The sequence below is a fragment of the Martinezella multihospitum genome, from assembly GCF_900094585.1.
GTDB classification, from domain to species: domain Bacteria; phylum Pseudomonadota; class Alphaproteobacteria; order Rhizobiales; family Rhizobiaceae; genus Rhizobium; species Rhizobium multihospitium.
The window spans coordinates 1-54,797 of the sequence record NZ_FMAG01000017.1; the positions used below are offsets into that span (position 1 = coordinate 1).

Consider the following 54,797-nt stretch of genomic DNA (forward strand, 5'->3'; position numbering starts at 1 on the left):
GCAACCATGCGAAAACTGATCACCATCCTCAACGCCATCATTCGAGACAATAAGCCATGGCAAAACGCTTGACTGATAAGACAGTCGCTCTCCCCTCGGGGAGAAGGGGACGGCAGGCGGATGAGGGGGTACCTGCCAAAAGCACGAAAATCCATGAATTCAAATCGGCCGTCCCTCATCCGACCCTTCGGGCTACCTGCTCCCCAAAGGGAGAAGGAGCTTACGGGTGCTCATCCGCCCCATACGCGATAGCCCTGCCGCAGGCGGGGTAAGGGTGAGGGTGAAGGGCCTCTACCTGCACGAGCTTACGCCGGTCACATTCAGGCCCGCCAAAACGAAGAAAGACCCGGCGGGAAAACCGGGTCTTTCCGTTTTCTGATCGGAGGTCAATACGGACGAATGCCGACTGGAGTTAGGGTCGGTACCCGACCGGCATCGGATCAGAACTTGCACTCGAAGCTGAGCAGGTCCGTCCAGTTGTCAGTGCCGTCCCATGAGCCGGGCCGCCGCGCGCTCGGCAACGGCGGGGAGATCGACAGTCCGAACCGCGCAGGCACGCGGCGCGGCAGACGCCTTCAGTGACGCTTTCCGAAATGCGCAGGCATCGCGACCGGTGCCACGGGCGCCTTCGCCGCGCGCTGGCCGGCAAGCTCAAGCCGCTTGTGCTCGAGGTGATAAGCATAGAGGAACTGCGCGGCGATGCCGAAGACGACATAGATGGCGCCGACAACGGAGCTCTTATTGGTCACGTAGAGAAGGACCTGACCGGCCATGGCGAGGATGGTGCCGGCAACGAAGATGTTCAGCGAATGCCGCCCGAGGATCGTCAGCGGGTGGTTGGCCGAGCGGCGCAGAAACGCCGAAATGGCGGGGATGCTGACGATCAGATAGGCAAGCGCCAGAACATGTAGCAGCCGCGGCAGCGACAGGAAGGTCTTGTCGAAGCCGGTGACGACGGTCGGCAGGCCAAGCATGGCAAGGTAGTCGCCAAGGATCCAGAGCTTGTCCGTCACCCAGATGAAGGACACGAGCACATAGGCGCAGGCCAGTGCGATCAGAACTGGATGGGCAGGGATTTGCCCGCCGCGCTTGATATGCATGCTGGCGACGAAACCGATGACGAAAAGCAGCTGCCAGGATAGCGGATTGAGGAACCAGAAGCCGTCAAGCAGTGTCGTATGCGGCGCGATGTAATAGATGCCGGACACCAGCCAGACGCCGACCGAAATTGCGAGCAGAAGCAGGGGATTCCTTGCCTCCAGCAGCATTATCAGTGGCAGCATGAGGAACAGGGCGCCGTACATGGGCAGAATGTTGTTGTAGCCGATCTGATGCCCGAGCGTCAGCAGCGCGGGAATGCCGCGCGCCGGGTCCATCAATAGGGCAAGGATATTCACTTCGCAGAGCAAGCCCTTCTGATGGAAAATCCACGCGCCGGAGATGAAGAGCACCAGCGTCACGAAGGTCGTGATCATATGCGCCGTATAGAGCGTGAAGGCGCGCCTGATCGCCTTCCATGCCATTTTCAGCCGATTGCCCGGAAGAAACCTCGTTCCGTAGGCAAGGCCGACGGAGATGCCGGAGATCAGTACGAAAGCCTCGGCGCCGTCGGAGAAGCCGAAATTCTTGGAGGTCAAATCCTCGAAAATCTGCCCCGGCACATGGTTGATAAAGATCATGATCAGAGCCAAGGCTCTGAGAACATCCAGTCGGGTATCCCTCTGAGAGACCGGCTTCGGCAAACTCACTTGTTGTGCCGGCACCGGGCTCATATTCGCCCTTGAATTCATAAAACTCTCCTGTTCCGACAATCAAATGCAATCGGGGCCAAAGAGTTCCCCCTTTGGCCCCGATCGTCGAAGCGAAACAGTGCAGAAACGCTACTGTCCGACCGGATAGCCCTCTTCGGGATGGGCGACCGCCCTATCATTGATCGTGACCGAGTATGTCGCTGCATCGGGCGCTTTTGAGACGGAAATGCGGTAATTTCCGCTCGGCAGTTCGATATCCGCCGCAAAGCCGTCCCAGTTCGAAGGCAAGGCCGGCTTGACGAAAAGTCGTCCGTTTTTCACGCGGATACCGAGAATGCCTTCGACAGCGACGCGATACAGCCAGCCAGCGGATCCCGTGTACCAGGTCCAGCCGCCTCGGCCGGTCAATTGTCCTTCACCGTAAATATCAGCAGCGACCACATAGGGCTCTACACGATAGACATCAGCCTGATCACGATCGCGTGCATGGTTGACCGGATTCAACATATCGAAGCAATGCCAGGCGTCATCGCCGCGGTTCATTTCCGCCAAGGCCATGACGACCCAGGTGGCGGCATGGGTATACTGGCCGCCGTTTTCACGGACACCCGGCGGGTAGGACTTGATGTAGCCTGGATCACGCGCCGACTTGGCAAAGGGTGGCGTGAACAGCCGGATGATGCGGTTTTCATCGTCCACCAGGTTCTCGAGAACGGCATTCATCGCCTTCTCGCCGCGCGCCTTGTCGCCTTCGCCGGAGAGAATGTTCCAGGACTGCGCGATCGAATCGATCCGGCACTCGAAATTCTCGCTGGAGCCGAGCGGGCTGCCATCGTCGAAATAGCCGCGGCGATAATGGCCGCCGTCCCAGCCCGCCGTCTCCAGCGCCTTGCGCAGTTCCGGCAGGTGATCCGACCAGCGCTTGACGCGCTCCTTGTCGCCACGCGCTTCGGCATAGGGCAGGAAGGCCGTGAGCATGCCGGCCAGGAACCAGCCGAGCCAGACGCTTTCGCCGCGACCCTGAATGCCGACGCGGTTCATGCCGTCGTTCCAGTCGCCGCCAAGGATCAGCGGCAGGCCGTTGCCGCCCTTGCGCTTGATCGCGAGATCGAGGGCGAGCGCCGCATGTTCGTAGACGCTGACCTTATCTTCCGACACCTTCGGCTGATAAAAGACGTCATGCGTGCCGGGCATCAGGGCGGCACCCTCGACGAAGGCAAGCTCCTCGTCGAGAAGCGACTTGTCGCCGGTGACCGTGCAGTATTGGTCGACGGCATAGGCCAGCCAGACGACATCGTCCGAAATATGCGTGCGCACGCCCGCACCGCTGCCCGGCAGCCACCAATGCTGTACGTCGCCTTCGCGGAACTGGCGCTGGGCGGCGTTGAGGATCTGGTTGCGGGCAAGCTCTGGCCTATGCACCAGGAATGCCAGCGTATCCTGCAGCTGGTCGCGGAAGCCGAAGGCGCCCGACGACTGATAGAAGGCGGTGCGCGCCATGATGCGGCAGCCAAGGCTCTGATAGGGGAGCCAGGCATTGATCATGTTGTTCATCGCCTTGTCCGGCGTCGAGATCTTCACATGGCCGGTGAAGCCGTTCCAGAACGCCTTGTTTTCCGACAGCACGGCCTCGAAATCAGCCTTGCGGATTTCCGAAACCAGGGCGCGGGCTTCCTCGACGGTCGCCGTGTCGCCCATGTAGAAGCAGATCTCCTTCTGCTCGCCGGCTGCGATCGTCACATCGAAGGCCAGAGCGCCGCAGGGGTCGCCGTCGAGATCGGTCGAGTTCGAAAGTGCGGCACCGGTAACGACGGCTTCCGGCATCTGGATCGTGCCGTGGCGGCCGATGAACTCGCGGCGGCTGGCCGAGAAGCTCGAATGCGCCTCGCTCGCCACCATGAAGGCGGTGCGCTTGAAGTAATCGATGCTGTAGGGGTTGTTGGCAAAGAGAGCACCCGTCTCCTCATCCAGCGTCGACAGGATGAAGGGCCTGGTCTTGTTCTGATTGATGCCAAGCACCCATTCCGCATAATTGTAGATCCGCAGCCGCCGGCTGCCGGCGCCATTGTTGCTCAGCCGCAGGCGGAAGAGCTTCACCGGACGCTCGCGATCGACGGTCTGCGTCAGTTCCAGCGCCACGCCGTCCTCTTCGCTCGAGAAGACGGAATAGCCGAGGCCATGACGCGCCTCGAAGCGAACCTTGGCATTGCGCGATAGGCCGGCATAGGGCGTCATCACCTTGTTGCCGTCGAGATCGGCGACATAGAGCGCCTCGCCCGGACGATTGATGACCATATCGTTGGTCCAGGGCGTCAGCTGGTAGTCGCGCGAATTGTGGCTCCAGGTGAAACCGCCGCCTTCGGCGGGCACATGGAAACCGAAACGCTCGTTGGCGATGACGTTGATCCACGGATGCGGCGTCGACTGGCCGCCGGACAGACGCACGACATATTCGCGGCCATCCTTGGAGAAGCCGCCATAGCCGTTCCAGAAATCGAGATCGTCCTGCGCCTCGAGAGGCTCGGCCACAAAGACCGATTCCGGCAGTGCGGCTGGCACGGTGAGACGATTGGCCGGTGCCGGCTCGTCGGACGGCGCAGCGGCGAAAAGTGTTGCCGCACGCGCGATCTGATCGACGAGCTTACCGTTGCGCGCATGGAAGATCACCCGCGATGCGGCAAGGATCTCCTGGTAGGTCTCGTTTTCGATCTGGTCCTTGCGAACCGAGAAGATGTTCTGTCGCAGGCCATCGCCCTGGTTGTGACGCACATGCTCGACGAGCTTGTCCAGCTCGCGCTGCATGTCCTGGGCCTGCTCGACAGCGCGCTCATTGACGATCACCAGATCGGCGCTGATGCCGCGTGAACGCAGATATTCCGCTGCCATCAGCGCTTCCCGGGCGATTTCGAGATCGATATCGTCGTTGATGCGCAGGGTGAAGATCGGGAAATCGCCCGAAATCGTCACCGGCCAGAGTGCGGACTGCGAATGCAGGCCGGCCTGCACCGTGGCGCCATCGGCGCGCAGGTGCATGTCTGGATAGACGAGATAGCGTGCGAGCTTCTGGAAGGCGGCCGCCTGCTGCGAGGTGACGCCGACATGGCGCATCTGCATCTGCGTGCGGGTCCAGGCCTGCGTGAGCTCGATGCCGAAGGTATCGGGATTGCGGTAACGCTCGACGGCCTTGTCCACTTCCTCGCGGTTCGGCGCTGCGATGGTCCAGAAGATCACGCTGACCTTCTTGCCGGCGGGCACGCGCACGACGCGGCGCAACGACAGGCAGGCATCCATGGTGAAGCCGTCCGTGCCGGAAAGCGTCGCGCCGGGATCGAAGGCGGCAGCTTCCGCAAGCGTGCGGCCACGGCCGAGGAACTTACGGCGATCCGTTTCGAATTCGGTCGGGCGTTCCGATCCGGCATTGTCGACGACCAGATGGGCGACCGACATGTCAGGCTCGTTATAATCGCGCTTGTTGCGCTCGGCGCGGATCACGTCGCCGCTCTTGCCGATCTCGGTGCGCACGAACATGCGCGTGAACACCGGGTGACCGGAATCGACATCGTCGCTGGCAAGTGCGGGTTCGAGGTAGGAGGTCACTTCGATGAAGCGGTCCTCCGTGCCCATATTGAGCAGCGTCACGCGGCGACCTTCGGCATCGTGCTCGGTCGCGACGATGCATTCGACATCGCTGGTGAGATCGCCGACGGTCTTGCTGTATTCGGCCTTCTCATCACTGAAGGAAACCTTGGCCTTCTCGCCCTCGATGCTGCGCGGCTCGGCCGTTGCCGACCACCACTGGCCGGAGGCGGTGTCGCGCAGGAAGATGAAGGTGCCCCAGCGGTCTTCGGTCGGGTCGGCGCGCCAGCGCGAGACCGTCAGGCCGTTCCAGCGCGAGTAGCCGGCACCCGTTGCCGTCAGCATGACGGAATAATGGCCGTTGGAGAGGAAAGCGAGTTCGCGATCCTGCGTTGCCGGATCGGCAATCTTGCGGATTTCCGGACGCAGCATGTCTTCCTGGATATTGGCCGGCTGGTCGCTCTCGTGCTTGGCGGCCATCACCGGAATATCGCGCGGCGCCTTTTCCTGCAGCAGCAGTTCAGCCGCTTCGATCACCGGATCGGCGTGGAAGAGCTCGCGCAGGCGGCCATTGAAGGCGACGTTGGCGATTGCGGCGATCGACATGCCATGATGGTGGGCATAGTAGTTGTAGACGACGGCGCACTTCTTGCCTTCCGGCACGCGGGTCGGCGTGAAATCGACGGCATCGTGGAAGCCGTAGATGCCGAGCGCGCCCACCTTGCGCAGCTTCTGCAGGTTTTCGAGCGCAGCCGCCGGGCGATACTGGCTGGCCAGGATCGAGGCATAGGGCGCGATGACGGCGTTCTGGCCGAGGCCGCGCTTCAGGCCGAGCGAGGGCACGCCGAAGTTGGTGTACTGGTAGTGCATATAGTGGTCGCGGGCATTGAAGGCCGCTTCCGAAATGCCCCAGGGAATGTCGGAGCCGAGACGCTTGGCGTAGTTCATCTGCTCCTGGACAACCAGATTGTTCGTCTGGTTGAGGATGCCGCCCTGACGCTCCTGCATGACGAGCGGCGGCATCAGATATTCGAACATCGAGCCGGACCAGGAGACCAGCGCGCCGCGCGAGCCGACGGGCACGACCTGGCGGCCGAGGCGATACCAATGCTCGGTCGGCAGATCGCCCTTGGCGATGGCGAAAAGGCTGGTCAGGCGGGCTTCGGAGGCCAAGAGGTCGTAGCAGGCGGCGTCCAGCTCGTTGGTCTCGACGCGGAAGCCGATGGAAAGCAGACGACGCTCCGGACGATAGAGGAACGCGTATTCCATGCCGAAGGCAAGCTCGCGCATCTGGTCGCGCAGCTTCGCCAGACGCTGGCGTAGCGAATCCACATTGGCGAGATCGAAGATGCTGTCGGCGATGTGGCCTTCACAAACCTTGACCAGCGATTGCGACCAGGTGAGCACTTCGCCGCTCTGCGTCGACTTCACTTCATGGTCGAGGTTTGCCGCGAGCTTCTGGATATCCTGCGCCAGCACCGAAAGGTTGATGACGCGGATGGAGGCGAACTCGTGCTCGCGCTTGACCGCGGCAAGCGCATTCTGGAAGCCGACAATGCGCTCTTCCAGACGGCGGCGCAGCGGCCGCACCGTCTTGCGGTCATCGGGAAGCTCGGCAAGGGTTTCTGCGAGGATGCCGGCAACGTCGCCGATACCGTCAAGGTTGCCCTGCATATGCGCCGATGGCGCTTCCGCCCAGATGCGGCAGGCCGACGAAACCGCGATCAGGTGGCCGGCGAAGTTGCCGCTATCGACAGCCGAGATGTAGCGTGCGCCCATCGGCTTCAGCGTATCGGTGTGATACCAGTTGCAAAGGTGCCCGCGGAATTTTTCGAGCTTCGCCACGGTCGCCATGGTCTTTTCCATGCGATCGATGGTTTCCTCGAAGGACGTCCAGCCGAAATGACGGGCCGAGATGACCGACAGCAGGTAGACGCCGATATTGGTCGGCGACGTGCGCGAGGCGACGACGGCATTCGGGGTCTGCTGCACGTTATCAGGCGGCAGATGGTTCTGCTGTTCGACGACGAAGGTCTCGAAATAGCGCCAGGTGCGGCGGGCGATCTTGCGCAGTTCGAACGACACGCTTTCCGGCACTTCCAGCCGGTCTTCGGTCTCGGCCGACTGGCTGACATACCAGGCGATCGCCGGCGACAGGACCCAGAGCAGCGCAAAGGGAATGCCGACGAAGAAGGCGTTGTCGCCGGAGAGCGAGGCGAAGGCCAGAGCCAAGAGCGCCAGCACGGGCGCATGCCACATGACGCGGTAGTGGCCGAGGATCGTCGTCTGGGCCGCTGCCTGGGCGCTGGCGGCGGTGCGCCATTGCAACATCAGTTTACGGCTGACGAAGGCGCGGTAGAGCGAGCGGCCGATGGCGTCGGCCATGATGCAGGCGCCGTCGGCAATGAAGACGATGCGCAGCGCGACTTGCGCATTGGCGGCACGGATGTCCGACCAGACGGTGTAGAGATGGGCGCGGGCGACGATATCGCTGCTGCGCGGAATGATGCCGTTGATGAGCGACAGCGTCGGCGCGACGAACAGGCAGAAGATCAGAAGAATCTGCCAGATGAGCGCCGCCAGCGGCTCCATGAAATACCAGCCGAGCACAGAGGCGAAGAACCAGGCGATCGGCGTCAGCGAACGACGCAGATTGTCCATCATCTTCCAGCGGCCGAGACCGGTGACGCCGCGCTTCGGATTGAAGAGATAGGGAAGCAGCTGCCAGTCGCCGCGCGCCCAGCGGTGCTGGCGCGAGACTTCCACTTCGTAGCGGATCGGGAAGTCTTCGACGAGTTCGCAGTCGGTGACGAGCGCGCAGCGCGCCATCGAGCCTTCAAGCAGGTCGTGGCTGAGAACGGCGTTTTCGTCGATCTTGCCCTTCAGCGAGGCTTCGAAGGCGTCCACATGATAGAGGCCCTTGCCGGTAAAGGTGCCTTCTTCGACCAGATCCTGATAAACGTCGGAAACGGCGAAGACGTAAGGGTCGAGACCGCGATTGACTGAGAAGACGCGCTGGAAGACCGACGCATCCTTGCCTGTCGTCAGCGACGGCGTGACGCGCGGCTGCAGCACGCCATAGCCACGTACGACGCGCTTGCTCTCGGGGTCGAAGACCGGGCGGTTGATCGGGTGATGCAGCTTGCCAACGAGCTTGGTGACCGTATCGCGCACCAGGCGCGTATCGGAATCGAGCGTCATGACATACTGCACGTCCTTCGGCACGATATTGGCGCCGGGCAGGAAGGTGGTGTCGCGGTCGCCGCGCAGCAGCATGTTCAGCTCGTGCAGCTTGCCGCGCTTGCGCTCCCAGCCCATCCAGGCGCCTTCGGATGGATTGTAGAGACGGCGGCGATGCAGCAGGTAGAAGCGCTGGATGCCGTCTTCATCGTAGCGGGCAGCCAGATTGGCCACTTCGCGGCGGGCGTAATCGAGGATTTCCAGATCGCGCTCGCTCTCTTCCTCCTGGCTGTCGGGCCAGTCGCTGAGCAGCGCGTAATAGATCTCGCCGCCCGGATTGGCGAGGTAGTGGACTTCGAGATTGCGCACGAGTTCGTCGACGCTGTCGCGGTTGCCGATCAGCGTCGGCACGACGACCAGCGTGCGGGCTTCTTCCGGAATGCCGTCCTTGAATTCGTAGCCGACCAGACGCGCCGGCGTCAGGTACATGGTGACGAAGAAATTGAAGAGGCCGGTGGCGCCTTCCGAAGCCGGCAGCGAGAACATCAGCAGCAGCAGGATGGTCTCGGCCCAGCCCATGCCGGCATGCCGCATGAAATAGCCGACGACGCCGAGCGCCACGACGGTCAGGAACAGCACCGGGGCTGCGATCGACAGCCAGTTGAGCTTGCGCCAATGGCGCACGAAGCTCACCGAAATCGGTGCACGGTAGCCGATCGCCTTTTCCAGCCTCTGGGTCTGCTGACCCATGATGAAATCGCCGATATTCGGCTCACGCGGCTGCCCTTCGCCCGATGCCTTGGCGGCCTCGGTCATCGCCATGGCGACCTGGGCGATCTCCATTTCGGTCTTGTCGGAACGGCGGGCAAGCTTTTCGATGCGACGGCGGTAGCTGTTGCGCGAGCCCGGATCGAGCTTGGCATAGTCGGTTTCGTCCCAGAGCAGCTTGTCGACGGCGCTGACCTCTTCGACCCAGACGGACCAGTCGGTATCGTCAATGAGACGCAGGCTCTTGATGATGTTGCCCATCGTCACATTGCCTGATGACAAGCGATTGTGCTCGGCCATCATGACGCTTTCTGCGTCGGTGCCAGCCTCGGCAAGCCGCTTCTCAAGCCAGGTGACGGCGAGGCCCGACGTGTGCGAACCGTCTCGCAGGCGATAAAGGAACTGCGTGGCGAAGGTATTGTCCGAGGTCAGGGGCTCGAGCGTCTTCAGGAATTCTTCGACCTTGGCGTCGTCGTTGAGACGGATCAGCTCGTCGACGGCGGCGTTGGCCTTCTTGCGCGTCATGCGGCTCTGCTCGACGCGGCTCGAAATACGGCGCAGGTTTTCGACAAGGATATAGCGCACCAGCGAGGGAACGGCCCAAAGCTCGCCGATCTTCAGCATCTCCACCGACTGGAAGCCTTCGACGAGCGCCAGCAGGCCCTGATTGGATACCGTGCTATGCGTGTGGGCGACGTAGAGCCAGGCTAGCGCCATGGTGCGCGGCATCACCATGCCGTCGATGGTCAGCGTCTGCAGCTGGTCATAAAACTTCTTCGGAAAATCGCGGCGGACTTCCTGGATGGCTTCTTCGATGATGTAGTGGTTATCGAGCAGCCATTCGGCGGCCGGCGTGATCGATTCGCCGGCATCGACATCGGCATTGGCCGAGCGATAGACGCGCAGAATCTCTTTCTCGTTCTCCTTGTGACGCGCGAAGAAATCGAAGGGCGCAAAGCCTGGCAGCTTGGTTTTCGCGCCGTTGCGGGCAAAAGTCGCGCCGCATTCCTTTATCTGCTCGTTGGAGAAATAGGCGGCGCGGATCGCATCGTTATGATCGATCTGCTTGGCTTCAGAATCGCGCGGCGTAACGGTGGAGAGATTTTGAGATGTCATGGATTCGGGTTCTGGGTCCAAACAGAGTGAGTGGCATTGTCGCCTTTATCGTCTTTGCCCTGCCCGACACAAGAATTCACGCATTTGGACCCTTTTGCTTCGCTTCCCGGCGGGCGAAGGGGGTGAATTCGAAGTGACGGCTTAGAACAATCAAACAGAGGCGAAGATTTTCACGGGGCCGTTGTTAAGGATCGTGGCGCTTTGCCATTATCCCGGTTGGGTGCCCGTGAAACTGGATACGCGGCCAAATGGTTCCGGCAGCGATCCGCACACGTCAACGACAATCGATCAAGGTCATGAGGCATTCTCCTTCGGCTGATGGATCCGCTTTCGGAAATTCAGCATGGTTCGGCATATTGAACCCTCAATATCCCGCAGAAGATGAACTTAAACTGAACCCCCTCAAAAGATTCGCAAATTCCTGTCGGGCGCATCGTTTTTACGGCAGCGCATGGTTGGTCTGAAGCCAACACGCCCAGGGAGAAGGCCGATCAACATGGCCCAGTCCCATGCCCGACACAAAAAAGACAGTCCCTTTCCCGATCCGGTAAAGCTCAATGCAAAAGATCGCTTGGCCCCTCCGCGCCACAAAGGCCTGGCTGCACCGATCGCCTTCGTGGATCTCTTTATATTTTGAGATGAAGTTTACTGTTTTCACACGGCATATTCCATCGGCCGGGCAAATTTTCTTTGCCCGGCGAAACTCTGCCAGTGAAACGAGATCGGAAGCTGCGCAACGAGAAAAGCGGCCAGTCTTGATCAACCGGACCCGCAAACCTCCTGATTTTCAAGAGATGGGCCGCGTCGGCCTCTCATCAGCGGCAGAACGAAACCGCCGCCCGGCAAAACGTTGCCTTAGACGACGATGCCGCAAACAATGGCCGCAACGAACAGGAATGCAGCCGAAAACAGGACGACATGAATCGCCGTTTGAATCTTTTGCCGCGTCTTGACGGCGCGCTTGGAACCATCGAACTGATTCACATGCGTATTCGAAATACCCAAATTCGCCATGTGTTGCCTCCGTTCGTTTTTTATATGTCTCGCGGGTCAAGCCCAGAAGACGGACATTCATACATTTCCTATCAATTAGGTAGAGATGAATTTCCGTCCAGAATGCGGCCTGAGAAAAATTAAACCATTGGATGTTGAGGACCCGAAAGATCGGCAACGCCTAATCAGCAGAGAATGCGGCGGGCCCAAATCAAGCTGCGCTCGATGGCGCTGGTATCGGCCGCCTGCTCTTCGGCAAGTCCGGCCTGGCGGCGGCAGTTTTCATCAGAAAGAGTAGCGGACCGTGCACCTTCCCGTTTCGCCGGGACCGGCGGATGAAGATAGCCCATGGTCATGCCACCCATGAAAAACATGCCTGCCTCCACTTAACGTCTGACCCCTTGATCAGGATCACGAAAGTTAACTGCCATTAACGAGATCATGACAGAATTGCGGCAGGTGTCAATAGTCTATACGATTGGTCGTGTTTAAGCGGCCCGTTCGTTAACGCGCCGCTGGGGCAAAAAGCCGTCCAATCAGACGCGGACAAACCCCTTGCTGGCGGTCATAAGATTGCGCGTATAGTCTTCCTTTACCTCGCCGGCTGCCAGCTCCTTCGCCGTCAGCCTCTCGACAACCGCGCCGTTGCGCATGACGGCCAGACGCTCGCACATATGGGTGATGACGCCGAGATCGTGGCTGACCATCACGAAGGTCAGTTGGCGGTCCTTGCGCACCTGTTCGAGCAGGTTGAGCACCTCGGCCTGCACCGAAGCATCGAGTGCCGAGGTCGGCTCGTCGAGCAGCAGGATCGACGGTTCGACGATCAGCGCACGGGCAATGGCGACGCGCTGGCGCTGTCCGCCGGAGAGCTGGTGCGGATAGCGAAAGCGGAAGCCCTTTCCGAGACCGACTTCGTCCAGCGCCCTGGCGATACGGGTCTCCGTGTCGCCGATCCCATGAATCGACAAAGGCTCCAGCAGCAGCCGGTCGATCGTCTGACGCGGATGCAGGGAGCCGTAAGGATCCTGAAACACCATCTGCACCTGGCGATAGAAGGTCTTGCTGCGCCTGGCACCCTTCAGCTGTTCGCCGCCGACCTGGATCTTGCCGTCGGTGACGGGCGCAAGGCCTGCAACGGCGCGCAGCAGCGTCGATTTGCCGGAACCGGACTCGCCGACCAGACCGAAGGATTCGCCCTTGTTGACATCGATGCCGACGGCATCGAGCGCATAGTAGCCATCATAGACGACGCTGAGGCCATCAACTGCGAGTGCTGTCGTCATGCCGCCCACTCCGGCTTGCGGTCGAGCACCGGCAGCGGATGCCTGTTTTCGCCGATGACGGGCATGCAGTTCAGCAGGCCGCGCGTATAGGGATGCTGGGCATTGTTCAATTCGGAAGCCTTGAGTTCTTCCACCACCTTGCCGGCATACATGACGATCACGCGATCGCAGAAGGACGACACGAGACGCAGATCGTGCGACACGAAGATCAGCCCCATGCCGCGCTCGGAGACGAGCTTGTCCATAATCTCAAGCACATCGAGCTGCACCGTGACGTCGAGCGCCGAGGTCGGCTCGTCGGCAATCAGCAACTCCGGCCCGGCGATCAGCATCATGGCGATCATGACGCGCTGGCCCATGCCGCCCGAAACCTCGTGCGGATGCAGGTCGTAGACACGGCCGGGATCACGGATCTGCACGGCTTCGAGCATGGCCAGCGCGCGGTCCCGCGCCTCCGCTTTGCTCACCTTCTCATGCGTTCGCAGCGTCTCGGTGATCTGCTTGCCGATGGTCATGACGGGATCGAGCGAATATTTCGGATCCTGCAGCACCATGGCGATGCGCTTGCCGCGCAGCGACCGGCGTTCTCTCGCCGAAATCGACAGGAGGTCGATACCGCTGAAGTTCAGCTTATCGGCAGTGACGATGCCGTGCGGCGGCGTCAGCCCCATGATGGCGCGGCCGGTCTGCGACTTGCCGGAGCCGCTCTCGCCGACGATGCCCAGCCGCTCGCGGCCAAGCGTGAAGGACACACCGCGCACGGCGTCGATGACTCCCGTGCGCGTCGGATAGCGAACCCTGAGGTTCTCCACGGTCAGAAGCGTCGTCATTGCCCGCTCTCCTTCGGATCAAGCGCATCGCGCAGGCCGTCGCCGAGCAGGTTGAAGCCGAGGCTGACGATGAGGATCGCAATGCCCGGCATGGCCGCCACCCACCATTGATCGAGATAGTATTTGAAGCCGCTCGCAATCATGACGCCCCATTCGGGCAGCGGCGGCTGCGCACCAAGCCCGAGGAAGCCGAGACCGGCAGCCGTCAGGATCACGCCCGCCATGTCGAGCGTCACACGGACGATCACCGAGGAGATACAGAGCGGCATGACATGGCGAAAGATGATACGCAGGGGCGAGGCGCCCATGAGCTGCACGGCGGCGATATAGTCCGATCGCCGCACCGTCATTGTCTCCGCCCGCGCCAGACGTGCATAGGGCGGCCACGAGGTGATGGCGATCGCGATGACCGCGTTCTCGATGCCCGCACCGAGCGCGCCGGCGAAGGCAAGCGCCAGCACCAGCTTCGGAAAGGCGAGGAAGATATCAGTGATGCGCATCAGGATCACATCGACCCAGCCGCCCATATAGCCAGACACCATGCCGATGATCAGCCCGATCGGCGCCGAAATGATCGCGACCAGGATGACGATGTAGAGCGTCCAGCGAGAGCCGTAGATGAGACGCGAAAGGATATCGCGGCCGAGATCGTCGGTGCCGAGAAGATAGCCCGGCGTGCCGGGGGGCTTCAGATAGGCGTTTGTCAGATCGCCAATGACCGGCGAATGCGGAGCGATGACATCGGCAAGCGCCGCCACGAGCACGAGCGCGATGATGATTGCAAGCCCGATCACGGCAAGGCGATTGGCGGAGAACTGTCGCCAGGTGACGTAGGCACGTCCCAATCTCGCCTGCCGGCGCGACTGCGGCCGATCGGAGAGCAGCCAGTCCCTCAAGCTGGGTTGGATGGTCTCGACAGTCATTTACGTCGGGTCCTTGGATCGAGCGTCCGATACAGAAGATCGGAAATCAGGTTGATGCCGATGAAGACAGTTCCGACAACGATCGTGCCACCGAGAACGGCGTTCATGTCGGCATTGCGCAGCGAACTGGTGATGTAGAAGCCGATGCCCGGCCAGGAGAACACGATCTCCGTCAATACGGAGCCCTCGAGCAGCCCGGCATAGGAAAGCGCGATCACCGTGATCAACGGCACGGCGGCGCTGCGAAGGGCATGGCCCCATATCACCCGCGTTTCGGAAAGACCCTTGGCACGGGCCGCAACGATATATTCCTGACCTAGCTCGTTCAGCATGAAGCTGCGCGTCATGCGGCTGATATAGGCGAGCGAGAAATAACCGAGCAGCGATGCCGGCAGGATGATGTGGCGGAACACGTCCCAGAAGACGTCCCATTGTCCCTGCAGGGCGCTATCGAGCAGGAAGAAGCCCGTGATCGGCGTGAAAGTATATTCATAGGCGATGTCGATGCGGCCGGGATAGGCGACCCAGTTCAGCTTCGCATAGAAAATGACGAGCGAGACCATGGCCAGCCAAAAAACCGGCACGGAATAGCCGACAAGGCCGATCACGCGGACGATCTGGTCGATGATGCTGTTGCGGCGCACGGCGGCAAGCACGCCGAAGGGAACCCCGAACACGGCGCCGATGATCGTGCCGACGGTCGCAAGCTCCATCGTCGCGGGGAAGACGCGCTTGATGTCGTCCATGACCGGATTGGTCGTCAGCACGGACGTGCCGAAATCGCCGCTGAGCGCGCTCAGCAGATAGTAATAGAACTGCAGATAAAGCGGCTCGTCGAGATGCATCTCGCGCCGCAGGCGCTCAAGCACCTGCTGCGGCGCGTGATCGCCGGCGATCGCCAGCGCCGGATCGATCGGTATGACGCGTCCGATGAAAAAGGTGACGGCGAGAAGGCCGAGATAGGTGGTGACGGCCACGACGAGGAATCGCAGCAGCCCCATGAAAAAGGGAGCGGCACGGCCCTTTTTGGGCCGCACCTGCATTTTCCGTTCGACAGTGCTCAAAGAACTAATCCTGCCGGATCATCACTTGGAGATCGGCCAGACGAAGTTGTTGTCGAAGCTCGGACCAAGCTTGAAGTCCTTCACGTCCTTGCGGTAACCGGCGACTTCCGTCTGCTGATAGAGGATGATGAAGGGGCTCGCTTCCAGGAATTTCTTCTGGATGTCCTGATACATGGCACCGCGCTTGGCCGCATCGCCTTCGAAGAGCGCAGCCTTGGCTTCCTTCTCCAGTTCGGGAGAGGTCCAGGTGTTGCGCCAGACGAGCGTCTTGTTGCTGCTGGTATCGGAATTGTCGTCGTTGGTGGTGAAGGTATCGGCGTTGGAATGGGGGTCCCAATAATCCGGGCCCCAGTTGCCGAAGTAGATATCATGATTGCGGGCACGATACTTGGTCAGCTTCTGCTTGCCGTCGCCGGGGATGATCTCCACCTTGATGCCGGCCTGGCCGAGCGTCTGCTGGATCGCGGTTGCGATGCCAGTATCGGGCTCGATGCTGCGCACGTCCATCGTGATCGAGAATCCATCCGGCAGGCCTGCCTTGGCCAGCAATTCCTTGGCCTTGGCGACGTCGAGCTTGAACGGATTCTCATCCAGCGAGCCGAGCATGCCCTTCGGCTCGAAGGTCTGGTGGATCTCGCCGATACCCTTGATCAGCGTCTTGCCGATGGCATCGTAGTCGACCAGATACTTGAACGCCTGCTGCACTTCCGGCTTCGCCAGATTGGCGTTTTTCTGGTTGAGGCTCATATAATAGATGGTGCCCTTCGGCGCGCTGGTCGAAGCGAGCTGTGCATTCTTCTCGACAGCCTGGAGATCGGTCGGCGAGAGGTTGCGGGCGATGTCGATATCGCCATTCTCAAGCGCCAGGCGCTGCGCAGAGCTTTCCTTCATAAAGCGGTAGATGACGCGGTTCAGCTTCGCCTTTTCGCCATAGTAGTTGTCGTTGCGCTCCAGCACGACGGCCTCGTTGGCACGCCATTCGCGCAGCTTGAACGGGCCGGAACCGGCAAAGCCTGTTTTCAGCCAGCTGTTGCCGAAATCGTTGTCATATTTGTAATCGGCGGTCGGCGTTGCCGGCTTCACATGCTGCAGGACCAGCTTCTTGTCGACCACTTCGGCAACGGTTGCCGTCAGGCAGTTCAGCACGAAGCTCGGCGCATAGGGCTTGTCGACTGTGAAGGTGAAGGTGTTCGCATCGGTTGCCTTGGCCTTCTCCGTCACATTGTCGCCGGTCAGGCCGAACTGGGTGAGAATGAAGGCCGGGCTCTTGTTGAGCTTGACGACGCGCTCGAAGGACCAAGCGACGTCCTCGGCCGTGATCGGGTTGCCGGAAGCAAACTTCAGGCCCGGCTTCAGCTTGAACGTATAGGTCAGGTGATCGTCGGAAACCGACCAGCTCTCGGCGAGGTCACCCTTGATCTTCGACGTGTCATTGATGTCGAGACGGACGAGCAGGCTATAGGTATTGCCGGTGATTTCGGCAGCCGACAGTTCATAGGCTTCGGCCGGGTCCATGCTCAGAATGTCGTCGAAGGCAAACCCCTCGACCAGCGTATCCTTGGGCGTCGCAGCATATGCATTCGGCGCCGCCATCAGCAGAAGCGAGAGAGCCACGCCGGCAGAAAGTGCGCGGAAACCGCGGTTCATCTTAGTAATCATCATTGTTTTCATTCCCCTTTTTAAAACTCTACACGATATCGGCACGCACTTTACCGGCTGCCTTCCTTCCAGGCGGACGCCAGGACGCGAAGCCAGTTCTCCCTGCACAGCTTTACAAGATCGGCCTCACCATAACCAGCGTTCCGAAGGGCTTCAATCAGCTTTTGATTGCCTGCTGCATCGCTGATTTCAGCCGGAATCGTCGCACCGTCGAAGTCCGATCCGAGGCCGACGCAGTCGATGCCGACATGTCCCACGAGATGATCGACATGCCGAACCATCGCCTCGATCGGCGTATCGGCATCCGAGCGCGCATCGTCGCGCAGCATCGCCGTCGCATAGTTGAGGCCGACAATGCCGCGGCTCTCCTTGATGGCATCGAGCTGCTTGTCGGTGAGGTTGCGCGCGACCGGCGTCAGCGCATGGGCATTGGAATGGCTGGCGACCAGCGGCTGGTCCGAAGTCTTTGCGACATCCCAGAAGCCCTTTTCGGTGATGTGGGCGAGATCGATGAGGATGCCGAGCTGATTGCAGGCGCGCACCAGCGCGAAGCCGGCTTCGGTGAGGCCAGGTCCGGTATCCGGCGAACTCGGATAGGCGAAAGGCACGCCATGGGCAAAGACATTGTTCCGGCTCCAGACGGGGCCAAGCGAGCGCAGGCCGGCGGCATAGAAGGTTTCGAGTGCTACGAGATCGGCATCGATCGCTTCGCAGCCTTCCATATGCATCACGGCAGCAAAAACGCCCTTCTCCATGCAATCGCGGATTTCCGCGGTGGAGCGGCAGAGCTTCCAGGCGCCGGCGCGGTCGAGCCGCAGCGCGATCGCAGCCATGTCCAGCGCGATGTCGAGAGACGGCGCCCGCTCCAGCGGAGCCGCGAGCGGCGTGGCATAATGGCCGTTGCTATCGGGATCGGCAAAGACGAGATCTCCCGACGGAATGTAGATGGCGCAGAGCCCCCCGGCCAGGCCGCCGGCCTTGGCCCGCGGCGCATCGATATGACCGCTCGAGGTCCCGTCCCGGAATTCGGCGATCGGGTCGGCGCCGTCGCGCGCGTGATGCCAGAGCCTCAGGAGAACGTCGTTGTGACCATCGAATACGGATTGCATTGTCTATCCCGGATGAAGCGCTCGGGTGAGCGAATGGAAAGCGGCCAGAATAGAAAAGCTGACAGGATTCGCCATACCCAAATGAAAAAAATTTGCATTTGCATGGAATGGCATCGTCAAATGGAAAAGGCGGGGTAAAAACCCCGCCTTGAGAGCATGTTAGAACGCTGATGATGTGTCGGGCATTTCAGCGCTTGGCCCGCTTCTTCTGGCGGTAGACGTCGATGGCAACGGCCGCGACGATGATGAAGCCCTTGGCGATTTCCTGGTAATAGGCATCGACGTTGAGGAAGGTGAAGCCGGAGATCATGACGCCGAGAATGACCGTGCCGATCACCGTGCCGGCGATGCGCCCGACGCCACCCGTCAGCGACGTGCCGCCGATGACCGCAGCCGCAATCGCATCCAGCTCATAGTTGACGCCCATGCCGGCCTGCGCCGTCTGCACGCGGGCAGCCGTGATGATGCCGGCAAGGCCTGCCAGAAGCCCGGCAATTGCATAGACCTTGACCAGATGCGCCTCGACATTGATACCCGATACGCGCGCCGCCTGCACATTGGCGCCGATCGCATAGGTGAACTTGCCGTAGCGTGTGTAGCGCAGCACGACATGGAAGAGGACCGCGATGATGAGGAAGACGACGACCGGCCAGATTCCCGACCCGATGAAATTGAACTGGTCGGTCAGGCCCGAGATCGGCTGGCCTTTCGTATAGAGCTTCGACAGGCCGCGGGCCGAGACCATCATGCCGAGGGTCGCGATGAAGGGCGGGATCTTCGTTTTCGTGATCAGCTGGCCATTGATGTAACCGGCAAGGAGGCCGATCAGCAGGCCGATGCCGATCGGCACGAAGAAGGGCATGTCGGTCAACGCCGGATAAACAGCCCTTGCCCATGTCGACGACTGGGCGAAGCTCGCGGCGACCATGGCCGTCAGGCCGACGACCGAGCCGGATGACAGATCGATGCCGCCTGTTATGATGACCTGCGTCACGCCGACCGAGATGATGCCGATGACCGAGACCTGCAGGATCATGATCTTCAGGCGCTGGAGATTGAGCAGGAAGCTCTGGCCCACGAAGATCCAGCCGAGGATCTCGCAGAGAAGCGCGATGCCGATCAGCACCAGGAAGATGCCGAGTTCGGGCGGCACGCGGCGACGTCTTGGCCGTGTGACCGCCGGAGCGGTCGCCTCTGCAACTTTGCTAACCATGGTTCAATCCTCCCTTGCGATGATTGGCGGCGTCACTGCGCGGCCAGCTCCATCACCTTCACTTGAGTTGCGTCCGCACGATCGAGGAATCCGGTGACCCGTCCTTCATGCATGACCATGATGCGGTCGCTCATACCGAGCACCTCGGGCATTTCCGACGAGATCATGATGACGGCGACGCCGTTGCGCGCCATCTCGGTAACGAGACGATGGATCTCGGCCTTGGCGCCGACATCGATGCCGCGCGTCGGCTCGTCCAGGATCAGAATGCGGGGATTGGTGAGCATCCACCGGCCGATCAGCGCCTTCTGCTGATTGCCGCCGGAGAGATTTTCGATGCGTTCGTCGAGGTTAGGCGTCTTGACGCGCAACTTCCTCGCCATTTCCTCGCAGGCCTCTTCGATCGCCCCCTCCTGCACGAAGCCACCGCGCACGAACTTGTCGTGCAGCACGGCCACCTGCATGTTCTCGAGTACGCTGAGGATGAGAAGACAGCCCGTATCCTTGCGGTCCTCGGTCAGGAACGCCATGCCGTGCCGGATCGCGGCTGCCGGCGAGGAGACCTCGGTCTTCTTGCCGAAGAGCTCGATCGTACCGGACGAGGCGGGCGTGACGCCGAAAATGGTCTCGGCAACATTCGACCGACCCGATCCCACAAGCCCGGCAACGCCGAGAATCTCGCCGGCCCTGACATCGAAGGAGACATTGGAAAAGACGCCGTCGAGGCTGAGATCCTTGACCGACAGAACGGTGTCGCCGATCGGCACCTCCTCTTTCGGAAACATCTGCGTGATCTCGCGGCCGACCATCATGCGGATGATGTCGTCGCGGGTCACATCGGTCGACGCGTGCGTTCCAATATATTTGCCGTCACGAAAAACCGAAAACTCGTCGGCAATCTCGAACAGCTCGTTCATCTTGTGGGTGATGTAGACGATGCCAATGCCCTGGGCGCGCAGGTCACGGATGATCTGGAAGAGGTGCGCCACCTCGCGCTCGGTCAACGCCGAAGTCGGCTCATCCATGATCAGCACGTCGGAATTATAGGAGACCGCCTTGGCAATCTCGACCATTTGTCGGCTCGCGACCGAAAGCTCGCGCACCTGGATCTCAGGATCGATGGAAATATTGAGGCGCTGGAAGAGCTCCTCGGTCTTGCGGCTCATCTCCGCATGGTCGACGAGGCCAAAACGGTTCTTGGGCTCGCGGCGGATCCAGATATTCTCCGAAACGGTCATGAAGGGCATCAGGTTCAGTTCCTGATGGATCATGGCGATGCCGTTTTCCAGCGCGTCGAGCGGTGACTTCAGCCGGATTTCGACACCCTTGAGGCGTACCTCACCCTGGTCAGGAATATAGATGCCGGCAAGGATCTTCATCAGCGTCGACTTGCCGGCGCCGTTTTCACCCATCAGCGCATGCACCGTTCCACGCTTCAGGCGGAAGGAAACGTCGTCGAGGGCGACCACGCCGGGAAATTCCTTGCGGATGCCTTCGGCGCTCAGCAGATAGGCGGCATTGGGGACAACGCCGCTGGCGCGCACCGCCGCCATGGTGGATGGGCTGACAACCATTTTTCCCTCCCGGGCAGATCGGATTTCAAAGGATGCGGGCTTTCAAGCCCGCATCCGTCGATCATTTTCGTCCTCAGTTCTTCTTGACGAAGTCCTTGACGTTGGCCGGCGTGACGAGCTGGAAGGGAATGTAGACCTTCTTCTCGATCTTATCGCCCTTGGCGAGCTTGAGTGCGGCATCGACTGCACCCTTGCCCTGGCCGGCAGCATCCTGGAATACGGTAACCTTCAGGTCGCCGGCCTGCATGGCGGCAAGCGCATCCTGCGTGGCGTCGACGCCGGCAACGACGATCTTGTCCAGCGGCTTGCCGGCAGCCTTCAGCGCCTGGATGGCGCCGATTGCCATTTCGTCGTTATTGGAGATGACGGCATCGAATTCGAGACCGCTGGAGAGCCAGTTGGTCATCAGGTCGGCGCCCTGGGTACGCTGCCAGTTGGCGGTCTGCTCCTGAACGATCTTGATGCCCTTGCACTCGTCGGTCGCGACGACATCGTGGACGTCCTTGGTGCGCATGCGGGCAGCCTGGTTGGAAAGCTCACCCATCATAATGACGGCCTTGCCCTTGCCACCCAGCAAGCGGCAGACTTCCTTGGCTTCCAGCGTACCGGATTCCTGCTCATTGGAAGCAACGAAGGCCTGCTGGTCCGGAAGGCTGTCGACGTTTGCCGGCTCGCGGTTGACGTAAACGAGCGGGATCTTGGCATCGGCGGCGAGCTTGGAGATGGCAGCCGTTGCGTCGGTATCGACCGGGTTCACGATGATGGCATCGACCTTACTAGCGATGAAGTTCTGGATCTGGCTCTGCTGCTTGGCAATGTCGTTCTGGGCGTCTTCGACCTGCAGCGTCACGCCCTTGTCCTTGGCGTAGTCCTGCATGCCGTTGCGCAGAACGGTCAGAAAGTTGTCGTCGAAGAGAGCCATCGAAACGCCGATGGTTTGGGCGTGGGCAGCGGTCGACAGCAGGAGAGCCATCGCAGAGCCAAGGATAAATTTCTTCATGTTTTCCTCCCAGATAAGGTGCCCGGCCACACCCCTCCTAAATGCCGGAGCCCCCAGTCTCGACTGCGGGGCCTCTATTCAATTCAGCCGCCACTCCCATGGCGGCCACATCGAAAACGGAACAAACAAACCGTAAAATTCATTATGCGGAATATTCATTCCATTTTTCAGGACAAAGGTCAACAGCAAAATCTGGGCGGGTCGCCGGACCGGCAAAGACCGGTTTTCTCGTCGCGGCCGCTGCAAGATTGGATGACCAAACCTACATACGGGCACCCGGCACCATGGAACGGTTATTCCATTGACACGGGAACGGAATAGAATGCAGACGACCAACCGGCCGCGCCCGCGGCCCGCAATGGAGAACACACATGCCCTCGATGTACAGTTTCTCGGTCCCCGTCTTCCAACGCGGCCTCCAAAACCTCTCCGCCTATCTCGACAAGATCGAAGCCCATGCCGCGGAAAAAGGCATTGCAGCGGAGGAATTGGTTTCCGCGCGCCTGATCGACGACATGCTGCCGCTCTCCGGCCAATATCAGCGCGCCTCCGATACGGCGAAACTCGCCATTTCCCGTCTCGCCGGCATCGATGCGCCGCGCTTCGAAGATAACGAGACGACCGTCGCCGATCTGCGCGAGCGCCTGAAGAAAACGCAGGATTTCCTCGCGACGATCACACCGGCGACGATGGAAGGCACCGACACACGCGAAGTGACGATCACGCCTGGAGGCAACAAGATCGTTTTCAAGGGCGAGGATTATCTGGCAAAATTCGCGCTGCCGAATTTCTTCTTCCACGTCACCACGGCCCACGACATCCTGCGCAGCCGTGGACTGTCCGTCGGCAAGATGAACTATCTCGGCTCGTTCGGCTAAAGAGCAATACCGGGAAAAGTGCGTAGCGGTTTTCCCGGTATTGCGTAAAAACAAATGACAGAAGCGGATCAGGGCCGGCGCGAAACCGGCCCTTTTTCTGTCAGCACCGTATAGGCAAGTGTCTGGTCCAGATGCTCGGCACGCAGGGAGAGAAGCTTTTCGGCATAGGCAAGCCTGATCGCCGTGTAGGCGCCGTCCTCGGCGACATTGGAAAGCTCGGCCGGATCCTTCTCAAGATCGAAGAGCAGCGGCGGAAGCCCGGCGCAATGGACGTATTTGAAGCGCTCGTCGCGCATAACAGCCAGATTGCAGGCATTGGACCGTAAACCGAAATGCCGCTCGGGGACACCCTCGGCGATATCGCGGAAATCGAACTCCCAGAAAGCCGCGTCGCGCCAGTTTTCCGGCTCGGACCCTGCGAGGAACGGCAGCAGGCTTTCGCCATCGACATGATTTGCCGGTTCGATACCAAGCCGGTCACAGAGACTAGGGAAAATATCCGCCGCACTCGTGAAACGCTCCATCTGCCGGCCATGCGTGGCGGGCTGGCGGGGATCGCGAATGACGAGCGGAACATGATAGCTGCCGTCGAAGAAGCCACCCTTGCCGAGCATCCAATGGTCGCCCATCATCTCGGCATGATCGGAAGTGAAGACGATGAGGGTATCGTCCCAGGCGCCGGCATCCTTCAATGCCTGCCAGATCCGGCCAAGCTGCGCGTCGACCTCGGCAATCATGCCGTAGTAGATCGCGCGGATCGCCGCAAAATCCTCAGATGTCCAGTCGCTGATGGAGCCTTTGCCGCCATACATGAAGCCGCCCTTGCCGATCAGCGGCAGGCCGAAGGCGAGCAGCGGATGCGCTGCCATTTCCGTCTCGCGATCGGCGGCACGCGCAAAGGCCGGACCGTCACCGGCAGAAAACATGCGGTTGTAGGGCTCCGGCACAGAGAAGGGCGGGTGCGGCCTCAGGAAGGAAACATGCGCGAACCAGGGCTGATCCGGCTCGCCGAGCCAACGGATGAACTCGCCCGCCAGAAAGGCCGTCTGCGTCTCGTCCTTGGAATAGGCAGGCGCATTGTTGGAAATCTCGCCGGGCTCGGCGCCCACCGGAATATGAATATCGCGGCTGACGGCATCGGCGTGGCCGCGCGACCGCAACCAGGAGAGCCACTGCTTCTCGTGCTCGGGCAAAAGCTGCCGCGGCGTGAAGCCGGGCAGCACGCCCTCATAGGTCGTCAGATGCGGATCATGGGGATCACGGCTGCGTGGGTCCGGCGCCGTATCCGTATAGCCGAACAGCGTCGGATCGTAGCCGGCCCGGCGCGCGGCAAGCGCGACATTGTCGAAACGGGCATCCAGCGGCGACCCATTGCGGCAAACGCGATGGTTCATCTGATAAAGGCCGGTATAAAGCGTCGCCCGCGCCGGCGAACAGGGAGCCGCACCCGCATAATGCCGCCGGAACAGCACGCCCTCCTGGGCGAGCGCATCGACATTCGGCGTCTTCACGCATTCATGGCCGACGGCGGAGAGGCAATCTCCCCGCCATTGATCGGCCGAAATCAGCAGAACGTTCGGGCGCTTGCCCGAATTGCCGGAGGCGCGCTCAGTGCTGGTTGGACTTGGCATGCCAGTTCCATGCGGATTGGATGATCTTCGTCAGATCATATTGCGGCGACCAGCCGAGGATATCGCGCGCCTTGTCGTTGTTGGCGACGAGCGTCGTCGAATCGCCCTCGCGGCGGCCGACATATTCGACCGGGAACGGCCGGTTCGACACGGTCTCGATGGTTCCGAGCAGTTCCTTCACCGTTGTACCCGTGCCCGTGCCGAGGTTAAGCGCGACGGAATCGCCGCCATCAAGCAGATATTCCACGGCGCGGACATGGGCATCCGCCAGATCGAGCACATGGATGTAATCGCGGACGCAGGTGCCGTCGCGCGTATCGTAGTCGCTGCCGAAGACCTTGAAGCCTTGGCGGCGGCCGAGCGCCGCATCGATCGCAAGCGGGATCGCGTGGGTTTCCGGCGTATGCCACTCGCCGATGCGCCCCTCGAAATCGGCGCCGGCGGCGTTGAAATAGCGCAGCACCACGGAGCGCAAGCCCTTATACTGATCGTAATCGGCCAGCGCCTGCTCGACGATATATTTCGTGCGGCCGTAAGGGTTGATCGGCACCTGCCGATGGCTCTCGTCGAGCGGCACGCTCTGCGGCAGGCCATAGGTCGCGCAGGTCGAGGAAAAGACGAAGGCCTTCACGCCGGCCGCCTGGGCTGCCGAAAGCAGCGTCAGCGTGCCGATGACATTGTTTTCGTAGAAGGCGACCGGATCCTTGACCGACTCGCCGACCTCGATCAGCGCGGCGAAATGCAGGATGGCGGCAGGCTTGTGCTTGGCCAGCACCTCGTCGAGGCGCGCCCGATCGCGAATATCGCCTTCCTCGCCCGGACCCCATTTGACGAATTCGCGATGACCGTTGGAGAAATTATCGTAGACGACGGGCTTGAACCCCTTATTCGCCAGATCCAGACATGTGTGCGAACCGATATATCCGGCTCCGCCGACCACAAGCACCGTTTCTCCTGCCATGACCACCCCTTCTTAACTCACAAGGATTTGCCGCCCAAACGCGGCGGACCGGTTCGATCCGACGCGTACACTTAGAGAGCTGTAGCCGACTTGCAAGGCGGGAGAAAGAAGCAAGATTGGTAGTCTCAAGAATGGACGCAGGTGAAAAAGCTAAGCCGGCTTCGCCTCGGCCTTGCCGGCATGCACGAGAATTCCGGTAAGCGCCAGAACCGGCGGCAGCAGGAAACAAGCCATGCCGACAAGCAGGAAAAGCGCCGCCGCCAGCGCACAACCGAAAGCAAAGCCGCCGACGGCAACGCCCATGCGACCAAGCCGCGCCTTCATTGCCGTTTTTTCCTCCTGCTTGGCGCCGCGCAGCAGATCGGCAATGTCGATCATGATCTGCGTCGTCGTGCCCGTCATCATCGTCGTCGGCGGCGTCGAACCGAGATGGATGCGGTGCGCCGTCGTCTGAATGGCCATCGCGGCGACGAGCGTCATCCCGGTCAGAAGCGGCTTCCAGCCATCCCCATCGCCAAACGGGCCGAAGCACATGGCGAGGATCGCCGCAAACACAAGTAGCAGCAATTTCAGCGTAAGGATGATCTGCAGCGTCGGCAGATTGCGCCGCGAGAGATCGCCGCCAATGAGACGGGCGAAGATGACGACGACGCAGAAAACCGGCAGCGCCAGAAGCTTGGCCAGCGCGCCCGAGGTTCCGAGCGCCAAGGAAGCGCCGAGCGTGACGAAATTGCCCGTGACGTGCGCTGTAAACAGCCCATGCAGGGCAAGAAATCCGGCAGTGTCGACATAGCCGCCATTGATACTCAGAAGGGTGGACAGGCTCGGCTTCATCGCTTTCTCGCTGGCTTCGATCGTCTCCGACCTTATCGCGCCGAACAGCCGCCGATGTCGAGCCGGCATGGCTCATCTTCTCATATTTGGAGGCGACGGAAGGATCGCTGGCGCTTCAACCTATCCGGATAGGTTGAAAAGCTGCAGCTTGCGCGCCTCATTCGCCGCGCTCCGCCTCGAGAGCGGCAATTTCATCAGACAGTTCCGCAATGCGTTGCCGGAGCTCTGCTTCCGTGCCGTCGTCCACTTCTTCGTCGCCGAAACAATAGCGGGCTATATGCAGCTCGAGCTTGGCTTCAAGCTGCTCGCGATGGGCGCGTAGATGTTTGAGATAGCTGTTTCGCATTGCGAACCACGCTTTCCGAGAAAAGAAAATAGGTCTCACCCAAATAAATGGGGTCGAAACCAGAAAGTTTCGATAGGCATCCTATGCATCTGCGCCGAAGCCGAGGGTCGACATGCGACAAGGCCGCATTTACAGGCCATTGCAAAGCGGCTGACCGGTCATCACATTCATGCGACCCGCACCTGAAATGATCCTGAAGGCAAATATTAGGCGCTGACATCCGTTTCGGATTTGGGCTAATTCAGGTGGAGTGTTCGAGGTATGTTGTGTTGAACGAAAAAATTGCCGTCATCGGCCTGGGTTATGTGGGCCTGCCCGTCGCGATCGCGCTTGCCGAAAAATTCCGCGACGTGGTCGGTTTAGACATCAAAGCCTCCCGTGTCGCCGCGCTGAAGGCGGGCGAGGACGACACCCGGGAGGTTTCCGTCGAACGGCTGAAGGCAAGCGGGCTGCGCATCACGAGCGAGATCGAGGACCTGCAGGATCGCGATTTCTTCATCGTCGCGGTGCCGACGCCGATCGACCGCAATCGCCAGCCGGATCTGCGGCCGATGATTTCGGCCTCCCGCACGATCGGCAAGGTTTTGCGAAAAGGCTCTATCATCGTCTATGAATCCACCGTCTATCCCGGCGTTACCGAAGAGGTTTGCGGCCCGGTGCTGGCGGAAGTTTCCGGGCTGCGCCAGGGCGAGGATTTTCACGTCGGCTATTCGCCGGAACGCATCAACCCCGGTGACAAGGAGCACACCTTCGAGCGCATCGTGAAGGTCGTCGCCGGCGACGATGCGGAAACGCTGGAAAGGATTGCCGCCGTCTATGGCGCTGTAGTCGAAGCCGGCATCCACCGCGCCCCCAGTATCAAGGTGGCCGAGGCCGCCAAGGTGATCGAAAACACCCAGCGCGACGTCAACATCGCACTGATGAACGAGCTTTCAATCATTTTCGAGAAAATGAATATCCGCACGGCCGACGTGCTGAAGGCAGCACGGACGAAATGGAACTTCCTGCCCTTCACTCCCGGGCTGGTTGGCGGCCACTGCATCGGCGTCGATCCCTATTACCTGACGGCCAAGGCGGAAGAGCTCGGCTATCACCCCGAGGTCATCCTCTCCGGCCGCCGCATCAATGACGGCATGGGCGCTTTCATCGCCCAGAAGCTCATCAAGATGCTGGTCTCGGCAAAGAAGCCGATCAATGGCGCGCGGATCGGCATATTTGGCCTGACCTTCAAGGAGAATGTCCCCGACCTGCGCAACAGCCGCGTGCCCGACATTATAAGCGAACTGCACCAGTTCGGCCTGGAGCCGCTGGTGCACGACCCGATGGCGAGCCAGCGGGAGGCCGAAGAGGAATATGGCATCCGCCTGATGGAGCTGAAGGATTTCGGCAAGCTCGACGCCCTCGTCCTTGCCGTACCCCACAAATCCTATCTGACCGAAGGTGCAGCCGGTATCCTCGACCTCTTGAGCGAGAACGGCGTCATCGTCGACGTAAAGGCGGCGCTCGATCGAGCCAATCCTCTGCTGGACGGTCATTCGATCTGGAGCCTATAGAGCGGTTCAGCTTTTCACGGAATCTCCGAACCGCTCTATCTCTTTGTTTTCACGCAATTCCGAACGGAAAACCGCTACGCACTTTTCCTGGAATTGCTCTAAGGCGGATCGGCCAGCTCAGCGAGCCTTCACCCCCGCGCCGGCGACCGCTGCCGCCACCCCCTCTTCGACCGAATAGGGCGGCGACCAGCCGGTAACCGCCCTCGTCTCGCCGATATCGACCTGAAGCGAGCCAAGCAACCGCTGCCCGGCAGCTCGACGCCCCAGAAGCGCGGCGAGCCCTTCCAGCAACGCCGGCGGCACCGGCAGCAGCCAAGCCTTTCTTCCCATGGCCAGGGATAGTTTGGCGACCAACTGGCCGATCGACAGATCTTCGCCGTCACTGACCAGAAATACACGATTTCCGGCGGCCGGATGGCTGGCGCCAAGCAGCATGAAATCGACGAGATTGCCGACGAAGACGAGCGACCTGCGGTTTCGGACCGCACCAAACGGCCAGGGAAACGGCCGGGCAGCCCATTTCATCAGGCTCGCGAAATTCGCCTTCACGCCGGGACCATAGACGAGCGGCGGCCGGATGATGACGACCTCCATGCCCGTTTCCGCTGATATCGCAAGCAAGGCTTCCTCGGCCTCCAGCTTCGAGCGGCCATAGGCATCTTCCGGATGCGGCGCATCCGAAGCCTTGAAAGGCTTCCCATCCGCCGTCTCCTCGCCATTGACCTTGATCGAGCTCAGGAAGACGAAGCGTTTGACGCCGGCACTTGCGGCCTGCCGCGCCAGATTGGCTGTCGCCTCGACGTTGGCGGCGCGAAATGCGGCCAGCGGATCGGCAGCACTCTCGTTCATGACATGGACACGGGCCGCCAGATGCATGACGACATCGACGCCGGCAAGCGCATCGGACCAATCCGTGCGGCTATCCATCGCCCCGATGGCGACGAAGCCGGAAAGGGAGCTGCGGCTGACCGGGCGATAATCCATCTGCCGTCGCAAAAGCTCGGCACACAAGGCCTGCCCGACAAAACCCGTCGCACCCGTCACCAGGATCATGCCTGCACTGCCTCCGCTTTTCCGCATCACTATTGGCGCAGACATGCTTTGCACGGGATATCCGCTCGGAACAAGGGCTGGGAATCTTGCGGTGGATGGTTGTGCTTAAATTCGCGATATGAGATGCACAGGGCAATGACGACTTTCATCGCCCCAAACCGGCGACGATGCAACTACAAGAGACGATGCTTTATACGATCGCCAAGCGCCTTTTCGACTTTCTCGCCGCTCTTGCCGCGACCATCGTCTTTTTCATTCCGATCCTGATCGTCGCCCTCGCCGTGCGGCTGACGTCGCGCGGCCCGATCCTCTATTGGTCGGATCGGGTCGGCCGCAAAAACAAGATCTTCCGCATGCCGAAATTTCGCAGCATGCGCACCGACACGCCGGCGGTCGCGACCCATCTGCTGAAGGACCCCAAGATCTATCTGACGCCGATCGGCTCCTTCCTGCGCAAATCCAGCCTCGACGAACTGCCGCAGCTCTGGTGCATCCTCAAAGGGGAGATGAGCATCGTCGGCCCGCGCCCTGCCCTTTTCAATCAGCACGACCTCATAGCCCTGCGCATAGAGCGCGGCGTCGACGCTTTGCTGCCGGGTTTGACCGGCTGGGCACAGGTCAACGGCCGCGACGAACTGCCGATCCCAGAGAAGGTTGCCTTGGACGAAGACTATCTGCGCCAGCGCTCGTTTCTTTTCGATCTCAGGATCATTTTCCTGACGGCCTTGAAAGTGGTCCGGCGCGACGGAGTTGCCCATTAACAAGCATCCGGCGAAATCGACATCATTGACGCACCAGCATGGGAAAATTGCCGTATTCCTGCCCCTTTGCGACCATAGGGGCCGTCATGGGGGCGAGAAATGCCGGATGATGAACCGACTCTAGACGAAGGCGGACGACATTGGACGACTCGCGCATGAACAAACCGTATGCTGATCTCGCAGCTGAACCGATCGGCGTCACAAAGGCTGCCAGCAGCATGACAAAACCGGTCGCTATCATCGGCGGCCTGCTCTGGCTGCTCGTCGCCTCCCCGACTGTGGTCGAAAGCGACGCCTATCGCTATGCCACCGCGCTACTGTCCCTCATCGCTCTCTATTATTATATAAAGGCCCCCATACGGCCGCGAACGGACTGGATCGGCTGGCTCTGCATGGGCTGGGCCTTCTATGTCATGGCTCGTTTCTTCATCACCTTCTGGCTGACGCCGCAGCACGATATCGGCGCCTCGGACTGGCTTTATGCCTTCCCCTTCTTCTTCCCCATCATGGGTGTCGCCCTCCTGCTCTATGAAGAGCTGATGGAGAAGATCGTCGCGGCCTATTTCGCCATGGTCCTCATCATGCTGGTGGCCACGCAGCATCTGCGCGAGGTCTTTGCCGGCGAGACCATCCGCCCGCTGATCATGAACAACCAGATCCACGGCGCCGTCGCCTGCGGCATGATCGTGATCTTCACCCTGTTCTGGCTCTTGCATTACCTGACGAACAAATCGAGCGACCGCCGGATCGCGCGCTTCGCCTATATCGTCTCGCCCTTCATCTTCGCGCTCTGTTTCATCGCCATCTACGGCGCCAAATCGAAAGGCGTCTGGCTGGCGCTCGGCATCACCCTGCCGCTGCTGGCACTCATTACACTGACTTACCTGCGCCTGAAGAGCGGCGTGATCATCATCATCGCCGTCGCAGCCCTGTTGATCGCCGGTATCTATGGCGTCCGGCACAATCTCGACAAGACGGCCGGCCCGACAGTGGCGGCAGCCGTTTCCATGGTGGAAAATGTGGCTAATGGCCATGAGATGGAGGGCGTGGTCTCAAACGCCATCAGCTCGACCAATACGCCGGTCTCGATGGACGAACGCCTGCAGCTCTGGTCAAACAGCTGGGAGGTCTTCTCCTCGGCGCCGATCTTCGGCTGGGGCAACAGATGGCTCGAGCGCTGGGCCGAGACCCGCTACTCGCATGTCCAGTACACGCTGCTGCACAACGGCTATCTGGAAATCCTGGTGCGCTACGGCCTGTTCGGCGCTGCAATCATGTCCCTCATGCTCGGCGTCTTCATCCGCGCCGTCTGGCGCGCCCGCAAGGCCGGCATCATCCCCCGAGCCGCGTGGCACGCCTATATCGTCTGCCTTTTCTTTTTCTCGCTGACCCTGCTCAGCAACTCCAACAACCGCCTGGCTATCGGCGAAGGCCTGGCCTTCGCCTCCTCCGCCTTCGCCTGCTGGTGTCATATGCGGCTGAAGGGGGAATATTTGACGATGTCGAGGGTGGAAAGGAAGGAAGCAGCCGTGAGAGCATGATCATGATAGTTGCACGACCGCCTCGACAGCAACACAGAGCACTCCACGATCGAAGCTAGGATGGTTTGTCCTTCCGGAAGCATTGATTGTGATGTTCGTTGTTTCGAAGGGTGAGTGCGACTGAAGTTTCATGTCCTTTTCACCTATTTTCCGTTTACAAGGAACCTCGGTTGAAGCGAACAAAGTAAAGCGCAGGGGCTAATCATCGCTCGATCACGGCTCGAAATAGATCTCGTTCACCCGAAACCGCCGGTCGATCCGCTTGCACTGGACAATAATATCGATCGCGACCTTGAGCAAACTACGAACATCGCCGCGCTCAAGGTCACGACCTCCTTCCGACTCTTTCACGAGTAACGTCAGTTGCTCAATTGCCAGCGCGCAGTAGGTGGCAAGTTTTAGCGGTCGGCATGCCAGCACGGATCACCTATTGGTTCTTGCGAGCGGCTCCTCTTCCCAATCTGCTTCCCGGACCTATCACCTCGCTTCTGGCCGTTTCGGCATTGCCGCAGCATCGCCGTCGGCCGATCGCTTTTGCGAGCCTTCTTTGCTTTTTGTGCGTGGCAGGCTTTTACACCCTGCGGGAATACGCCCGTTTGGTTCCATGGGTGGAGAATCGTCATATGGAACGAGGCGCTCACTTATCTCGACGCCTTCGCGGTTGCCGGGATCATTCTCGGATTTGGTATTGTGGCAATCTCCGCGCGCATTTCGATCGTCGTTTCCGATCCGATCAGGCGCGCCAAGCGCGGCATTTTCGGCGATGCCGATTGGCTGCCCATCCCGGAAGTGGCTAAGCTCTTCCCCCCCGGACGGCGAGATCGTCATCGGCGAACGCTACCGCGTCGACCGTGACCGCGTGCATAAGTTGCCTTTTGATCCGAACGATCACGGGACTTGGGGGCAAGGTGGCAAGGCGCCACTCATGACCTTCAATCAGAATTTCGATTCCACCCATATGTTGTTCTTTGCAGGCTCCGGCGGCTTCAAGACGACCAGCAATGTCATTCCAACAGCGCTGCGCTACAAGGGGCCGCCGATCTGTCGCGATCCATCGACTGAGGTCGCGCCGATAGTTCTCGAACATCGTGCCCATGTGCTCGGCCGCGAAGTCATGGTACTCGACCCCATTTAATCCAGTCAGGGGCTTCAACGTTCATGATGGGATCGAGCGATCGACGCATAAGGAAGAAGACATCGTTGGTATCGCCCATATGCTTTTGTCAGAGAGCTTACGCTTCGACACATCGACTGGTTCCTATTTCCAGAACCAGGCGCACAATCTGTTAACTGGGCTTCTGGCGCATGTGATGCCATCGCCCGATTATGCCGCACTGGTCTGCGGTAATGCGTTCAAATCGAGCGACATCGCTTCCGGACGGAAGGACGTCTTCCTCAACATCCCTGCGTCAATCCTGCGCTACTATCCCGGCATTGGCCGAGTGATCAGCGGCGCGCTGATCAATGCCATGGTCCGGGCCGATGGCGACTTCCGCCAAAGGGCGCTCTTCATGCTCGACGAGGTCGATCTACTGGGTTACATGCGTATTCTTGAAGAAGCGCACGATCACGGGCGCAAGTATGGCATCACATTGATGCTGATGTACCAATCCGTCGGCCAGCTCGAGCGTCATTTCGGCAAGGACGGAGCAAACTCCTGGATTGAAGGCTACGCCTTCACGTCCTACGCCGCAATCAAGACGCTCGATACAGCACGCAATGTCTCCGCCCAATGCGGAGAGATGACCGTCGAAGTCCAGGGACGTTCGCACAATGTCGGCTAGAGCAATTCCAAAAGCGGCGCCCGCAAATCTGAAAGCATCAGTTTCCAACGCCGACCGCTGATAATGCCGCACAAAATCACCCAGTCGATGCGCAAGGGCGAGCGATCTATTTCCGTCACAGGGAGATGGATGAGGCGGCAAAAGTCAATCGTTTTGCGGAGTTCTAGGCTTTGGCGACAAAGCTGAAGCCTATGACGAATTCTGGCAAAGTGGGAAAAGTCGACGGCCGGTATTTGAGATTGACGGGCCAATCTGGCAGCGACTGGTAGTCGCAAAACATGATGAAGCTTGCCGACGGCTTACGACGGTATGCACTCTTAACTTAAATCATAAACGGTATAAAGTGCGCCTGATGTTGATGACGCAATCTCATAGCAATAAGTGAATTGCTCTAGAACTTCAGCCGGACTAAACGCGCACCCCACGGGAGTTGCCAAAGAGACTTACATTGCGAAAACTCATTATCCAGATACCGTGCTTGAACGAAGAAGGGACTTTGCCGCTTACGCTCGCCGATCTCCCGCGTCACGTCGAGGGTTTCGACACGGTGGAGTGGCTCGTCATTGATGATGGCTCGACCGACGGGACGGTGCGGGTTGCGGCCGAAAACGGCGTCGATCACATTATTTCGTTGTCACACAATCAGGGCTTAGCTAAAGCCTTCGTGACTGGAATCGAAACAGCGCTGAAACTCGGGGCCGACGTCATCGTCAACACCGACGCTGACAATCAATATGATGCGTCTTGCATTCCCGACTTGGTCCGCCCCATATTGGAAAAGCGTGCGCAGATCGTAGTAGGCGCCAGACCGATCAGCGAGATAGAACACTTCTCGCCCATCAAGAAAATACTGCAGAGGTTTGGTAGCTGGACCGTGAAGCTGGCAAGCGATACGACCGTCACCGATGCTCCCAGCGGCTTTCGCGCCATCCATCGCGACGCGGCAGTGCAATTGAACGTCTTCAACCGATACACCTACACACTGGAAACGATTATCCAGGCGGGGCGCAAGAATATTCCGATCACCTCCGTGCCGATCCGGGTAAATGGCGATCTGCGACCGTCAAGGCTCGTCAAGAGTGTAGCAAGCTACGTCCGTCGCTCGTTGATCACGATTGTTAGAATATTCATCGTCTACAGCCCACTGCGTTTCTTCACCGCCTGCGCGGCGGTTGTCGCAATACCAGGAGCGTTGATGGTCTTGCGCTTCCTTTATAACTATATGGCCGGCCGTGGTAGCGGCAACATCCAGTCGCTCGTCCTCTCGAGTGCGCTGCTTGCGCTCGCGGGTATTCTTGCCATGAGCGGAATTCTCGCCGAACTCATCGCTGTCAACCGGCAATTGCTCGAAGAGGTCAGGATTCGGCAGTTGCAGCAAGAACTGCGCAACCTCTCGCAGGCTGGTATCGATGGTCAGCCAGCCGAGACGTCCGGCGAACCGAAAAAGAAAGCAAAGGCGCGTGGGTGATCCAATCGCCCGCGTATGACAATTCCACAAAGGGCACGAGGCCGGGGCTTCTGGCTCAAGTTGATAAAATATAAGTAATTCTCTCTGGCACCGTTCGGCTCTTTGTGGTGGAAATCGAAGGCAGATGGGGCCTCAGGCCTATCGCCGCGTCGTGAGCAGGAAGAAATAAAATGACGGAAACGCCGCCAATATACGACAATGTCCCTGGCAACTATTATGACAAGTACAATACGCGGAATCCTATCGCCCGCTATTTGATGAATGGCTTCCTGGACAGTTTCGATGAGCTTACGGTAAAGACCGGAGCCCGCAAAGTGTACGAGGTTGGATGCGGCGAAGGTAATTTGTCGATGCGTCTTCACGACCGCGGTTGGGACGTCCGTGGAAGCGATCTCGAGATATCGAGTGTCGCGGAATCCAATCAGCAGTGCGCAAAGCGTGGCATCGCGCCGAGATTTGAAGCCCGCTCACTCTTCGATCTGACACGGAAGGAAGCGTCCGCCGAACTGGTGATCTGTTGTGAAGTGCTGGAGCATGTTCCCCAAACCCAGCGTGCGTTGGCCGTTTTGAAATCGCTGGCAAATCCATATCTCCTCCTCAGCGTACCGAGGGAGCCCATCTGGCGCATACTCAATCTGGCTCGGGGTAAATACATCACGGACCTGGGCAATACGCCCGGTCACATCCAGCATTGGTCCTCCGCCAATTTTATTGATATGCTGGGAAAAACGATGAAAGTCGTTGAGGTTCGAACGCCGCTTCCTTGGACGATGGTTCTTTGCCGCTGTGATTGAGACGACGCCGGAAAGCCTGGCAGCGCAGGCAAACCGAATGAAGCCTGTCGTCCGCATCGTCGGTGTCATTGTTAGCTTAGCCGCATTTGCCTTCGTTGGTCGGGCTATCTACCGTTCGCTGGACAGCCTGCAACAGCAGCTTGTTTCTCCATTATTTCTGTTTGCCGTTGCTGGCTCCATTTTCGCGTATGCGATGATCCTCCAACTTTGTGGACTGGCGTGGTATCGGCTACTGACTGCCATCGATGATCCCTCGTTCGGTATCGGACGTGCGCTCGCAATTTATGGAAAAACGCAAATCTACAAATACCTGCCTAGCAACGTACTTCACATGGTCGGGCGCTATCGTCTCGCCAGAAGCGCGGGAGCATCGAACAAGGCCCTTGCTTTTGCTCAAATAGCGGAATTGCTCACCATCCTCCTGGCAGCGGCAGGCATCTCGGCACTGTTAGCAAGAGCGGTTTTAGTCCATGCACTCGAGGAACGTGGCATCGATGATCCAACTTTGGTCAACGTATTGGTTGTAGGCGGTATTGCCGTCCTGGCCGTTGGCGCGACGACGATTGTTCGCCAGAGGATGGCAGAAACCCGGCGGAAAGCATTTGTCGCAGCTGCCGTAGCCTTCGCCATTTACGCACTGTTTTTCATTGGAAGCGGATTGCTGCTAGCCGCGCTCTGCAAAAGCCTTTCTACTGCTAGTGGGGTGTCCGAACTGATCGGCATCGGAGCTGCGGCATGGCTCGTCGGATTCGTCGTTCCGGGTGCACCTGGAGGGCTTGGCGTCCGCGAGACTATCCTTATTGCCGGCCTCTCCGCAGCGGGCTTGCCTGCGGCCGAAGCGACAGCAGTCGCACTCGGATATCGTTTCGTAACGACTGTTGGAGACGCCCTTGTTGCCACGGTCATCATGCTTCTTGAGTTCAAAAAATAAACCAACGCATGCTTTGGAATTGTCGGAGCAAACATGTCGGAAGTCGATAACTGGACCGCTCGCGAAAAGGCCTTCGCAATCTTAGCGGTTAGCCTAATGCTTTTTTTCCATGGCGCCGTCCCGTTCTTGATGACGCCCACGCTGGGGCAGGCAGTCTGGACATCGGGTTTTGCAAAATCATTCGCCAACGGACCTTTGTATAGCATATACGCGCATAACTTTGGACTTCCGAAACCCGCTGCGATTGCGTTTGGCTTGGCCGGCGCTCTGCCCGAAAGCTGGTTGATCCGACTGGGGCTGCGCCCTTCCGACGCTTACGCCGGAATGGTTGCCCTCTGGTTGATGCTGGCATTCTGTTCAGCCTATCTCATTTCCCGCACGTTTGGAGCAAGCCGTTCAGTTTCCATCCTTGGTGCTATGACGTGGATGAGCATGCCCACCATCTGGGCGCATGCTGGCTATTCCATGCTTTCGCTGGGGATCGCCCTGTTACCATTTTACTTCCTGGCAACGTTAAATTTGTTCCAGCAGCAGTCAAAATCCGGCCTGATATTGGCAACTATATTTTACATGATAGCAACTATTATATCCGTATTCATGGATGGATATACTTTTGTCATGTTCGCAATTGGATCAAGTATACTTCTATTGATCAATATTCTTGTTGATGTCGCAAAGCGTCGAAGCCTACTGGCAACAGTCTTTCCTATCCATATAGTTAGCTTCTTTCTAGCTTACATAGCATACATTATCTACATTGGTAAGGATAGCTTTGAAGAAATTCCATTAAATTTTTTTCGCGGGTGGGGACTTGATTTATCTTTTATTGTTATTCCGACAAAGGGCCTATTTTGGTTTTTGGATACTCTTGACATTAGTATCCGCCGTACTGACGAAATTTACTTTGGGGATTCCTCCGTTTGGAAAACAACATTTTCTCTTCCGATAATTATAGCTGGACTGTTTTCTTGGTGGCAGGTTAGGCGGCGACGAAACCTAGCGACAGGCTTGTTGGTTGTCGCCGTAGTTGCTTTTTTCATGGCGCTTGGACCGTCCCTGAAGATAAATTCCGTTAAACCCGAAGATATGCAGGCAAATCATCCCAGGCAGCAGAGCGCTATGATGTCTGCTGAGTACGGTCTCGGTCCAACGGGCACTGGCTGGATTTCAGAAACCTTACCAGGTTTCAAAGCTATGAGGGCATCTTACCGCTGGTCCGCCCTTGGGATATTCGCATTATGGGCATCTGTCGTTGTTTGGACGGGATCATTTCGAAAAGGAAGCCTGTTTCCCGTTGCTACGCTGGCGTTAATTACCTTCTTAAACATTCCAAATCTTCCCCAGCGATTTCGCTCGCTTATGGATAACAGAGCACAATTCCTCCAGATTGACAGAGATCTAGTGGAGAAGCTTCGCTATAAAGTTAAGCAGAATGAAGTAGTTGCCTTCGTTCCGTGGGGCAATGATTTCATCGCAAACTATTTAGCACCGACTGCCCACTTCCGCACTTTCAATATAGGCGGCGATAAAAACCTCCTCACAGCGCTCTCGAACTGGCCTTCAGCCATGGTGGCTTTAGGTGGAGACCTCGATGAAAGTAAGATTGCCGATATCATTAGGCTACTTTGGGGAAAAAAAGCTGATGCGGTAGTGATACCTTACTTCCACATGCTGTCATCTTCTTACCTTTGGCCCTGTGTCAGCCAGACACAAGCCACGCTCACAGAGATTGACAAGGAGGATTGGAATGGAATCCCGGGATTCTACTGTCCGGATCAACGGAAAATTGCTCTTCAGCCCGTTATTCAAGAGATCGAGCGGCTACCATACATTGAGGTGGCAGACGGCGATCTGTTTGCAACGATAAGGCTACAGCCGCAGTTCGCCGCGGAAACTGGGCGACAAACTCTGATGAATGCTCTCTTTGGGGAAGTCCACTACCCAATCGAGTTTGGTTCAGCGCTAAAGGACAGCTCATTTATCTTGCCGCAGGGATGGTATGCTTTGGAAGAGCGCCAAGTCTGGTCACAGCATTCTTCCAAACTTGTGCTCCCAGTTCCGCGCGACTGCAAGATCAAGGAATGCTTTGCCGTTCTTCATTTCAATGTCTTTGGCGCCAGCGGGCAACGGCCGGTAGCGGTCGAGTTTGAAAGTCCAATGAATGGCGGCGATTGGAATGAAAGAATAGTTTTCTCAACTCAAGATAACAACAAGATTTCGATGCCCTTGGACACGAGTAAAACCTACCAAGAGATAAGGATAAAAGTTCCTGACGCAACTTCCCCACATGCTCTGACAGGCTCATTCGACGAACGCATATTGGGCATCGGAATTATCCGCGCCGATCTAGGTCTCCGTCCTAGATAGCTCGTGTAACCCCACGGTGGGGGCCGTCTTGCCGGCGAGCCTACGAAACCTCGTGCTCCATGTTCTCAAAAATGCCAAACACGAACATTAACTTAACATCTCTAAACGTGAGCTAAAGGATTGACCTCAACTTGGAGTATTATTGCGGGACGTTAGGAAGTCCTCGGACTGCGATAGTAATATGGGATCTGGGTAAGACATCGCCTAACGCGGAGGCTGGGCTATTCAAATAGCCCACGAGCGTCGATCAGCAAGTGCATCAAGAATAATGCCGGTGCTGTTTTAAGATGCTTGAGGACGCCTAAGCAATGCTCCCCTTTTGTCGATGTCGGAAACCGGTGAATTTCTGCGCGTGCCTTTCAAGAAGGCTGAGCAGATGTTTGATAGTGTAAGAGGTTGTGCATCTATATGCCCAATGTTTAGGCGCTCGTCAGCTGCTGAAGATTTCTGCGGGTCTCCAAGTCGCTCAGAAGAATCTGGTTATTTTTAACTTTTGTGCGCTGTGCCGGCGTAACATTTGAATTCCGCCGTTAGGTTTGGTTAAGGATGGGATCATAGAATGATATGTCGTTGTTGCCGTAGCATGACGTAAGCCGTACGGCATCTTTCAGATGCATCGATCACCACGCGGCTTATTGTGTTCTAAGGGATTGGTTCGAGCGACAGTCCGCACGTCAATTGTTGAAGTAAGTTGGGGCGAGGCTGAAATATATCAGTGACCAGAGAGGGCACGTATCCTTTATGTTCAAGGACGCGAATAACTTATTTTTATTAGACCGTTTGGCGGCAGCAATTTTTCGGTCGGGCAGCTTACGTTCTCCCGGCAACAGCGTGCGGGGAATTTAGACGTGTTCGATAACGCAATTAAGCCGCGATCATTTCTGATGGCGGTGCTATCGTCACTGAAGATGGCTTTCCTGGGGATCGGAGCGACCAGCGCGCTTGTCAATATCCTTGCGCTAACCGGCTCGTTTTTCATGTTGCAGGTCTACGACCGGGTGATCCCGGCGCGAAGTCTGCCGACTCTCGTCGGCCTTGGTATCATTGCGGTGACGCTCTATGCCTTCCAAGGATTTCTAGAGGTGGTCCGCTCAATGCTCTTGGTGCGTTTAGGACTCTCAGTCGATGAGCGGTTTGGAACAACAGTCTACGATTCTCTTGTCCTGTTTCCCGCGCGCATGCAGGTGCAGGGAGATGGTCTCCAGCCTGTACGGGATCTTGACGTTGTACGCTCTTTTCTTTCCGGGCCGGGGCCAACTGCTCTATTTGATATTCCCTGGATGCCTTTTTATCTTGGTTTGTGTTTCCTTTTTCATATCTGGATCGGAGTCACGGCGCTTGCCGGCGCGTTGATACTTGTCGGACTTACAATCTTGACCGAACGGATGTCTCGCGAACCGGCAAAAGAGGCAGCCAAGATCATTTCGGAGCGTATGGCGCTGGCGGAAGCAACACGTAGAAACTCCGAAGCTGTGCTTGCAATGGGCTTCGGCCATATGCTTGGCACGAAGTGGGATGAGATCAATAGCCGCTATCTGGGCAATCATTTACGCTTGTCAAACGTAACCGTTACCCTCGGGACAATTTCGAAGATTTTGCGGATGATGCTGCAATCAGCCGTGCTTGCCGTTGGCGCCGTCCTCGTCATTCGTCAGGAAGCTTCGGGCGGCATCATGATTGCGAGTTCCATTCTCCTCAGCCGAGCATTGGCTCCGGTCGAATTGGCAATCAGCCAGTGGAAGAGCTTTGTCGCCGCCAGAGATAGTTGGTCGCGTCTGATTAGGCTCGCCGACTTGATATCCGTCGATGGGCGAGAGGTCGCTTTGCCCAAGCCGGAGAAAACCTTGAAAGTGGAAAATTTGCATCTTGCGGCCCCGGCGTCCAAGAACTCGATCGTACGAAACATATCCATAGAGCTCCAGGCGGGGGATTCTGTTGGTGTGATTGGCCCCAGCGCATCCGGCAAATCCACACTCGCGCGGGGACTCGTCGGCCTTTGGCCACCGGTTGCAGGAGCGGTTCGCTTGGATGGAGCAGCACTGTCGCAATGGGATCCGCATGCACTTGGCAAGCATATTGGGTATCTGCCGCAGGATGTCGCATTGTTTGGCGGATCCATCGCCGAAAACATTGCCCGGTTTGACCCGGATGCGACATCGGACAAGATCATTGCTGCTGCGAAGACCGCGGGCGTATACGACATGATCCTGCAATTTCCCCAAGGCTTTGAAACGAAGATTGGCGAGCAAGGGTCCGCGTTGTCGGGCGGGCAGCGGCAGCGTATTGCGCTGGCCCGCGCGCTCTATGGCGAGCCGTTCCTGATCATTCTCGACGAGCCGAATTCGAATCTCGACGCTGATGGAGAGCTAGCGCTATCGCGAGCGATCTTGAGCGTGAAGGCCCGTGGAGGCATTGTCGTCGTCGTTGCGCATCGTCCCAGCGCGCTTGCTGCGATCGACAAGGTTCTCGTGTTGACGAATGGCCAAATGCAGGCTTTCGGACCGAAAGATGAGGTTCTCAGGAGGACAACGCAGCCCGGCCCTCCGGGGCCTCAACCCGTCCGGCTGATTATCGGCGGTGAGGAGATGGCACAATGAACGGCGCTCTTACGCCGCTTGCTGAACGTGCCGTCCGCCGCCTGACGCTGGTTGCGCTCGCCGCGATGATCCTTCTCGTTGGCGTTTTGGGAGGGTTGGCTGCCACTATTCGTCTTCAGGGTGCCGTTATCGCCACTGGCACGTTGGTTGTTGATAGCTATGTCAAGCCCGTCCAGCACCAAAAGGGCGGTACTGTTGGCCAGGTATTCGTCAAAAATGGCGATCTCGTTGCAGCTGGCCAAATACTCGTGCATCTCGATGACACGCAGGCCCGTGCCAATCGGGCCATCATCTCGAAGCGCCTGAAGGAGCTTTCGGCGCGCGTAGCTCGGCTCTCGGCAGAACGAGATGCGAAAGAGGCAATCACTTTTCCAGAGGATCTTCTAAGCGAACAAGAGATAGCCGAAGTAGCGGCGATACTTGATGGAGAGCGACGGCTGTTTGAAGATCGGCGCTCATCCAGAATAGGCCGCAAAGCGCAATTGGCCGAACGGGTCCGTCAGCTTTCGAAGGAGGCGGAGGGGCTGGGCGCTCAGCAGGAAGGCAAACGACAGGCGATCGATATCATAAATACCGAACTCGCCAGTCTTCAGCCACTGCTTGAGCAGGGTATCATTCCCGCGACGCGGGTCTATAGCTTACGGCGTGATGCTGCTGATCTCACCGGCCAGCTTGGAAGTCTGATCGCCTCCGCAGCTCAAACCAATGGAAAAATTGCCGAAACCCAGCTGCAGATTATTCAAGTCGATGACGATCAAAGAACCGAGATATCGGACCAATTGCGCCAGGCCGAAAGTGATATCGGCGAATATTCTGAGCGGCTTGTTGCTGCCGAAGATGAGCTGAAGCATATTGATATTCGCGCACCCCAGGAGGGGATCGTTCATCAGCTTGTCGTTCATACGGCCGGAACGGTCGTCAAGCCTGGTGAGGCGATCATGCAGATCGTGCCCGACAAGGATGCGCTGACGCCGGAACTTAAGCTATCACCACGGGATATCGATCAAGTGGCTGTCGGGCAGGATGTGATGGTTCGGTTTTCGGCTTTCAATCAACGCACCACGCCGGGACTAGCAGGCCGCATAACGAGCATCGGGGCCGACCTGACAACCGATCAGCGCACTGGGCAAAGCTACTATGATATCAGAGTTGCTATACCTGCGGTCGAATGGGCCCGATTGGGTAATATGGTACCAATAGCAGGCATGCCGGTGGAGGCATTCGTCCAGACGGATCAGCGTACGATGTTAGCCTATTTGGCAAAACCGTTGTCCGATCAGGTGGTTCGCGCGTTCAAAGAACAGTAACGATGTGGAATGGATGACCCTCGGAAATCAAGGATTGTGCCAAAGATGATGCCACCCCTACTTGCAGACTTCCCTTTCCTTGTTTATTCAGCTCAGTGAAAAAGGGCCTTTAAAGTCGCTATGCTCCGGGAGATTTGATGAATGCTAACTATCACCTATCCCGTCTCGGTTTTTGGCGATGATGCCGATGACTTGATCTACGGGCAGTATTGGGCGCAAACCTCACTCGATTTTTCGTTTCCGACGAGTGGCGCGCAGTATGGCAGCTATAGCACCGGGGAACAGCTGACGTTTCAGCCACTCAATGTCACCATGCAGACTGCGGTGAATTCCGCGTTGGCACAATATGCCTCCGTCTCGAATCTTTCCTTCAACGAAAAAGCCGATGCGGGAAGTGCCACAATTCGGTTTGGCATGTCGGATGAAGCGCAAGATACCGCCTATACGTATTTTCCGTCGAGTTCTGATCTTGGTGGCGACGTCTGGTTTGGTACGCAGACTGGCACGAGTGCGATGACCGATCCGATCAAAGGCAATTATGCCTGGATCTCCACTCTGCACGAAATCGGACATGCACTTGGCCTCAAGCATTCTTTTGAGCCTTCACTTTATAATTCCTCGACGATGAGTATCTGGCATGACAGCATGGAATTCACTGTCATGAGCTACCGCTCTTATTTTGCGGCATCGACCAGCTTTGGTTATACGAACGAAGATTTCGGCTTCGCTCAGTCGTTAATGATGTATGACATCGCAGCCATTCAGAAGTTGTACGGGGCTAATTTCACGACGCATTCCGGAGATACGACTTACACCTTTTCACCCACCACCGGCGAAATGTTCATTGATGGTGTCGGGCAGGGAAAGCCTGGTGACAATCGCATTTTTCTCACCGTTTGGGATGGTGGTGGCAACGATACCTATGATTTCTCAAACTACACCACAAATCAGTCTATAAATTTGCAACCGGGCAGCTGGTCATTGATGTCCGCTGCACAAAGCGCCTACCTCGGGGATGGCAATTTCGCACACGGCAATGTCTACAATGCCCTCCAGTACAATGGCGACAGCCGCTCATTGATCGAAAACGCAATTGGTGGCTCCGGCAACGATACGATTATCGGCAATGCCGCAAACAATACGCTAAAGGGTGGCGCCGGTAACGATTGGCTGAATGGCGGGACGGGCAACGACTGGTTAGATGGCGGTGCTGGTTTTGACACAGCCGTCCTCAACTTCAGGCTGGCAGACGCGACGGTCGATTACGGCTATCGCGCAATGGTGGTCAAGGGCGGCGGAGCGGTGGAAAGCCTGGTTTCGATCGAGAAACTGCAGTTCTCTGATAGGGCCGTTGTTCAGGGTGACAGTCTGGTCGACGATATGTTCTATTACACTCATAATCGTGACGTTCTTAACGCGGGCGCCGACGCGGATCAGCATTACTTGAATTACGGATGGCGCGAAGGCCGCGATCCAAATAAATTCTTCGATACCTCGGAATATTTGGCTAAGTATCATGACGTTGCAGCTGCTGGAATCAACCCGCTGCTGCATTATGATCAGTTTGGGTGGAAGGAGGGACGCGACCCGTCCGACGCTTTCCATACGTTGGAATATCTGCGGATCAATCCGGACGTCGCCGCAGCAAAGATTGATCCGCTTCAACATTATTTAAACTTCGGTTTCTATGAGGGCCGCCCTCTTAATGCGGCCGAGCTGTTGATCAACGGTATATTCTATTTCCAGAGCAATCCGGATGTGGCAGCGGCCCATATGGATCCGGTGCAGCACTATAATCAATATGGCTGGCATGAGGGGCGCGATCCAAACGCGTTTTTTGACACCTCAGCGTATTTGGCAAAGTATAAGGATGTGGCCGCTGCCGGCGTTAATCCGTTCACGCATTATTTGCAGTATGGTTGGCATGAAGGAAGAGATCCGTCCGCCAATTTTGATACCGCAGGCTACCTGAAGCTTTATCCTGATGTCGCTGCTGCCGGTATCAATCCTCTTGTACACTATTTGGAGTTCGGCATCTTTGAGGGCCGGACCTACGTGAATGACGGTGTGCTTGCATAGGTAGGATCTTAAGGTCAGCTGCGGTTTTTCCTAAATCTCGATGTCCGCCGTTCAACTAACGCAAAAGTTGTCGTTAACTTGGATAACTAGGCAGATCACGAAGCCTGCGTCCGCAGCGCTCGCAAGGAAGCTCTAACCGTATCGTGAGTGTCCGGTGAGCGGATTTTGGTTAGGTGCGGGATTGGCGCAAGTTACGACGCAGATGATTTATTTTTGATGTAACAGGTATGAATGGCCAAGGTTGAGATCCTGACGGGCGCCGAGTGACAACGTGCGCTTCCTGGCGATGGCCAGCCACTATATGTTCGAGCCGGAGTTCTGCAATCCTGCGTCCGGCTGGGAGAAGGGACAGGTCGAAAAGAACGTTCAGGATGCACGTCATCGCTTCTTTCAACTGATCCCACGCTTTCCATCGCTGGAAGCCCTGAATGACTGGCTTGAGCTTCAGTGCAAGGAGTTCTGGGCAAAGACCCCACACGGCCAGATGCGTGGCACCATTGCCGACATCTGGGCTGAGGAGGCTCTGGCTTAATGCCGGTCTCCCGGCCGTTCGACGGGTTCGTCGAATATACAAAGCGTGTCACGCCGACCTGCCTAGTCCATCTCGAACGCAATCGCTACAGCGTCCCCGCATCCTTCGCCAATCGCCCGGTAAGCCTTCGGGTCTATCCGGATCGTGTCGTTGTCGCTGCGGAAGGTCAGATCGTCTGCGAGCATCACCGCGTCATCGATCGCTCCCACGACCGACGGGGGCAGACGATTTACGACTGGCGGCATTATCTGGCTGTCGTACAGCGCAAGCCCGGCGCTCTTCGCAATGCTGCGCCGTTCGTTGAGCTACCGGACGCGTTCCGGACCTTGCAGCAGTACCTGCTCAAGAAGCCGGGTGGCGACCGCAAGATGGTTGACATCCTGGCGCTCGTCCTGCAGCACGATGAACAGGCCGTGCTGTCGGCTGTGGACATGGCGCTGAAGCCGGGCGTTCCAACAAGACTCATGTGCTGAACCTGCTTCATCGCCTTGTCGACGGCAAATCCTTCACGCCACCCACTATCGATGCACCACAGGCCCTGACGCTTACCAATGAGCCGAAAGCCAATGTCGAACGCTGCGATACCTTGAGAAAGACGGAGGCCCGTCATGCGTCATGACCCTGCAAGCGGCGCTGTCGTCATCATGTTGCGACAATTGAAGATGCACGGCATGGCCCAGGCCGTCGGTGAGCTGACCGAGCAAGGCGCGCCGGCGTTCGAGGCGATCATTCCTGTCCTCTCACAACTGCTCAAAGCCGAGACAACAGTGCTCAAAGCCGAGACAACAGAACGGGAAGTAAAGGCGATAGCCTATCAGTTGAGGTCTGCAGCCTTCCCGGCCTATCGGGACCTGAGCGGTTTTGATTTTACAAACTGCGAGATCAACGAGGCACTCGTGCGTCAGTTGCACCGCTGTGACTTCCTCACCGAGGCCAACAACATAGTGCTGATCGGCGGCCCTGGCACTGGTAAGACGCATATTGCCACGGCGATCGGCGTCCAGGCTGTCGAGCATCACCATAAGCGGGTCCGCTTCTTCTCGACGGTCGAGCTGGTCAATGCCCTGGAGCAGGAAAAGGCGCAGGGACATTCAGGAAAAATCGCCAAGCGTCTCTTCCGATGTGATCTCGTCATCCTGGACGAACTTGGCTATCTGCCGTTCAGTGCTTCAGGTGGCGCACTGCTATTCCATCTGCTGAGCAAGCTCTGCGAGCACACAAGCGTCATCATCACGACCAACCTGAGCTTCAGCGAATGGGCCAGTGTCTTCGGCGATGCCAAGATGACGACCGCCTTGCTCGACCGGCTCACCCATCACTGCCACATCCTTGAAACAGGAAACGACAGCGGGTCAGCTCTCAGCGCAAATCAACAACGCAGGACGTGCGACTGGTCAGACGCGGCGAAGAAGCGGTTGAAACCTGACTTCAACCGTTTTCCAACCACCTCGCTCATTTGACTATCAGACGGTAATCTGAAAAAACACGGCCATTTTCCAAGCGCCAGAGGACAAAATGTCGAATTATAAGCCAGCACCGGAAATAAACACCACTCCTGACAATGCTTCCGGGAGCCAGGCTTTCAATCCGTTGGCGGCTTTACTAGCACATTCTATAGATCCCGTTTTTCGCACAAACTTGTTAGCGGAGGAGGCAAGCGGGTGGCACGGTCATGTACCTTTTGCGCACTGGCTTGTGGCCGCATTGAAACCTTCATGTATCGTCGAATTGGGCACCCATAATGGTGTTTCGTATTCGGCCTTTTGTGAAGAGGTAAAGCAGTCGGAGCTTAGCGCTCAGACTACTTGTTACGCGATCGACACTTGGCAAGGCGATGAGCATGCAGGATTTTATGGCCATGAGGTTTTTGAAAAGGTTAAACAACTTAATGACGTCCGTTATAGCGAGTTTTCCACCCTTCTGAAAATGACGTTTGCGGAGGCTTCGGGTCGATTCGCCGACGGTTCCGTCGAACTACTGCACATAGATGGCCTACATACATATGAGGCAGTGCGCCAAGATTTTGAAAACTGGCTTCCAAAGGTTTCCCGCCAGCGTGGCATTGTTCTGTTCCATGATATAGCAGTACGATCGATGGGTTTCGGCGTTCATCAGCTATGGGCGGATTTGCTAGAGCACTACCCAAGTTTCAGTTTTCATCATTCCGCAGGGCTGGGTGTGTTGCTAATCGGCAGTGATTTGCCTGCCGCTATCGTTGATTTGGCGCATCTAGGGAACAGTGAAGCGGAGCGCTTCAGAAATCGCTTCGCAGTTCTTGGTCAGGCAGCGACAGAAGCGTGGACAAAGTTCGCGTCCCAACAGACTGCAAACGATGCTCTGGAGGACTTAAGATCCCAGGCGGAGGCGGAGCAAATTCGCCTTGCCCAGGTTGGCGAGCGTTGGGCGGCGGAGGCTGACGCGCTGAAAAAAAATACTAGTGTGCTTGAGGAAGATAATCATCGGCTCATTAAGAAATCCAAACAGGAAGCGAAGTTAAAAGAAGGGCTAAGATCAAATGCGCTAATTCTTAGGCAAGAGCTGGATGCGCTGCGCGCCGAATTGTATCATGCTCAAGTACTCGTTCGTCATCGTGATCAACTCATAGGCGATCTCTATGCTTCCACTTCCTGGAGAATTACCGCACCGCTTCGGCGGGCAAGGCTTCCGCTAAAAACGCAAGCGCAGCGAATTCGGCTTTTGTTGAACGCTGCGGCAGGTAGGAACAATGCGCGCGATGTTCTCAGAAATTCCATTAGGCGTCGTCTTAAGCTCAAATCGCTACAGCCGGCATCTGCTATCACTGATAAGGTATCCAATAGCGCCGAATATGATGTTTGGATCGATAAATTCGACACCTTATCGGCAGACGATGAGAGGCAAATTCGTCGGCATATTGCGTCGGGCGAATTGCCTGAGATTTCGGTGTTGGTAATTGTAAATGGAGCATGGGCTGAAACAAAAAAATCACTTGAATATCAATTACTTAAGGCAAAAAATATTGTGTACTGGGAACCATCGTCGAAAGCCGATGGATCGACATCTAAGAAGGGGCACTCTGACGAGGATAGCTTCGTCAGAGGCGGGGCGGACAATGTTCTGGATGCCCTCGATACATCTTCTGTCACGCTCATAGTTGACGGTGGAACACTTCTTTCAGCTCATTGTCTATACGGGATCGCCGCTGGCGCTGCGGCGTCAACAAATTACTGCTTGATCTATGCGGACGACGATCGGCGCGCGATCGACGGAAAGCGGGAGCAGCCATTCTTTAAACCAGATTTCTCACCTGAGCTATTGCGTTGGCTGAACTATATCGGGAGTGCGGCCGCGATCAAAGGCGCAGATCGTTTGCAGCAAATTGTGGAGAAAATTGCTGCAGGAGGCGACGTAGAGGACGCACTGGCGTCATGTGCCAGCGCGCTAGCTCGCAGCGAAGTCTTGCATGTTCCGTCGATCCTATTTCATTTGGCAAAGAAGGATATACCAAAGGTTCATAAAGCACCTGAATTAAGCGATCCAGATCCGCTCCCCTCCGTCAGCATAATCATACCAACGCGCGATTCGGTAGATATCCTGCGGGCCTGTGTCGACAGTATTCTGTCACAGTCTGACTATCCACGACACGCAATTGAAATTGTTATTGTCGACAATCAGTCAATGCTGCCTGAAACATTAATCTATTTTAGGAAAATAGAGCGCGAGAACTCTATTCGAATTGTTCCGTATCCGCACGCGTTCAATTTTGCGCAGATTTGTAATACTGCTGCAGCGGCGTGTAATAATTCTATTTTTATATTTCTCAACAATGATACGACGGTTAACGATCCGTTGTGGATTCGAAAGCTTGTTCGTTATCTCGCCCAATCGGATGTGGGATCGGTCGGGGCAAAGCTGCTCTATCCCGATGGTACTGTTCAGCACGGCGGGACTGTCGTCGGCATCCAAGGCGTGGCAGCGCATACGCTCGTAGGGAAGCGGCCTGATGAGGGTGGATACGCCGAACTTGGGAATGCAACGCGGGAGATGTCGGCAGTTACAGGAGCTTGCCTGGCAATTCGGAAAGAAGTCTTTACTAAAGTCGGTGGGTTTGATCCAGCCCTTGCCGTCGCGTTTAACGATGTAAAGTTGAATATCGAACTGGTTCAAGCCGGCTATCGGGTAATCGGGATTAGCGATCCGCTCCTAATTCATCATGAATCTAAAACCAGGGGGCAAGATGATACGCCCGCAAAACAAGCACTCTTTCGGAAAGAGGCGAACTATACGCTTTCTAAAGGACGCAGCTTCTTTAAAAATGATCCTTATTATAGCCCGAATTTGAGCCTGATCGAAACGTATAAGCTGGCAAATCCGCCGCGAACTGTATGGCCATGGCGCCAACATGCCTTGCAAAATGGTGAGCCGATTAGAGTCTTGATGCTCAGTGTCACCCATCAGATCGGTCACGGTGTTGCAGTCGTGGTCGACCTGCAGGCGCAATATCTTTTGAAATGCGGATTCGAGGTTTTTATCGGTGGGCATAAGAATGCCAACGAGTTTAGTTATCCGGGCTGCCGCAGAATTGTGATTGAAGATCCGGCCGAAGCTGCAAGGGTCGCTTTTGAGCTCAAGATTGATTGTGTCATTGTTCACACCCCTCCATTTTTTTCAACTCTTCGATGGATAGGTGGTTCGATCCGTTCAATCGTGATTGATTACGGGGAGCCAAATCCGGAGTTTTTCAATGACGCTGATTTGCGTCGGATGATTAACGCCGAGAAACAGTTTTGCGTTCCTATGGCTGATAGAATTATCGGAATCTCTGAGGCTGTGAAGGCCGAATCCGGTATGGCTTCGATGGAGGTGGTTCGGCTCGGCAATTCGCATCTTGCGGTCTGGCAAGGTCAATCAGATATCCGCGTTCAAGCGAGACAAAGACTTGGTTTGGAAGGACGTTTTGTAGTACTGAACGTGTGTAGATTTCACCATGCCGAGCGGAACTACAAGGGCGTGGATCAGTACGAGCTGTTTGTGGAAGAGTTTAAACTCGCATATCCGGAATTGGCATCGACTACTGTCTTCGTTTTATGCGGGAAGGCAGGACCCGGGGATATTGACGAAATGGCGCGTCGCGGCTTTATGGTCAAAGCTAATGTAACTGATGAAGAGATGATCGAGCTTTACATTGCAGCAGATTGCTATGCGAATTTTTCCAAATGGGAGGGTTATAATTTGGGGATTGGGCAAGCGCAGGCAATGGGATTACCAGTTTTTGCTTCAGATATACCTGCTCACTGGGAATTTAGGGATATTTCAGTTGGAACGCCAGAATCGTTAAGTCACGATCTGGCCCGGTTTATAAGAGAGCAAGCTCATGATGAGGGGGCAAGTGGGCGCGCGCCGATTATTGAAGGATGGGAGCGGCCCTTGCGGCGCCTTGAAGCAATAATCAGAGAAACCGTTTTCTCCTGAGAGCTTTTGGGAGATCGCGAAGATCGATGCGAGAAGCCAGCTGACTGAACATAGCTAAGTCAAAGTGCACTCCTGATGCTCGATGGCAACGTAGAACGCAGGCGCAAGTGGATGGCGTTCACGGATAGAGTTGTAACCACGAAGTCCACCGCTGGCCTCGTGGTTGAGATGAGTCAGCCCCTGACTCGGTGCCGATCATGGTTGGTTATGAAGGTTGAAGTACCCAGATTCTTAGGGTAGGTCTTGTGACGAAGCGTTGATTTAATGGCTTTGCGGCCGTCGTATCCTTGCGAATAGTACCTCTGAATGTCGCGATCTTCAGCCTAACGCAAAGCAGAAATGGAACTTCGATGACAATGCTGGTTTCCGGTGGTGCCGGCTTTATTGGCGGAAACTTCGTTCTTGATTGGCTTGAACGTCACGATGAGACGGTCGTTAACCTCGACAAGCTGACTTATGCCGGTAATCTGGATACGCTGAAGGAGCTGAAGAGCGACAGTCGCCATGTGTTCGTGCATGGCGATATCGGCGATCGGGAGCTGGTGAGCGATTTGCTCTCGATTCATAAGCCGCGTGCGGTCATCAATTTCGCGGCTGAAAGTCATGTCGATCGCTCTATCCACGGCCCAGGAGATTTCATCCAGACGAATATCGTCGGGACCTTCAATCTGCTGGAAGCCGTGCGCGGCCATTGGGATGGCTTGCCGGACGGGGAGAAGCAAGGCTTCCGTTTTCTTCATGTCTCGACGGACGAGGTCTACGGCACCTTGTCGAAGGACGATGCGCCGTTCAGCGAGCTCAACCGCTATGAGCCGAACAGTCCCTATTCCGCCAGCAAGGCTGCTTCTGACCATCTGGTGCGTGCTTGGCATCATACCTATGGTCTGCCTGTCTTAACGACCAACTGCAGCAACAATTACGGACCTTATCATTTTCCGGAAAAATTGATCCCGCTGGTGATCCTGAACGCGCTTTCGGGAAAGAGCCTGCCGATTTATGGCGATGGCCAGCAGATCCGTGATTGGCTGTACGTCCGGGACCACTGCAGCGCCATTCGCCGTGTGCTGGAAGCCGGCACGGTTGGCGAGACCTATAATGTCGGTGGTTGGAACGAAAAGCCCAATCTTGATGTCGTACATACCATCTGTGCGATCCTCGATGAGCTTCGGCCCAAGGCCGACGGCAGTCGCTATAGCGATCAGATCACCTTTGTGAAGGATAGGCCGGGTCACGATCGTCGCTATGCGATCGATGCCCGCAAGCTCGAACGCGAACTCGGCTGGAAGCCTGAAGAGACGTTCGAGACCGGCATTCGCAAGACGATCGAATGGTATCTGCAAAACCAGGACTGGGTTCGCAACGTCATCAGCGGCGCCTATCGTGAATGGGTCGGCAAGCAGTACGAGGTTGAGTTGTGAGCGCCATTCTGGTCACCGGCGCCAACGGCCAAGTCGGTTTCGAGCTGCAACATTCGCTCGGCGTCGTGGGGAATGTCATTGCCCTGACGCGCGCGGACATGGATCTGGCCAGCGAAAGAAGCATCCTTGCCGCTCTCGACGAGCATAAACCCGGCATCATCGTCAATCCGGCTGCTTATACGGCGGTGGACCGGGCCGAGAGCGATAAAGAGCAGGCGATGGCGGTCAATGCCACCGCTCCGGGGATATTGGCGCAGTGGGCGGCCGATAACGGCGCCTTGCTCATCCATTACTCGACGGACTACGTCTTCGACGGCACGAAGGCCGATCCCTATGTGGAGAGCGATCCGGTCAATCCGCAGTCCGTCTATGGTGAAAGCAAGTGGCTGGGCGAGGAGGCAGTGCGCGCCTCCGGCGTACAGCATGCCATTTTGCGCACCAGCTGGGTCTATGGTCATCATGGCAGCAATTTCCTGAAGACCATTCTTCGACTGGCCGGCGAAAGAAGCGCATTGAACATTGTTGCCGACCAGGTGGGCGCACCGACGTCGGCGTTCCTGATCGCGGATGTCACACGCACGGTGATCGAGCGCATGACGGCTTCGCGAGCCGCCGACGATCTCTCGGGAACCTATCACCTCACCGCACAGGGCAGCACCTCCTGGTATGGGTACGCCGCGCATATCGTTCGTGAGGCATTGGCAGCAAACGTCAAGCTTGCGTTGTCTCTCGATGCGCTGAAGCCGATATCGACGGCAGAATATCCGACCCCTGCCAAGCGGCCGGCCAATTCGCGGCTGGATTGTCGAAAGCTGATGGATCGCTTTGATATTGCTCTTCCTCTCTGGCAGGAGGGCGTCGATGACGTCCTGGCGAGATTGCGGGCTGCAGGGAATTGAAAACTGTAATGTTGCCGATGATTTCCGGCCGTGCCCTCCCGCCGGTGAAATAGAGGCAGATGTACTAAGGACGAGACGCAGGAACATGACGAAGGCACGCAAAGGAATCATACTCGCCGGCGGATCGGGAACACGCCTCTATCCGCTGACACTTGCGGTCAGCAAGCAGCTCCTGCCGATCTACGATAAACCGATGATCTACTATCCGCTGACGACGCTGATGCTGGCGGGTATCCGCGAGATCCTCATCATCTCGACGCCGCAGGACACGCCCCGCTTCGAACAACTGCTCGGCGACGGCAGCCAATGGGGCATCAAGCTTGACTATGCCGTTCAGCCCAGCCCCGACGGTCTTGCCCAGGCCTTCCTGATCGGCGAAGCGTTTCTGGATGGCGCGCCGTCTGCCCTGGTTCTGGGAGACAACATTTTTTACGGACATGATTTTACCCGATTGCTGCACGAGGCGAGCGCCAAGGAAACGGGTGCGACCGTCTTTGCCTATCACGTGCAGGATCCGCATCGCTATGGCGTGGTCGAGTTCGATCAGAGCGGCCGGGCGATCAGCCTGGAGGAAAAGCCGAAGATGCCGAAAAGCAATTATGCGGTTACCGGCCTCTATTTCTACGATGAAAGCGTCGTCGACGTCGCGAAATCCACCCGTCCGTCGCCGCGCGGCGAGCTGGAGATCACCGATGTCAATGTTCACTATCTGCAGGCCGGCCGGCTGGACGTCCAGACGATGGGCCGCGGCTATGCCTGGCTCGATACCGGTACGCATGAATCGATGCTGGAGGCCAGCCATTACATTGCGACGATCGAGAACCGGCAGGGCCTGAAGGTGGCTTGCCCCGAAGAGATCGCCTATCGCAGCGGCTGGATCAGTGCGTCTGATGTCGAGGTGCTTGCCGATCCCCTGAAGAAGAATGCCTATGGGCAATATCTCCTTGGCATCTTGCGCGAGCAAATATTCTAATCGCTAAGGCGCGCTTTATGCCGCCGCATCTCCCTTGCAAACAATCCGAACAGGACGACGAATGAAAGCCATCGATACCGCTATCCCCGATGTCAAGATCATCGAACCGACGGTGTTTGCAGACGATCGCGGCTTCTTCTTCGAGAGCTTCAGCAAGGCGAAGTTCGACGCAGCGATCGGCCGAAGCGCCGATTTCGTGCAGGACAATCACAGCCGGTCGGGCAGCGGTGTCCTGCGTGGTTTGCACTATCAGCTGCCGCCGCATGCGCAGGCGAAGCTGGTGCGAGTGGTAGTTGGCGAAGTCTACGACGTTGCCGTCGACATCCGGAAATCCTCACCGACATTCGGGCAATGGGTCGGCGTTCATCTCTCTGCAGAAAATAAGCGTCAGTTGTGGATACCCGAAGGGTTTGCTCATGGCTTCCTGACACTGAGCGACCATGTGGAATTCCTCTACAAGACCACGAATTATTATGCTCCACAGAGCGATCGTGGCATCCGCTGGGACGATCCGCAGATCGCCATCGACTGGAAAACTCTGGATGCGCTCACGCTTTCCGCCAAGGATCAGCAGCAACCGCTGCTCGCGGATGCCGA

At 57.6% G+C, this 54,797-nt stretch carries 35 protein-coding genes and 3 pseudogenes; 19 read left to right on the forward strand and 19 right to left on the reverse strand.

Going from position 1 to position 54,797, the window contains the following annotated elements; translation table 11 throughout:
* Positions 1-575: 575 nt before the first annotated feature.
* The 13 genes from GA0061103_RS34340 to GA0061103_RS34395 all read right to left on the reverse strand — a co-directional run bounded on the left by GA0061103_RS34340 (position 576) and on the right by GA0061103_RS34395 (position 22,042).
* On the reverse strand, positions 576-1,772 hold the full coding sequence (locus GA0061103_RS34340; protein ID WP_167376699.1) for an OpgC family protein: 1,197 nt from the start codon (positions 1,770-1,772) through the stop codon (positions 576-578).
* Between the two features lie 108 nt (positions 1,773-1,880).
* A complete protein-coding gene (locus tag GA0061103_RS34345; protein ID WP_092720414.1) occupies positions 1,881-10,391 on the reverse strand; it encodes a glycoside hydrolase family 94 protein in 8,511 nt (2,836 codons plus the stop codon).
* Between the two features lie 855 nt (positions 10,392-11,246).
* Complete coding sequence (locus tag GA0061103_RS35220) at positions 11,247-11,405, reverse strand: hypothetical protein (protein ID WP_167376698.1); 159 nt, start codon at positions 11,403-11,405, stop codon at positions 11,247-11,249.
* 164 nt (positions 11,406-11,569) lie between these two features.
* Positions 11,570-11,758 (reverse strand): hypothetical protein, encoded by a 189-nt coding sequence (locus GA0061103_RS34350; protein WP_092720417.1) that lies wholly within the window; start codon positions 11,756-11,758, stop codon positions 11,570-11,572.
* A 162-nt stretch (positions 11,759-11,920) separates the two neighbouring features.
* The gene (locus tag GA0061103_RS34355) at positions 11,921-12,670 is read right to left on the reverse strand and encodes an ABC transporter ATP-binding protein (RefSeq protein ID WP_092720474.1); all 750 of its coding nucleotides are present in this window, start codon (positions 12,668-12,670) and stop codon (positions 11,921-11,923) included.
* Entirely contained in the window at positions 12,667-13,500 is an 834-nt protein-coding gene (locus GA0061103_RS34360; RefSeq protein ID WP_092720419.1) for an ABC transporter ATP-binding protein, read from the reverse strand. Before GA0061103_RS34360 ends, GA0061103_RS34355 begins: the two co-directional genes overlap by 4 nt.
* Positions 13,497-14,423 (reverse strand): ABC transporter permease, encoded by a 927-nt coding sequence (locus GA0061103_RS34365; protein ID WP_092720421.1) that lies wholly within the window; start codon positions 14,421-14,423, stop codon positions 13,497-13,499. The genes GA0061103_RS34360 and GA0061103_RS34365 overlap by 4 nt, the downstream gene beginning before the upstream one ends.
* A complete protein-coding gene (locus GA0061103_RS34370) occupies positions 14,420-15,487 on the reverse strand; it encodes an ABC transporter permease (RefSeq protein WP_092720423.1) in 1,068 nt (355 codons plus the stop codon). The genes GA0061103_RS34365 and GA0061103_RS34370 overlap by 4 nt, the downstream gene beginning before the upstream one ends.
* A gap of 21 nt (positions 15,488-15,508) precedes the next feature.
* Positions 15,509-17,149: an ABC transporter substrate-binding protein gene (locus GA0061103_RS34375; RefSeq protein ID WP_092720425.1), complete on the reverse strand. Its 1,641-nt coding sequence runs from the start codon at positions 17,147-17,149 to the stop codon at positions 15,509-15,511.
* 47 nt (positions 17,150-17,196) lie between these two features.
* Positions 17,197-18,255 (reverse strand): dipeptidase, encoded by a 1,059-nt coding sequence (locus GA0061103_RS34380; protein ID WP_092720427.1) that lies wholly within the window; start codon positions 18,253-18,255, stop codon positions 17,197-17,199.
* A gap of 187 nt (positions 18,256-18,442) precedes the next feature.
* Complete coding sequence (locus tag GA0061103_RS34385) at positions 18,443-19,468, reverse strand: ABC transporter permease (protein WP_092720429.1); 1,026 nt, start codon at positions 19,466-19,468, stop codon at positions 18,443-18,445.
* 32 nt (positions 19,469-19,500) lie between these two features.
* On the reverse strand, positions 19,501-21,042 hold the full coding sequence (locus tag GA0061103_RS34390; RefSeq protein ID WP_092720431.1) for a sugar ABC transporter ATP-binding protein: 1,542 nt from the start codon (positions 21,040-21,042) through the stop codon (positions 19,501-19,503).
* A gap of 73 nt (positions 21,043-21,115) precedes the next feature.
* A complete protein-coding gene (locus GA0061103_RS34395) occupies positions 21,116-22,042 on the reverse strand; it encodes a sugar ABC transporter substrate-binding protein (RefSeq protein WP_092720434.1) in 927 nt (308 codons plus the stop codon).
* Positions 22,043-22,413: 371 nt separating this feature from the next.
* Here GA0061103_RS34395 and GA0061103_RS34400 point away from each other — a divergent pair, with 371 nt between their 5' ends.
* On the forward strand, positions 22,414-22,920 hold the full coding sequence (locus tag GA0061103_RS34400) for a DUF1993 domain-containing protein (protein WP_092720437.1): 507 nt from the start codon (positions 22,414-22,416) through the stop codon (positions 22,918-22,920).
* Between the two features lie 68 nt (positions 22,921-22,988).
* On the opposite strand, the gene GA0061103_RS34405 is transcribed toward GA0061103_RS34400, so the two are convergent.
* From GA0061103_RS34405 to GA0061103_RS35525, 4 genes are all read right to left on the reverse strand, one after another.
* Entirely contained in the window at positions 22,989-24,551 is a 1,563-nt protein-coding gene (locus GA0061103_RS34405; protein ID WP_092720439.1) for an alkaline phosphatase family protein, read from the reverse strand.
* Positions 24,529-25,512, reverse strand: coding sequence for a UDP-glucose 4-epimerase GalE (galE, locus tag GA0061103_RS34410; protein WP_092720441.1), 984 nt, complete (start codon positions 25,510-25,512; stop codon positions 24,529-24,531). Before galE ends, GA0061103_RS34405 begins: the two co-directional genes overlap by 23 nt.
* Positions 25,513-25,662: 150 nt before the next feature.
* Positions 25,663-26,346 carry a YoaK family protein gene (locus tag GA0061103_RS34415; protein WP_092720476.1) on the reverse strand — a complete coding sequence of 228 codons (684 nt, stop codon included), beginning with the start codon at positions 26,344-26,346 and terminating at the stop codon, positions 25,663-25,665.
* A gap of 157 nt (positions 26,347-26,503) precedes the next feature.
* Complete coding sequence (locus GA0061103_RS35525; protein ID WP_092720443.1) at positions 26,504-26,692, reverse strand: hypothetical protein; 189 nt, start codon at positions 26,690-26,692, stop codon at positions 26,504-26,506.
* Between the two features lie 266 nt (positions 26,693-26,958).
* On the opposite strand from GA0061103_RS35525, the gene GA0061103_RS34425 reads away from it, so the two are divergent.
* Positions 26,959-28,245, forward strand: a complete 1,287-nt coding sequence (locus tag GA0061103_RS34425; protein ID WP_092720444.1) for a nucleotide sugar dehydrogenase — start codon at positions 26,959-26,961, stop codon at positions 28,243-28,245.
* Between the two features lie 117 nt (positions 28,246-28,362).
* Here GA0061103_RS34425 and GA0061103_RS34430 read toward each other — a convergent pair whose 3' ends face one another.
* Positions 28,363-29,298, reverse strand: coding sequence for a UDP-glucose 4-epimerase family protein (locus GA0061103_RS34430; protein ID WP_092720446.1), 936 nt, complete (start codon positions 29,296-29,298; stop codon positions 28,363-28,365).
* 185 nt (positions 29,299-29,483) lie between these two features.
* On the opposite strand from GA0061103_RS34430, the gene GA0061103_RS34435 reads away from it, so the two are divergent.
* Together GA0061103_RS34435 and GA0061103_RS34440 are read left to right on the forward strand one after the other, a co-directional pair.
* Entirely contained in the window at positions 29,484-30,059 is a 576-nt protein-coding gene (locus GA0061103_RS34435) for a sugar transferase (RefSeq protein WP_092720448.1), read from the forward strand.
* Positions 30,060-30,214: 155 nt separating this feature from the next.
* Positions 30,215-31,600 (forward strand): O-antigen ligase family protein, encoded by a 1,386-nt coding sequence (locus tag GA0061103_RS34440; protein WP_092720449.1) that lies wholly within the window; start codon positions 30,215-30,217, stop codon positions 31,598-31,600.
* Between the two features lie 213 nt (positions 31,601-31,813).
* Here the strand turns inward: GA0061103_RS34440 and GA0061103_RS35530 are convergent.
* Positions 31,814-31,978 (reverse strand): annotated as a pseudogene (locus GA0061103_RS35530) (P-type DNA transfer ATPase VirB11); the annotation flags it as partial.
* Here GA0061103_RS35530 and GA0061103_RS34450 point away from each other — a divergent pair.
* From GA0061103_RS34450 to rfbC, 15 genes and pseudogenes are all read left to right on the forward strand, one after another.
* Positions 31,972-33,551: pseudogene (locus tag GA0061103_RS34450) on the forward strand (type IV secretory system conjugative DNA transfer family protein). The pseudogenes GA0061103_RS35530 and GA0061103_RS34450 sit on opposite strands and share 7 nt — an antisense overlap.
* Before the next feature lie 281 nt (positions 33,552-33,832).
* On the forward strand, positions 33,833-34,852 hold the full coding sequence (locus tag GA0061103_RS34455) for a glycosyltransferase family 2 protein (protein ID WP_245304962.1): 1,020 nt from the start codon (positions 33,833-33,835) through the stop codon (positions 34,850-34,852).
* 170 nt (positions 34,853-35,022) lie between these two features.
* Positions 35,023-35,646 carry a class I SAM-dependent methyltransferase gene (locus GA0061103_RS34460; protein WP_092720456.1) on the forward strand — a complete coding sequence of 208 codons (624 nt, stop codon included), beginning with the start codon at positions 35,023-35,025 and terminating at the stop codon, positions 35,644-35,646.
* Positions 35,594-36,577 (forward strand): lysylphosphatidylglycerol synthase domain-containing protein, encoded by a 984-nt coding sequence (locus GA0061103_RS34465; RefSeq protein ID WP_141694516.1) that lies wholly within the window; start codon positions 35,594-35,596, stop codon positions 36,575-36,577. The genes GA0061103_RS34460 and GA0061103_RS34465 overlap by 53 nt, the downstream gene beginning before the upstream one ends.
* Before the next feature lie 33 nt (positions 36,578-36,610).
* Positions 36,611-38,944, forward strand: coding sequence for a hypothetical protein (locus GA0061103_RS34470; RefSeq protein ID WP_092720460.1), 2,334 nt, complete (start codon positions 36,611-36,613; stop codon positions 38,942-38,944).
* An 884-nt stretch (positions 38,945-39,828) separates the two neighbouring features.
* The gene (locus tag GA0061103_RS34475) at positions 39,829-41,541 is read left to right on the forward strand and encodes a type I secretion system permease/ATPase (protein ID WP_092720478.1); all 1,713 of its coding nucleotides are present in this window, start codon (positions 39,829-39,831) and stop codon (positions 41,539-41,541) included.
* Entirely contained in the window at positions 41,538-42,848 is a 1,311-nt protein-coding gene (locus tag GA0061103_RS34480; RefSeq protein WP_092720462.1) for an HlyD family type I secretion periplasmic adaptor subunit, read from the forward strand. Before GA0061103_RS34475 ends, GA0061103_RS34480 begins: the two co-directional genes overlap by 4 nt.
* Positions 42,849-42,989: 141 nt before the next feature.
* On the forward strand, positions 42,990-44,927 hold the full coding sequence (locus GA0061103_RS34485; protein ID WP_092720465.1) for a M10 family metallopeptidase: 1,938 nt from the start codon (positions 42,990-42,992) through the stop codon (positions 44,925-44,927).
* Between the two features lie 268 nt (positions 44,928-45,195).
* Positions 45,196-46,078, forward strand: a pseudogene (locus GA0061103_RS34490) (Mu transposase domain-containing protein); the annotation flags it as partial.
* Positions 46,068-46,919, forward strand: a complete 852-nt coding sequence (gene istB, locus GA0061103_RS34495; RefSeq protein WP_092720467.1) for an IS21-like element helper ATPase IstB — start codon at positions 46,068-46,070, stop codon at positions 46,917-46,919. The pseudogene GA0061103_RS34490 and the gene istB, both read left to right, overlap by 11 nt.
* 55 nt (positions 46,920-46,974) lie before the next feature.
* Complete coding sequence (locus GA0061103_RS34500) at positions 46,975-50,910, forward strand: class I SAM-dependent methyltransferase (RefSeq protein ID WP_092720470.1); 3,936 nt, start codon at positions 46,975-46,977, stop codon at positions 50,908-50,910.
* A gap of 350 nt (positions 50,911-51,260) precedes the next feature.
* Positions 51,261-52,328 carry a dTDP-glucose 4,6-dehydratase gene (gene rfbB, locus GA0061103_RS34505; protein WP_092719667.1) on the forward strand — a complete coding sequence of 356 codons (1,068 nt, stop codon included), beginning with the start codon at positions 51,261-51,263 and terminating at the stop codon, positions 52,326-52,328.
* On the forward strand, positions 52,325-53,227 hold the full coding sequence (gene rfbD / locus GA0061103_RS34510) for a dTDP-4-dehydrorhamnose reductase (RefSeq protein ID WP_092719664.1): 903 nt from the start codon (positions 52,325-52,327) through the stop codon (positions 53,225-53,227). Before rfbB ends, rfbD begins: the two co-directional genes overlap by 4 nt.
* A gap of 85 nt (positions 53,228-53,312) precedes the next feature.
* Complete coding sequence (rfbA, locus tag GA0061103_RS34515) at positions 53,313-54,200, forward strand: glucose-1-phosphate thymidylyltransferase RfbA (RefSeq protein WP_092719661.1); 888 nt, start codon at positions 53,313-53,315, stop codon at positions 54,198-54,200.
* 61 nt (positions 54,201-54,261) lie between these two features.
* Positions 54,262-54,797: dTDP-4-dehydrorhamnose 3,5-epimerase (gene rfbC / locus GA0061103_RS34520; protein WP_092720472.1), on the forward strand; the 536-nt coding region annotated here is incomplete at its 3' end.

Excerpts from the sequence above, each read along its gene's own strand:
- GA0061103_RS34350 (WP_092720417.1), bottom strand. The coding sequence starts at position 11,758 with ATGTTTTTCATGGGTGGCATGACCATGGGCTATCTTCATCCGCCGGTC.
- GA0061103_RS35525 (WP_092720443.1), bottom strand. The coding sequence starts at position 26,692 with ATGCGAAACAGCTATCTCAAACATCTACGCGCCCATCGCGAGCAGCTT.
- rfbB (WP_092719667.1), top strand. The coding sequence starts at position 51,261 with ATGACAATGCTGGTTTCCGGTGGTGCCGGCTTTATTGGCGGAAACTTC.
- GA0061103_RS34440 (WP_092720449.1), top strand. The coding sequence starts at position 30,215 with ATGAACAAACCGTATGCTGATCTCGCAGCTGAACCGATCGGCGTCACA.
- GA0061103_RS34460 (WP_092720456.1), top strand. The coding sequence starts at position 35,023 with ATGACGGAAACGCCGCCAATATACGACAATGTCCCTGGCAACTATTAT.
- GA0061103_RS34480 (WP_092720462.1), top strand. The coding sequence starts at position 41,538 with ATGAACGGCGCTCTTACGCCGCTTGCTGAACGTGCCGTCCGCCGCCTG.
- GA0061103_RS34475 (WP_092720478.1), top strand. The coding sequence starts at position 39,829 with ATGGCGGTGCTATCGTCACTGAAGATGGCTTTCCTGGGGATCGGAGCG.
- galE (WP_092720441.1), bottom strand. The coding sequence starts at position 25,512 with ATGGCAGGAGAAACGGTGCTTGTGGTCGGCGGAGCCGGATATATCGGT.
- GA0061103_RS34365 (WP_092720421.1), bottom strand. The coding sequence starts at position 14,423 with ATGACTGTCGAGACCATCCAACCCAGCTTGAGGGACTGGCTGCTCTCC.
- GA0061103_RS34435 (WP_092720448.1), top strand. The coding sequence starts at position 29,484 with ATGCTTTATACGATCGCCAAGCGCCTTTTCGACTTTCTCGCCGCTCTT.
- GA0061103_RS35220 (WP_167376698.1), bottom strand. The coding sequence starts at position 11,405 with ATGGCGAATTTGGGTATTTCGAATACGCATGTGAATCAGTTCGATGGT.
- GA0061103_RS34500 (WP_092720470.1), top strand. The coding sequence starts at position 46,975 with ATGTCGAATTATAAGCCAGCACCGGAAATAAACACCACTCCTGACAAT.
- GA0061103_RS34360 (WP_092720419.1), bottom strand. The coding sequence starts at position 13,500 with ATGACGACGCTTCTGACCGTGGAGAACCTCAGGGTTCGCTATCCGACG.
- GA0061103_RS34470 (WP_092720460.1), top strand. The coding sequence starts at position 36,611 with ATGTCGGAAGTCGATAACTGGACCGCTCGCGAAAAGGCCTTCGCAATC.
- GA0061103_RS34340 (WP_167376699.1), bottom strand. The coding sequence starts at position 1,772 with ATGAGCCCGGTGCCGGCACAACAAGTGAGTTTGCCGAAGCCGGTCTCT.
- istB (WP_092720467.1), top strand. The coding sequence starts at position 46,068 with ATGCGTCATGACCCTGCAAGCGGCGCTGTCGTCATCATGTTGCGACAA.
- GA0061103_RS34400 (WP_092720437.1), top strand. The coding sequence starts at position 22,414 with ATGCCCTCGATGTACAGTTTCTCGGTCCCCGTCTTCCAACGCGGCCTC.
- GA0061103_RS34355 (WP_092720474.1), bottom strand. The coding sequence starts at position 12,670 with ATGACGACAGCACTCGCAGTTGATGGCCTCAGCGTCGTCTATGATGGC.
- GA0061103_RS34485 (WP_092720465.1), top strand. The coding sequence starts at position 42,990 with ATGCTAACTATCACCTATCCCGTCTCGGTTTTTGGCGATGATGCCGAT.
- GA0061103_RS34395 (WP_092720434.1), bottom strand. The coding sequence starts at position 22,042 with ATGAAGAAATTTATCCTTGGCTCTGCGATGGCTCTCCTGCTGTCGACC.
- GA0061103_RS34415 (WP_092720476.1), bottom strand. The coding sequence starts at position 26,346 with ATGAAGCCGAGCCTGTCCACCCTTCTGAGTATCAATGGCGGCTATGTC.
- GA0061103_RS34345 (WP_092720414.1), bottom strand. The coding sequence starts at position 10,391 with ATGACATCTCAAAATCTCTCCACCGTTACGCCGCGCGATTCTGAAGCC.
- GA0061103_RS34375 (WP_092720425.1), bottom strand. The coding sequence starts at position 17,149 with ATGATGATTACTAAGATGAACCGCGGTTTCCGCGCACTTTCTGCCGGC.
- GA0061103_RS34380 (WP_092720427.1), bottom strand. The coding sequence starts at position 18,255 with ATGCAATCCGTATTCGATGGTCACAACGACGTTCTCCTGAGGCTCTGG.
- rfbA (WP_092719661.1), top strand. The coding sequence starts at position 53,313 with ATGACGAAGGCACGCAAAGGAATCATACTCGCCGGCGGATCGGGAACA.
- GA0061103_RS34430 (WP_092720446.1), bottom strand. The coding sequence starts at position 29,298 with ATGATCCTGGTGACGGGTGCGACGGGTTTTGTCGGGCAGGCCTTGTGT.
- GA0061103_RS34390 (WP_092720431.1), bottom strand. The coding sequence starts at position 21,042 with ATGGTTGTCAGCCCATCCACCATGGCGGCGGTGCGCGCCAGCGGCGTT.
- GA0061103_RS34405 (WP_092720439.1), bottom strand. The coding sequence starts at position 24,551 with ATGCCAAGTCCAACCAGCACTGAGCGCGCCTCCGGCAATTCGGGCAAG.
- GA0061103_RS34385 (WP_092720429.1), bottom strand. The coding sequence starts at position 19,468 with ATGGTTAGCAAAGTTGCAGAGGCGACCGCTCCGGCGGTCACACGGCCA.